The sequence below is a fragment of the Paenibacillus periandrae genome (genome assembly GCF_022458865.1).
GTDB lineage: Bacteria > Bacillota > Bacilli > Paenibacillales > NBRC-103111 > Paenibacillus_S > Paenibacillus_S periandrae.
The window spans coordinates 57672-100139 of sequence record NZ_JAJNMU010000033.1 but is presented as its reverse complement, the minus strand read 5'-3'; the positions used below and the strand labels follow the sequence as shown (position 1 = coordinate 100139).

General features: G+C 46.9%; 38 protein-coding genes and 1 riboswitch (1 of these 39 cut by a window edge). Of the genes, 29 read left to right on the top strand and 9 right to left on the bottom strand.

All coding sequences use genetic code 11. The annotated features are described in order from the left end of the window. The coding region (locus tag LRL21_RS38585; RefSeq protein WP_240421125.1) for a hypothetical protein at nucleotides 1–201 on the top strand (201 nt) is incomplete at its 5' end. Here the strand turns inward: LRL21_RS38585 and LRL21_RS38580 are convergent. From LRL21_RS38580 to LRL21_RS38565, 4 genes are all read right to left on the bottom strand, one after another. After that, a complete protein-coding gene (locus LRL21_RS38580; RefSeq protein ID WP_240421124.1) occupies nucleotides 188–574 on the bottom strand; it encodes a hypothetical protein in 387 nt (128 codons plus the stop codon). The two genes, LRL21_RS38585 and LRL21_RS38580, sit on opposite strands and share 14 nt — an antisense overlap. A 132-nt stretch (nucleotides 575–706) precedes the next feature. Further along, complete coding sequence (locus tag LRL21_RS38575; RefSeq protein ID WP_240421123.1) at nucleotides 707–1195, bottom strand: 8-oxo-dGTP diphosphatase; 489 nt, start codon at nucleotides 1193–1195, stop codon at nucleotides 707–709. Then, nucleotides 1195–1758 (bottom strand): DUF6155 family protein, encoded by a 564-nt coding sequence (locus LRL21_RS38570; protein ID WP_240421122.1) that lies wholly within the window; start codon nucleotides 1756–1758, stop codon nucleotides 1195–1197. The genes LRL21_RS38575 and LRL21_RS38570 overlap by 1 nt, the downstream gene beginning before the upstream one ends. A gap of 20 nt (nucleotides 1759–1778) precedes the next feature. Further along, nucleotides 1779–2723 carry a glycoside hydrolase family protein gene (locus LRL21_RS38565; RefSeq protein WP_240421121.1) on the bottom strand — a complete coding sequence of 315 codons (945 nt, stop codon included), beginning with the start codon at nucleotides 2721–2723 and terminating at the stop codon, nucleotides 1779–1781. Nucleotides 2724–3077: 354 nt separating this feature from the next. Here LRL21_RS38565 and LRL21_RS38560 point away from each other — a divergent pair, with 354 nt between their 5' ends. Beyond that, a complete protein-coding gene (locus tag LRL21_RS38560; protein ID WP_240421120.1) occupies nucleotides 3078–3818 on the top strand; it encodes a hypothetical protein in 741 nt (246 codons plus the stop codon). Here LRL21_RS38560 and LRL21_RS38555 read toward each other — a convergent pair. Then, nucleotides 3811–5541: a proline--tRNA ligase gene (locus LRL21_RS38555; protein ID WP_240421119.1), complete on the bottom strand. Its 1731-nt coding sequence runs from the start codon at nucleotides 5539–5541 to the stop codon at nucleotides 3811–3813. The genes LRL21_RS38560 and LRL21_RS38555 overlap by 8 nt on opposite strands. 240 nt (nucleotides 5542–5781) lie before the next feature. Then, a complete protein-coding gene (locus tag LRL21_RS38550; RefSeq protein ID WP_240421118.1) occupies nucleotides 5782–6687 on the bottom strand; it encodes an Rpn family recombination-promoting nuclease/putative transposase in 906 nt (301 codons plus the stop codon). A gap of 156 nt (nucleotides 6688–6843) precedes the next feature. Here LRL21_RS38550 and LRL21_RS38545 point away from each other — a divergent pair, with 156 nt between their 5' ends. Continuing rightward, nucleotides 6844–7056 (top strand): hypothetical protein, encoded by a 213-nt coding sequence (locus LRL21_RS38545; RefSeq protein ID WP_240421117.1) that lies wholly within the window; start codon nucleotides 6844–6846, stop codon nucleotides 7054–7056. Between the two features lie 180 nt (nucleotides 7057–7236). Here LRL21_RS38545 and LRL21_RS38540 read toward each other — a convergent pair whose 3' ends face one another. Continuing rightward, nucleotides 7237–7473 carry a hypothetical protein gene (locus LRL21_RS38540; RefSeq protein WP_240421116.1) on the bottom strand — a complete coding sequence of 79 codons (237 nt, stop codon included), beginning with the start codon at nucleotides 7471–7473 and terminating at the stop codon, nucleotides 7237–7239. A 720-nt stretch (nucleotides 7474–8193) separates the two neighbouring features. Here LRL21_RS38540 and LRL21_RS38535 point away from each other — a divergent pair. From LRL21_RS38535 to LRL21_RS38430, 22 genes are all read left to right on the top strand, one after another. Then, nucleotides 8194–9729 carry an extracellular solute-binding protein gene (locus LRL21_RS38535; protein WP_240421115.1) on the top strand — a complete coding sequence of 512 codons (1536 nt, stop codon included), beginning with the start codon at nucleotides 8194–8196 and terminating at the stop codon, nucleotides 9727–9729. Nucleotides 9730–9845: 116 nt separating this feature from the next. Continuing rightward, nucleotides 9846–12164 (top strand): helix-turn-helix domain-containing protein, encoded by a 2319-nt coding sequence (locus LRL21_RS38530; RefSeq protein WP_240421114.1) that lies wholly within the window; start codon nucleotides 9846–9848, stop codon nucleotides 12162–12164. 26 nt (nucleotides 12165–12190) lie between these two features. Next, nucleotides 12191–13276 carry a mandelate racemase/muconate lactonizing enzyme family protein gene (locus LRL21_RS38525; protein WP_240421113.1) on the top strand — a complete coding sequence of 362 codons (1086 nt, stop codon included), beginning with the start codon at nucleotides 12191–12193 and terminating at the stop codon, nucleotides 13274–13276. 83 nt (nucleotides 13277–13359) lie between these two features. Then, entirely contained in the window at nucleotides 13360–14307 is a 948-nt protein-coding gene (locus LRL21_RS38520; RefSeq protein WP_240421112.1) for an ABC transporter permease, read from the top strand. 37 nt (nucleotides 14308–14344) lie between these two features. After that, entirely contained in the window at nucleotides 14345–15226 is an 882-nt protein-coding gene (locus LRL21_RS38515) for a carbohydrate ABC transporter permease (protein ID WP_240421111.1), read from the top strand. 77 nt (nucleotides 15227–15303) lie between these two features. Beyond that, nucleotides 15304–15876, top strand: coding sequence for a helix-turn-helix domain-containing protein (locus LRL21_RS38510; protein ID WP_240421110.1), 573 nt, complete (start codon nucleotides 15304–15306; stop codon nucleotides 15874–15876). Between the two features lie 470 nt (nucleotides 15877–16346). Then, a complete protein-coding gene (locus LRL21_RS38505; protein WP_240421109.1) occupies nucleotides 16347–17342 on the top strand; it encodes a Gfo/Idh/MocA family protein in 996 nt (331 codons plus the stop codon). A gap of 55 nt (nucleotides 17343–17397) precedes the next feature. Beyond that, complete coding sequence (locus LRL21_RS38500) at nucleotides 17398–18360, top strand: ABC transporter permease (protein WP_420832545.1); 963 nt, start codon at nucleotides 17398–17400, stop codon at nucleotides 18358–18360. A gap of 27 nt (nucleotides 18361–18387) precedes the next feature. After that, nucleotides 18388–19269: a carbohydrate ABC transporter permease gene (locus LRL21_RS38495; RefSeq protein WP_240421108.1), complete on the top strand. Its 882-nt coding sequence runs from the start codon at nucleotides 18388–18390 to the stop codon at nucleotides 19267–19269. A 32-nt stretch (nucleotides 19270–19301) separates the two neighbouring features. Next, nucleotides 19302–20816, top strand: coding sequence for an extracellular solute-binding protein (locus LRL21_RS38490; protein ID WP_240421107.1), 1515 nt, complete (start codon nucleotides 19302–19304; stop codon nucleotides 20814–20816). A gap of 24 nt (nucleotides 20817–20840) precedes the next feature. Beyond that, nucleotides 20841–21203 carry a cupin domain-containing protein gene (locus LRL21_RS38485; RefSeq protein WP_240421106.1) on the top strand — a complete coding sequence of 121 codons (363 nt, stop codon included), beginning with the start codon at nucleotides 20841–20843 and terminating at the stop codon, nucleotides 21201–21203. 84 nt (nucleotides 21204–21287) lie between these two features. After that, complete coding sequence (locus LRL21_RS38480; protein WP_240421105.1) at nucleotides 21288–22040, top strand: sugar phosphate isomerase/epimerase family protein; 753 nt, start codon at nucleotides 21288–21290, stop codon at nucleotides 22038–22040. Between the two features lie 68 nt (nucleotides 22041–22108). After that, a complete protein-coding gene (locus LRL21_RS38475; RefSeq protein WP_240421104.1) occupies nucleotides 22109–23329 on the top strand; it encodes a Tm-1-like ATP-binding domain-containing protein in 1221 nt (406 codons plus the stop codon). A 31-nt stretch (nucleotides 23330–23360) separates the two neighbouring features. After that, complete coding sequence (locus tag LRL21_RS38470; RefSeq protein WP_420832544.1) at nucleotides 23361–24167, top strand: phosphoenolpyruvate hydrolase family protein; 807 nt, start codon at nucleotides 23361–23363, stop codon at nucleotides 24165–24167. Between the two features lie 239 nt (nucleotides 24168–24406). Beyond that, nucleotides 24407–24778, top strand: coding sequence for a response regulator (locus LRL21_RS38465; RefSeq protein ID WP_240421102.1), 372 nt, complete (start codon nucleotides 24407–24409; stop codon nucleotides 24776–24778). A 187-nt stretch (nucleotides 24779–24965) separates the two neighbouring features. Further along, nucleotides 24966–25367, top strand: coding sequence for a response regulator (locus LRL21_RS38460; protein ID WP_240421101.1), 402 nt, complete (start codon nucleotides 24966–24968; stop codon nucleotides 25365–25367). Nucleotides 25368–25638: 271 nt separating this feature from the next. Beyond that, complete coding sequence (locus tag LRL21_RS38455) at nucleotides 25639–26715, top strand: response regulator transcription factor (protein WP_240421100.1); 1077 nt, start codon at nucleotides 25639–25641, stop codon at nucleotides 26713–26715. Then, nucleotides 26712–28529 carry a cache domain-containing sensor histidine kinase gene (locus LRL21_RS38450; protein WP_240421099.1) on the top strand — a complete coding sequence of 606 codons (1818 nt, stop codon included), beginning with the start codon at nucleotides 26712–26714 and terminating at the stop codon, nucleotides 28527–28529. Before LRL21_RS38455 ends, LRL21_RS38450 begins: the two co-directional genes overlap by 4 nt. A 120-nt stretch (nucleotides 28530–28649) precedes the next feature. Next, on the top strand, nucleotides 28650–29615 hold the full coding sequence (locus tag LRL21_RS38445) for an ABC transporter permease (protein WP_240421098.1): 966 nt from the start codon (nucleotides 28650–28652) through the stop codon (nucleotides 29613–29615). Between the two features lie 19 nt (nucleotides 29616–29634). Then, a complete protein-coding gene (locus tag LRL21_RS38440; protein WP_240421097.1) occupies nucleotides 29635–30507 on the top strand; it encodes a carbohydrate ABC transporter permease in 873 nt (290 codons plus the stop codon). Nucleotides 30508–30558: 51 nt separating this feature from the next. Next, on the top strand, nucleotides 30559–32079 hold the full coding sequence (locus LRL21_RS38435) for an extracellular solute-binding protein (RefSeq protein ID WP_240421096.1): 1521 nt from the start codon (nucleotides 30559–30561) through the stop codon (nucleotides 32077–32079). Nucleotides 32080–32146: 67 nt separating this feature from the next. Beyond that, nucleotides 32147–32917, top strand: coding sequence for a phytanoyl-CoA dioxygenase family protein (locus LRL21_RS38430; RefSeq protein ID WP_240421095.1), 771 nt, complete (start codon nucleotides 32147–32149; stop codon nucleotides 32915–32917). Nucleotides 32918–33029: 112 nt separating this feature from the next. On the opposite strand, the gene LRL21_RS38425 is transcribed toward LRL21_RS38430, so the two are convergent. Further along, entirely contained in the window at nucleotides 33030–33236 is a 207-nt protein-coding gene (locus LRL21_RS38425) for a TM2 domain-containing protein (RefSeq protein ID WP_240421094.1), read from the bottom strand. A 261-nt stretch (nucleotides 33237–33497) separates the two neighbouring features. On the opposite strand from LRL21_RS38425, the gene LRL21_RS38420 reads away from it, so the two are divergent. Both LRL21_RS38420 and LRL21_RS45925 read left to right on the top strand, forming a co-directional pair. Continuing rightward, nucleotides 33498–33674, top strand: a complete 177-nt coding sequence (locus tag LRL21_RS38420) for a hypothetical protein (RefSeq protein WP_240421093.1) — start codon at nucleotides 33498–33500, stop codon at nucleotides 33672–33674. Nucleotides 33675–33951: 277 nt separating this feature from the next. Further along, nucleotides 33952–38382: an AAA family ATPase gene (locus tag LRL21_RS45925; protein WP_275901104.1), complete on the top strand. Its 4431-nt coding sequence runs from the start codon at nucleotides 33952–33954 to the stop codon at nucleotides 38380–38382. Nucleotides 38383–38758: 376 nt separating this feature from the next. Here the strand turns inward: LRL21_RS45925 and LRL21_RS38405 are convergent, their stop codons facing one another. After that, nucleotides 38759–39130 (bottom strand): DUF1904 family protein, encoded by a 372-nt coding sequence (locus LRL21_RS38405; protein ID WP_240421092.1) that lies wholly within the window; start codon nucleotides 39128–39130, stop codon nucleotides 38759–38761. Between the two features lie 251 nt (nucleotides 39131–39381). Here LRL21_RS38405 and LRL21_RS38400 point away from each other — a divergent pair, with 251 nt between their 5' ends. Both LRL21_RS38400 and LRL21_RS38395 read left to right on the top strand, forming a co-directional pair. After that, nucleotides 39382–40377 carry a PfkB family carbohydrate kinase gene (locus LRL21_RS38400; protein ID WP_240421091.1) on the top strand — a complete coding sequence of 332 codons (996 nt, stop codon included), beginning with the start codon at nucleotides 39382–39384 and terminating at the stop codon, nucleotides 40375–40377. 253 nt (nucleotides 40378–40630) lie between these two features. Beyond that, nucleotides 40631–40713, top strand: a riboswitch (cyclic di-GMP riboswitch). Nucleotides 40714–40845: 132 nt separating this feature from the next. Next, nucleotides 40846–42468, top strand: the 5' portion of a protein-coding gene (locus tag LRL21_RS38395) for a FapA family protein (RefSeq protein WP_240421090.1). Its footprint extends 201 nt past the window's final position; 1623 of the gene's 1824 nt are visible here — the first part of the coding sequence; the start codon lies at nucleotides 40846–40848; its stop codon lies beyond the right edge, outside the window.

The following is a 42468-nucleotide window of genomic DNA, read 5'->3' as shown; positions in this document are numbered from 1 at the left end:
CGAATCATCCGCTCTCACCCACGCTTTTTTAAGATGACTCAATTATACGGCAAAAAAGGTACAGGCTCTTCAACTTTCTTGAAGAACTGTACCTTTTTCTTAAAGATGGACTTTTTCAGTGGCCTCTACATTCTGCTGGGCTGCTGCTGTCATCTCAAGGTTAAGAGGCAGTATTTTGTACCGATGGTTAATTCATTTTGAAAAGCTGGCTTTGAAGTACAGTATTTCCTTGCTGACTGGTATAAGGAGGAAGACTTCTTCCAAAACAGTTGGCGATAATTTTTTTGTGTTTGTGAGAAGTAATCCGGATTTCGTAGAGATCGACAGATTCATCCAGATCAACATACATCACAGCCAAATTATTGCCTGCCAGACGATAGGGAAATACAACAGGTACGTTATCGCCTATAAGCACTGGAAGCCGTACAGGATCAGAATAAGAGGACCAATCCAGTACTTCGACAGTAATACGGTGTGAATTGTTCTTGTCCACATTTGCAAGATTGATGACGGCAGTAATGGTATCAGGCTCTCTGGTCAGCACACCGGTTGATAGAGTCACTTTGTCAGACATATGAATGCACTCCTTTCATAAGTAGATTTAAGTGCACTATACTCTATGATTTAAATTGATAGAAGGGTACTGACAGTTTTACTAACTTTCAATAAATGAGGCCGACATGGTGGAAGATCAAGCTCAGAGCGTCTACAGCTTCTTGATCGTTTTCTCCAGGGTCTGCTTGCTTTCTCCGTCCCATACAGCATGGATTTCAAAGGTCCCTTCTTCGAAGAACAAAGGAAATCGCTCCTTGAACCACGGCTGCATCGGGAGATTCAAAGCCTCATTGATCGGTACCCAGAGGAGCTCGCCTTCGGGCGGGTTGTGCAGCAGGGTACCCTCATAAGCCGTAGCCACATAGTTGAATACCATGTAACGGTAATTGGTTTTGGGCTCGACATGCTCAGCCATTCCTTTGTAGACCAGCTTCGTAACAGTTAGCCCTGTTTCCTCAAGCACCTCGCGAACAGCTCCCTCAGTAGGGCTTTCAGGAAAATCGATTTTGCCGCCAGGACCGATATAACCTGGAAATCCTTTTTCGCTTGGGCGATTTACCAGTAATACACGGTTTCCGTCTTGAACAAGACACATCGTGTACATTCCATAAGTATAGGGCAGCGGTTGTATGTTGCTCATCAGATTGTTTCATCTCCATCTACAGCAGCTAAAAGCTCATGATACGAATAAGAAAGCTCATCATGGAAGCCCCAACCGATGTCTGAAGTGTCATTTACTATTTGCTCCAAACGATCACTGAAACGAATGTAGAGCTTGTCATTTTCGATGATCTTTGAGATTACATTGGCATACATGGATGCCATGCTGTAATAAAACGTTTCATTAATATCTCCATACGTATTTGTAAACTTAACACCTGACTCCACATAATAAATCATCAAGTCTATAGTTCGGGTTTCATCATTGCTTAGTTTTTTAAAATCCGTAATCGCTTTTTTGGCTTGTGCTAGCCGAAGCTTGCCGTACCCCTTCTGCGGGAAAAACTCGTTCATAATAAGCTTCCTTGCTTTGGTGTAAAGTTCGTCCACCGCTTCATCAGGATTGATCAGAACATGAATATAATTTTTAACATCATTGCTTTGTTTGTAGCAATCCATAAGGATCGATAACAGCGTATCTTTGTCATAATCTTTGAGAGCCTTTTTAACCTGTGTAACTGTAATTTTTCGCGATTCTGTCATGTTAATCTAACCTTCTTTCATTATTCAGGAGCTATCATGTGAAAATCAAACGGTTCATCCCGGTCGCAAACCAGCCTGTCGTCCTTAACCGTAAGTTTCGCCACTTGAATCGAGCTTCGGCGTTCCTGATAAGTACGCTCTGGCTGGCCGGGTTTGCGTTCCGGATGAGTAAAATAAAAGATAAAGGCATGCTCGCCCTGCACCACGACATCGGCATGAAGGCCAATCGTCTGATCATCCTCGCGCTGACCAGGCTGATCAAGGATAAGCCCCTGGTTAACCCAGTCTACGCCATTCTCTGATTGGTACACACCTTGTCCCCGCCATTCATCGACTAGCATCCAATAGCTGCCGCCAAGGATAAATACGTTGGGCCCTTCATGACCGCGACCTGTAATCACGGGTCCCACTACCGTCCAATTGTACAAATCATCACTATCTGCAGCATAGGTGTGCGAATGATGGTCTTCATCCTTATACCACATCCGAAACTTGCCGTCTGGAAGCTTGTGCACACAGGCATCGATCACACGCTCCGAGCTTAATTGTAAGCGGGATTGGTAAGTCCACTTCAGTAAATCAGGGCTTGTATAATGGATAATATGGCGCGAATGGCCTGCCCATTGCTGCGGGATTCCTTGAATATAGCTCACATACATATGGTACTGATCTTCATGCCAGATGATTTCAGGAGCCCAGAATGTATTACGACCCCATTCCAGCTCAAGTCCGGTAAGTGTTCCCCGATACAGCCAGTTTTGTCCGCCATCGGCAGAGGAAGCCACCCCCAGATCGGTCCCGTGCACCCACTGAACTCCAAGGCCTTCGGCTGTAGCTCTGCGGTTCGTATAAATCATCCACCATTCGGCAGCCTGACGGTTCCAAATCACGACTGGATCAGCCGCACCATCATAGATCGGATCTCTGAATAAAGGTGCTTTGGGAGCAAATTCATTTATTGTCATAGCAGATTTCGCCTCCGTTTTATAGGAATGAGCTGTTCTTTCAATAACTCTGATTTTATTGCGGTGAATCGTGGTATTTCTAGAAGCCCGGTGAATAAGTCTCACTGCGCGGCCAAATATCCCTCCGGGATAGTGCTTACGAAGCCAGTTTGCTTTAGCAAACTCTCAGCTGTTTAAATCGTGAAATTGTATGAGATTAAGCGGTTTATTCACGATTTCAAAGGCGAACGCTCACGCTTCTCCAGGATCATTTGGCCGCTGCGCTCGTTTTTCACCAGAATTCTAGGAATATTTGATATACTAAACCTTTGATAACGTGAAAAGAAAGTTACCTCATATCAAGGTGGTGTTTGTATGCAGGATTGGAATCGGCTTCACCCTTATATAGATGCAATCCAGCGGCTTCCTGCCGATAAGCCTTTAACGAAGCAGGATCTGCTTATTCCCGACTTTCTTCTTCACAGGGAAGGTGGGCTGGAGATGTATTATGCTCCACATAACGAATATATCAATCAAACTGCGAAGCTGGTCATACTTGGTATCACACCGGGATGGACACAAATGGAGCTGGCATTCAGACAAGCCAAGCAGGATGTGGATGCAGGGCTGTCGCTCGAACAAATAGCCTACAGATCTAAACAAGCTGCGAGATTCGCCGGTACGATGAGGAAAAACCTGTGCAGCATGCTCGATCAGACTGAGCTGAACACAGCGCTCGGGCTTTCATCCTGTTCGCGATTGTTTGAAGATCAGGATGAATGGCTCCATACGTCGTCGGTTATTAAATATCCTGTTTTTTCACACGGACTTAATTATACAGGACACAATCCACAGCTGGTAAAATCACAATTTTTATCGGCATATATGTGCAGCACCCTGAACAATGAACTGAAACAGCTCCCAAATCCACTCCTTATACCGCTCGGGAAAATGGTGGAGGATGCTTTGAATTTCCTCGTCTTACAAGGAGTCATTGAGCGTCAGAGCTGCTTGTCCGGTTTTCCTCACCCATCTGGAGCCAACGGACACCGGCTTCAACATTTGGAGACCAACTTGCCGTTATTGAAAAAGCAGGTTATCCAGTTCTTTAGTTAGCTGCACCTCGTAGTTGGAGAGTAATCTGCTCAATGGCTTCCTCAGCGGTGAGTACAAGTACTTCTGCCGTGCCACGTTCCTTCCATTCGATCAATCCTTCGCCAGCCTTTTTCCCAACAACGATACGTATGGGAATGCCGATCAGGTCGGCATCCTTGAGCTTGACGCCGGGTCTTTCCTCGCGGTCATCCAGCAGTACATCGGCTCCAAGCTGGCCAAGCTGCGCATACAGGCTCTCGGCCAGCTGCATCTGGGTCGTATCCTGCACCGAAACGGGCACGATATGGACATGAAAGGGAGCGATCGAGAAAGGCCATACAATACCAAACGCATCATGAGACTGCTCCACCACAGCTGACAGCAGCCTTGAGATACCGATTCCATAGCAGCCCATCAGCATGGGCTGTTCCTTACCTTCAGCATCAACGAAGCTTGCCTTCAGCGGCTCGCTGTATTTGGTACCGAGCTTAAAGATATGACCAATCTCAATGCCGCGAGTCAGCTTTAAGGAGCTTCCGCAATGCAAACAGAGGTCGCCTTCCTCTACGTTGCGCAGATCCGCTGTATGCTCCAGAGTGAAATCCCGCCCTGGTCGCACATGACGTAGATGGAAGCCCGTGAGATTAGCTCCGGTAATCGCCGATTCCATGCGGGCAGCCTCCTGATCCACATATAGGGCAATGGACAGCTGCATGGGTCCAATATAACCAGAGGGCGCCCCGGTGGCGCGGGCAATTGTATCGGCGTCGGCAAGCTCCAGGTCAACGGCATTCAGGTAGTTTTTGAGCTTCGTTTCGTTCACCTCATGATCACCGCGGACACACACAGCTACTGGTTGGCCATCGGCAATATAAATCAAGGTTTTGATCAGTTGATCAGCCGACACGTTCAGAAAACGTTCAAGCTGTTCGATCGTCTTCACACTGGGAGTTGCGATCCTTTCGACGTCCAAATGATCGGAACGATGTAATGGATCTAAACCATTTAAACCCTCAGCAAGTATCCGTGATACGGCTCGCTCCATATTAGCGGCATACCCGCAGCTCTCACAGGTTACGATCGTGTCCTCGCCAATATCCGTTAACGCCATAAATTCGTGGGTGCCGCCCTCGCCCCCGATGGCTCCGGCATCCGCTTCAACTGCACGGAATTTCAGACCACACCGGTCAAATATGCGGTGGTAGGCGCTGTACATAGCCTGATAAGCTTGATCGACACCTTCCCAGCTAGTATCAAACGAGTAGGCATCCTTCATCACAAATTCCCTACCCCGCAGCAGTCCGAACCGTGGACGCCGTTCATCCCGGAATTTACTTTGAATTTGATACACGATCACGGGAAGCTTACGGTAGGAATTAATTTCATCACGAATCAACGAGGTGACAACTTCCTCGTGAGTCGGTCCAAGGGTGAACTCCCGGGAATTGCGGTCTTGAAAACGGATCAGCTCGGGTCCATACACCGAGTGTCGTCCTGATTCGTGCCATAGCTCCGCAGGCTGCATAGCAGGCATTAAGATTTCCTGGGCTTGGGTATAATCCATTTCTTCCCGAACAATCGCTTCGAGCTTGCGCAAAACCTTTCGGCCTAAAGGCAGGTAAGTATAGATACCGGCAGCCAGTTGGCGGATAAAGCCTGCCCGCAGCAGCAATTGGTGACTGGCGGCCTCTGCATCGGATGGGATTTCCCTTAGTGTAGGCATTAATGCGTGTCGTTGTCTCATGATCAAGCTCCTCCTCCAAATCAAATAACCGCATTCGTTAGGGACGAATGCGGTTTCGTGGTACCACCCTATAGTTAACCACCGTTTGACAACGGCGGTCCTTAAACGGAATAACGGGTTTCCCCGGCGACGGATTTCCCCATCGCGGCTGCAAGGTGGGAGGGTTGAACGATGATTGGGGCGCCTTACAGCCGAGTGCACCCTCTCTGAGCAATCATACCGTTAACCGTATGTCCTTGGTTAAAGCCTGTAGCTTAATGAATATACTATCAATTTACCGTACACGAACGCATTTGGCAATAGCGGCTTCAGGCTGTTTATTTCCCTTTCGGAAAGTCCTGAAGCCTTGGCAATGACGGATACATCCACTCCAAGAGTAAGGAGCTCACGTGCCATTTCTTCTTTCCCCTTAGCCTCACCTATCGCGACACCTTCAGCTTTTGCCCCTTCCACTCGGGATGCTTCATCACGAAGAAACTTCAGTCGTGCATCGTATTCCATCCGTGTTTGTGTGTCTTGGCTCAAGAATTCCAACGTATCCATAGCTTTCTTCAGCATCGGTTCGTTCACTGTCAACGCCTCCCAATTGGTCTGCTCTACGCCTCTTAAAAACAATAGCCAGTTTACCAAGCCACCGCCCATCGGAACCTCGTATTCTTCCAGCTTGGACAATTCCATCACATGGACTTCAATATCATCAATTAATGGGATTAGTGTATGATCTTCACGCAGATGAAAAACATTATGGTAGCGGTCATTTGGCAGGAACGAATAGTTCAGAATGTTGATCGTCACACATTTCTTCAGTTCGCTATAATTGCCGCCTTCTTTAATTTGATGGAAGTACATCCCACTCCAGTAAAAAAGCGTTCGCTTCTCCATGTTGTATGGGTTGAACAACTGCATCTCAATATTGATCAGCTTGCCTTCCGCTGTCTTGGCTTTAATGTCGAGAATGGACTGCTTATCCTTTGGGTCGTTTTTGTCGGTATAGGGATTCATCAACGTAATCTCCGTCAGCGGCGGCTCACCAGCCTCCATAAAGGTACTGTTGAGAAACGCGAGCAACACATCCTTGTTGCTGTCGCTTCCGAATATTTTTTTGAAAATAAAATCGTTCCGTGCATCGAGTAACTCCAACTTCATCACTCCATTCTTGTATGTTTATTATATCATACTGCTGTTGTGGGAGCATTACAGTGGTCACAATTTTGGCCACAGACTCTAAATAATTATCGGAAATCAAGGGTCACACAAAGAAAGGTAAAGCTGCGAACCTTTGATGCGAGGGGGTTCACGCTTATGCATGGACATATAGGGAAACACCCTTATCTATCCGGGCGGGATGGGATCCTCGAATTCGAATTCGAGAGTTTGAACAAATTTACCCTTGCCTTTGACTCGCAGCAGCATAGCTTAGGATCGATCCCGTCCGGCATCCATCTGGCGGTCGCTTTGTATCGGCCAATCGGTGGCGTCACCTGGGATCCAGACTGCGTTAGGGTTATCGTTTGACCTGTGCTGCTATCAAGCAACGGACCGACAGGTACGAATGTCAATTCCAGATCGCTCATTTGGAACTCAGGCATGTTGTCATCAAACTAATAAATATCAGGATATATTAAGATGGCCCCATCGAATTTCGTCCAGTTCAAATCCCGAACAGCTCCCGTCCCCCTGCTGATTATCCTTGCCTTAATCATCCGTTGAACGTAGAATTACGGCATTAATGATTGCCTTCTGCTTCAGGCTCAGCAACAGCTTAAAGTGACCATCCTTGTTACCCTCCGGCGTGAAATCTGCCGCGCCGACAACATCAGACGCCGTGTCCAGCAAACTGAACTCCTTGATATGAACGTCGGCAGGGGAGGGCTCACCAAAAGCGGATGCGATGCTGCCAAACGATAGACAGCCCGCCAGCACAAGGTACATAGCTGATTTCGAGATTATTTTTGCAAAGCGTAAACATCATAATCTCCTTTTTCTATTATTGATATTAGTCGAACGGATTTAAATCCGATTCGCCACAGCAGGTGATATACTACATTTCTCGGCTGAGAAGACCGTGTATGTTCATTAAATCGACAATGCTGCAGTATGTGCACCGTTCCTTCAGTAATCTCCACTAAAAAATCCTCCCACATTTGTAGGAGGATTGCAGTATGGTTGGTACAAGGGAACTCTCTTGTCCCATTTAGCTTGGCGAATGCCGAGAGGCTGTAGATTATTTTATAATTCCAGCAAGCTTTGAATAAGCAGAACGGGCAGGGCAGCAATGGCGATAAAGCTATAGAAAAAACCAATCAGAAAATGTTTAACGTGACTCATGGCGATCCCTCCATTTGTTGGTATGAGCTTCATTATACGCCGCCTGCCGGAGAGAAAGCTTAAGCTAAGCTTAGAATCTCATTAAGTTTTCAGAAAATTTCGCCAATAGTCTGTCCAGTTTAAAGCTAAGGGAAAAATCTTTTTCAAAGGGTGACAATACTTGCTGTTTCGGCGTTTTTTGAAAGACAGTTCAAGAACTGTCACTTACATGCAGTCGAAGATCGCAATACAATAAAGCTGCAAACGACCTATGTGAGCCTAATTGGCTTGGCAATCGGGATCGTCACGAAAAGATATTGAGTAGATATAGGGAGGTTTATGAACATGAAGATTTTATCTTGTAAAGCAGTCAGCTCGTCCCTGCTAATGGCACTATCATTAGGTATGGTCGCAGGGTGCGGCGGCGACAATCCACAGCCACAAGCAGCGGGAAGCGAACCTAAGGCTCCTACTGATCTTAAGGTTCAATTCATGGTCCCATCGTACGCCGATGTTCCGAACCTGAATGATGAGTACTGGTCTAAGTTTCAAAAGGAAAGCAAATCTCAGCTGGAGGTGGAATGGATTCCATCCGGTGACTATGATACCAAGTTCGATCTGGTGCTTGCTTCCGGCAACATCCCAGAAGTTATTGTGGCTGGTAACATTACCCGTCCGACTTTGCAAAACGCAGTTAAGCAAGGAGCATTCTGGGACTTGGCGCCGTTTCTTGGGGACTTCAGCAAGTATCCAAATTTGAAGAGTAACAGCTACAAGGAAGTATGGAACTATATGAAGTCTGAAGGCGGCATTTATGGTGTGCCGAGAAATCGTCCGCAAATCGATATTAGCATAAAAATGCGGAAGGACTGGCTTGATAAATTCAAATTACCAGTGCCAACTACATTGGATGAATACACTGCTGCATTAAAAACGATTGTCAACGGCGACCCTGACGGCAACGGGAAAAAGGATACAATCGGTCTCGTCGGGCAAGGCTTTTTGCTTGCTGACGGTGATGGCAGCTTCCTGTCTGCCTTTGGCGGCCTGGACCCGGTATATGACAAGGAAGGCGGTCTCATTAATAAAAATTTAACTTCGAACTATACGGATATGGTCGCCTACTTCCGTCAATTGTATACAGATGGCATTTTGGCTAAGGATTTCTCGGCTATCAAGCAAACGCAAGCTGAAGAAATGTACACGACCGGACGCGCCGCTTCATATGCCCGGAACGTTTGGCGGGACTACACCTTTGAGCAGGGGATCAAGAAAGTCCAGCCGGAAGGGGAAGTCATTTCATTGCCGCCGATGAAAGGTCCGGGAGGAGTCAGTGTTCAGTTATCCGTACCTTTCTCCGGTGCCTTCTATATTTCCAAAAAAGTGCCTGAGGAGAAAGTAAAGCAAATTCTCGATTTCTTTGAGAGAACAACTACGATGGAGCAAACAGACTATAACTACTACGGTATTGAGGGCGTACATTATACGATGGTCGAAGGCCAGCAGCAGCTCACCGATCTTGGGAAGAAGCAGGTAACGGCTAACGGGACAGGCGCAATTTTCCCGCTTGCTTACAACAACAAGATGAAAGTTATTAATCCGGCAGCCCCGAAAGTGTACAACGACGCCAAATCGGCATCCGTGGAATCGTACAGCAAGGTCGGCAAAATTGATTTCTTCTCGATTATCAATTCCAATACGTGGATATCGATCTGGCCGAAATACAACAGCGAATGGCAATCGATGGTTGTGAAAGCTATTGTCGGACAAATCTCCATGGACGAGTACAAAGCCTATGTCGAGAAGCTGAACAGCAGTGCGGAGTTCAAGAAGGCGTATCAGGAATTTGCCAAGGAATACAAGGAAAAGATCGGTAGCTAGAACAGCATCTATGGAAATATTCTGCTGGCACTTGATGTAATGTGCTTCACTCCCTATCATTAAAGCCAGCACACGGCTCATACTTAAGAGGTTGAGCTCTAGAAATGGGAGGACTTATGGCGAACTGGAGCAAGTTTTTATTAAAATACCTGAGAATCGAGCGACTGACTAACCCCAATAAATATTTATACAAGCTGATCTGGCTCGGCTGCATATCCGTATGTGTTCCGGTGATTTTGGCAAGCACGGTCTATTATCAGCTTTCGATGAATCGGATGGAGACCTTTATTCAGACCGAAAGTGACTCGTCTCTGACTATTCTGAAGGACCGTGCTGAGAGGGTGTTACAAGAAATCGAGCAGGATTCGCTCCAGCTAGCCAAGGATCCCATGTTACAGGAAGTCCACACAGGCTCATCTGGTGATAGTACCATCTGGAATATCGAAATTTTGAAAAAAATTGCTTTGGTTAAAAACTCGAACAGCTTTATTAACGAAATCTTTTTATATAACAGCCCGGGCAGCGTGATTTTATCCAACGAATATGGCCCTGTCCCGAAGGAAGAGTATAAATACAAGGAAGATATCGACCGACTGCTGGCAAGCAAGTATTTAACCCAATGGTCCCCACTCAGCAAAAGGGAAGGATATATTACCTTTGCCAGACTCCTCCCATTAATCGGTAATGGTGGGCCCGAGGGATTACTCGGCTTTGAGATCGAGACGTCGGCGCTCAGCAAGTTTTTGGAGACCGATACGGTCATTGTGACCAGCGCTCAAGAGCTGATCATCGTCAAATTGCACGATCCCTTTGGAATGGACAGGAAAACCGATGCTGAGCTGTTGCAGCAGACCGGCAGCTTAAAGGGTATACAAATGATTCAAGCCTCGGACAAAAACTCCGGCCGGTTTGAGGCCGAAGGTATTGACGGTAAGCCGGCGCAGTACAGGTATGTGAAAAACGTGTTTGCCAGAACGTATGTATCCGTCATACCGGAGCAAGCGATTACGGATCAATTGGACTGGATTCGCAGGATCATGGTGCTCATTCTTGTGCTTTTTGTGGGGGTTGGGGTTCTGCTGACCTACTTCACCTCCAAACGGGCATATAACCCTATAGAGCAATTGATTAATCACAGCCGTTCGCTCCGTGTAGACGGAATTCAGGATAAGGAAAATGAGCTGGATATCATTAAGGAATCTCTGGATTATTTGAGCAAGGAAACGAAAAAGCTTGGTGCCTATATGGACAAAATGGAGCCTTCTTTACGGGAAAAGTTTCTTTTTCAACTATTGAGCGGCGATTATACGAGAAATGAAACGTTGATTCAGGATTGCGCAACGTATGGGATTGAAGTGACCTCGACGAATGTCGTGCTGATTGTTGAAGCCGAAAACATATACAAAGAGAAGCGGTTTTTACCTGAGGAAAAAGGGATCGTAGCCTTTTCGCTGGCAAATGTGATGCAGGAAATACTGCGCAGCCATGCGCTGCAAGGCTATGTGATTCCTTATCAGGGGAGAGGGGCGGCGATTCTGCAATTCAAGCCCGATATGGTGCAGCAAGCAATGCTGGATCTCACAAGGGAATATGCCGCTGCCATTTCGGCAGCCTTCCACAACTATTTATCGTTTGAGGTGACCGTCGGTATTGGACGATTGTATGCGCATGTGGCTGACGTTCCGGTGTCCTACAAGGAAGCAGAAACTGCACTGCAATATCGGATATTCCGGGACTCGGAAACGATTTTATTTATTGAAGATGTGGAGCCTGTGAAGAAGCAAGCCTTGATCAAATACCCTCGTGAGCAGGAGGCAGCTGTTGTGGCTGCACTCGAACAGGAGGATATTCCATTCGCCACTCAAAATTTTAAACGGTTTACGGAGATTCTGCAAAGCTCCCAATCCTATGTATTTATATATCAGAGCTACCATGTACTGCTCTCTTCATTGATCGTCTCTTTGGAAAAGCGGGGTGCCAATGCTGTAGACGTCATGGAGCACAATTTGTTTGGACAGCTGGGCGACAAACAGACCTCACAGGAAATTTGTGAATGGTTTGAGGATACGCTGTTTCCACTGTACCTATGGTTGACGCGGAACGATCGGGAGTCAGCTGGTGAGTCGATTATTCAAACGATTTGCACCTATATCAGTGAAAACTGCGGGAATGACCTCTCGCTGGTACAGTGTGCGGAAATTGTCGGTGTGAGTCCGTCCTACCTGAGTCGTCTGTTTAAGAAAAGCATGGGCAAAAACTTTCTGGAATATGTCGTGGAAAGCAAAATCGATGAGGCCAAACGGCTTCTAAGGGATACCGATCAGGGACTCGGCGAAATTGCCACAGCGATTGGATATTCGGAACGCAACTTTATCCGGATTTTTCAGCGGCATGTGCAGATCACGCCAGGCGGCTACAGATCAAACCACCGATAGATTCAAATCAAGATGGAGGCCAAGTGATGAAGATTACAAGTATAGAAACCTTTACGACCCGAAATTTATCCTTTGTTCGTGTCACATCCGAGGATGGCTTGCAGGGATATGGACAAATTGCCCCCTACCATGCCAATATATCTGCGCTCGTGCTGCATCAGCAAATTGCCCCTCATGCGCTTGGAGCCGACTGTGATGCCATCGAGGCTTTGTCTGCGGCCTGCATCAGGGAAGAGCACAAATTTCCTGGCTCTTATATATGCAGGGCGGTCGGCGGGCTGGATACGGCATTATGGGATTTGAAGGGGAAACGATTAGGGAAAAGCGTATGTGAGCTGGTGGGCGGAAAACCGCGTCAAGTGGAGGTTTACGGCTCCAGCATGAAACGCGACATTTCCCCGGAAGTCGAGGCCGAGCGGATCAAGCGCCTTCAGGATACGTATGGGTACGGTGCTTTTAAAATCCGCATCGCCAGCAATTTCGGTAACGACGTGGATGTTTATCCGGGCCGTTCGGAGCAGGTGGTGAAGGCGGTTAGAAAAGCCATTGGCGATAACACGCCATTGTATGTTGATGCCAACAGCGGTTTAACGCCGCGCAAAGCGATTGAAACCGGACGTATGCTGGCGCAATATGGCGTCTGTCATTTTGAAGAGCCTTGTCCGTACACGGAGCTGGAATGGACCAAGCAGGTGGCAGACGCTCTCGATATTCCCGTTACTGGTGGTGAGCAGGATACCGATCTGGCACAGTTCAGGCGCATGATCAACATGCGTGCTGTTGATATCGTCCAGCCGGATATATGCTATGTGGGCGGCTTCAGCCGTGCGCTGGAGGTAGCCAAAATGGCCGAGGCCGTGGGGATGACCTGCACGCCACATGCTGCCAACCTGTCGATGCTTACGATATTTACCCTTCACATGGTCGCGGCCATTCCGAATGCGGGGACACATATGGAATATACGATCGAGCAGGACGTTTGGACGAACAACCTTTTTATGGAGCCCTTGGAAGTACGTGACGGCAAAGTGCAGGTTCCCGAAGGAGCAGGCTGGGGTGTGACGATTCGACCGGAGTGGCTCGCTAATGCGGAATATCAGATCAGTGAATAAGGCGATATGAGTATCAGCTATAACACGAAAATATCTTCTTCAGTGGCATCATTCAGAGGCTTTTAAAATAATGAGGTGACTTTATGCAAACGGCTGTTATCAAGAAGCAAACCAAACAACAATCACGGCGTAGTTTGTGGTCAACGATGGTACAGCAAAAATGGATGTATGTACTGGCAATGCCGGGAATCCTGTACTTTATCTTGTTTAAATTCGCGCCCCTGTGGGGCTTGTTGATCGCCTTTAAGGAATACAACCCGTATAAGGGGCTATGGGGCAGCTCATGGATCGGCTTGACCAATTTTACAGAAATGTTTGCCAGTCAAACCTTTTATATCATGCTGCGAAATACGTTTGCGATTAATATTTTTGGAATTATATTTATGTTCCCCGTACCTATTTTGCTCGCATTGATGCTTAATGAGGTCCGACATGAGGTATTTAAGCGCATTAATCAATCGATCGTATATTTGCCGCATTTTCTGTCCTGGGTCGTTGTAGCGAGTATGACCTTTTTCATGCTCTCCACAGATGTGGGGATTGTCAACAAAATGATATCCGGTATGGGTTTTGAGACGGTATCCTTTTTATCGACCCCGAACTACTATTGGGGACTGATTACCCTGCAAAGCATGTGGAAGGAGGTCGGCTGGGGAACGATTATCTTTTTGGCCGCGATGGCTGGCGTTGATCCTCAGCAGTACGAGGCTGCAGTTATAGATGGGGCGTCACGCTTCAAGCAAATCTGGCATGTCACCTTGCCGGCGATTCGTCCGACCATTATTATTTTATTGATTTTGCGGCTCGGCCATATGGCGGATGTCGGTTTTGAACAGCTGCTACTCATGAACAACCCGCTGGTTACTTCGGTTTCCCAGGTATTTGATACGTATGCTTACACGATCGGAATTCTCGGAGGTAAAATCAGCGTAGGTGTGACCGTAGGCATGTTCAAGGGCGTTGTAGGCTTGGTTCTCGTCATGCTGTCCAACTATGTTGTCAAGAAAATGGGACAAGAGGGCATCTACTAGAGGTTGTTTAACACGCACAAAAAAGGAGGTACACCCCGTGAGTTTCGTAGCGACTAAAAAATTGACGCTTTTTGACTATATAAATTACTCGCTGCTGAGCGTGATTTCTCTAGCCTGCATCTTTCCGTTTATTTATGTGTTCAGCGTATCCTTCACAGACCCTGAGGTCTATGTGCCGCTGCAATTTTATTTATTACCGGAAAAGTGGTCATTGTCGGCGTACAAGTATATTTTATCGACCAACAGCTTTATCAACGCTTTAAAAAGCACGGTATTTGTGACGGGCATCGGAACGGTGCTCAGTGTCATCATTTCGTTTACGTTTGCCTATGTGCTGACCAAGAAAGTTGTTCCTGGACGGAGATTTATGCTCAGCGCGGTTATTTTTACACTGGTATTCAATGCCGGCATTTTGCCTAATTACCTGCTGATCAAGGAGCTTGGGCTTTTGAATTCCTATTGGTCGCTGATCCTGTCCGGTTTAACCAATGCATGGAGCCTGATCGTTATCAAAAGCTTTCTCGAATCGCTGCCTCCGGAGCTTGAGGATGCAGCCCATATTGACGGATGCTCCGATATCGGTGTGTTTTGGAGAATTGTTATTCCTTTGTCCATGCCGGCTATCGCTGCCTTTACGTTGTTTTTTGCGGTATCGTACTGGAATACGTATTTTAATGCGTTGATCTATTTGACGGATGCCAAGAAATGGACACTTCAGGTGCTGGTCAAATCACTTGTTATCGATTCCGATTCGAATGGGGTAGGCGCAGCAGGCGGGGGTGGAGACGATCGGGTTATTCCTCAGGAAACGATACGAATGGCCTCGATTGTACTCGCCATTGTGCCGATTCTCATCGTATACCCGTTTTTGCAGAAGCATTTTGCCAAGGGTGTCATGCTCGGATCGGTTAAAGGGTAGCCATGTAACACTTGACTTGTTCCACAAGGTTTAGCTATGATAAACATGGTTTACCTTGAGGACAGGAGAATGAACATATGGATCTTGGGAACAAAATTATGAAAATCCGAAAAGAGCAGAACCGCAATTTGACCGAGATTGCCAACATATGCGGCTTTTCCAAAAGTCTCTTGTCGAAGATTGAAAACGGGAAAACGGTTCCTCCTATTGCCACTTTAATCAAAATAGCCGATGCTTTGGGAACCAAGGTTTCTTTTTTACTTGATGATCAAGTGCAGTCCGGTACGATTTATACAACATTGGAAACGAGCGAATCGAAGCTTGTGAAGACAGAGAAGGGCTACTCCTTTTTTGCCTTTGCTGTTGAACGTGGTGAAAAGCTGATGCAGCCTTTTCTTTTTGTTTCACGTAAGGACGAGCATGACATTAAAAATGTGTACAGCCACAATGGCGAGGAATTTATTTTTATTCTGGAAGGCGAAATGCGCTACAAGGTTGGCAATGTCGAGTATACGTTAAAGCCTGGCGACAGTCTGTACTTCGATTCGGTTGAGAAGCATATGCTGTGCCCGATCACAGATGAAGTGAAGTATATCGGCATATTCACACAGTCCAAAGCGAACAGTGGACTACCTGACGCACCGTCGTAGAAGCTTATCCAACTTAACCAATCAAGAGCCTGAGGTACAAACCCAGGCTTTTTTGTCGTGTTATCGATGATTTCCATCTCTAGAAGTCTGGTGAAGAACGAGCGAAGCGGCCAAATGATCATGGAGAAGCGTAAGCGTTCGCCTTTGAAATCGTGAATAAACCCCTTAATCTCATCCATTTTCACGATTTCAACAGCGATCGGAAGGATATTTGGCCGCGCAGCGAGACTTATTCACCGGACTTCTAGAATTTATAGACAAGGCGACGGATAACTATTTGTCATTTTCTTGAAAGAAAGCGATTGCATTATTCGTGATGATGGTGTAAAATAAATCTTGTTCAACATAGTTGAATTAAATACAACTTGGTTAATCTTCAATAAACTTTGTTGAAAGTTATCTAGTCGTGCATCTCGTTGTCGAATCAGTATGCTGGGTCAACCAATAATTTTAAGGGGTGGAGTGGGACGATGAAAAAGTACAAAGTAGGTATTGTGGGTGCTGGCGGTGTCACGGAATTGCATTTTGTAGGGTATAAGGAACATCCCGAGCGAATTGAGATCGTAGCTTTATGCGATCCGAATCCCGAAGCCTTGCATGCCAAAGCGGATAAATATGGAGTGCCTCAACGGTTTACCGATCTGCACGATTTTATCCAAAATAGCGGTATCGATGTGGCAGTCGTGTGTACACCTACCTCCATCCGGAAGCAAATTGTACTGCCGTTGATTGAGGCTGGTCTTCCTGTATTTGTTGAAAAGCCGTTCTCCGATACGTTGGAGGAAGCGACCGAGATTACCGAGCAAGCGAGACAGAAGGGCGTACCGATCTCGATCAATCAGAACTTCAGACGCCATTATCCGTTTGAGCTCGTCAAGAACAAGGTGGCGGACGGTGTAATTGGTCAAATCACTTCCATAGTGTTCACCAATATTTTCTTTAGACAGGACGTAGGCTGGCGTCAGGAATGTGAACGCAATGCGATGTCTGTCATGGGTATCCATTGGTTTGACGGATTCCGGCAAGTATTGGGCTGCGATGCCGTATCGGTCGTATGCCAGAATCGTTCCTCCTCCGCCATTGAATGTGCAGGTGAGACTGATGCAACCGTTCAGGTCGTGTTTGAGAACAACGTCGTGGCTACTTATGTCCAAAGCTTCTCCTCCACCTTTAACAGAACCGAGATGATCGTAATTGGTGAGACGGGAACGATCGTAACCGGCTATAACCGTGCCGATCTTTACCGTAAAGGCGAGAAGACGCCTGCTGAGACCTGGGAAAATAATCTCTCCAGAGAAGTCGCTACCTACGAGGGCCTGAATCATCTGCTGACCTCACTGGAAACGGGTGTTGAAGCGCCTAACAGCTCGAAGGACAATCTCAAAACGATTTCCATCTTGGATGCAGCCTACGTATCGGCCGATGAGCAGCGCATCGTTCAATTAAAACAAGGGATTCTGGTGTAAACGTGCAGCCTGTCTGATATCTTGACCATATTGATGGAAGTGGAAGGTAGTGAATATGGAAACACAATCATCTGCGATGCAATCGTCCATCACCCGAGTGAAAAGAAAGGTGCGGCGGCCGCTTTTGTCCGATATCCGACGTGATAAATATTTGTATATGTTAATTTTACCCGGCGTTATCTTTTTCTTAATATTCAAGTACTTTCCGATGTGGGGAATCGTGATTGCCTTTCAGGAATACTCCCCATACGCCGGCGTTTGGAATAGCGATTGGGTTGGGCTTGAGCACTTTATTCGTTTTTTTTCTAATCCTGATTTTATACTGCTGTTTCGTAATACGATGGTCATCAGTTTGTTAAACCTGGTGTTTTTCTTCCCACTGCCTATTGTCTTATCATTATTGCTGAACGAAGTAAATAACAAATTTTTCAAAAGTGTCATTCAGTCGATTGTTTACCTTCCACATTTTCTGTCATGGGTCATTATCGTGGGGATCTCGTTTTTACTTTTGTCCCAGTCTTCAGGCATTGTCAATATGATGATGAGCTCAATTGGACTGCCCAAGTATGATTTTCTGACGAATACCGACACCTTCTGGGGAATGCTCGTGCTGCAAAACATCTGGAAGGAAACCGGTTGGGGTACGATTATCATTTTGGCGGCGATTACTGCCGTGGACCCGCAATTATACGAAGCCGCAAAAATAGACGGGGCGAATCGCTGGCTGCAGGCTTGGCATGTAACGCTGCCCGGAATCCGAAGTGTTGTTCTGGTCCTGCTCATACTGAGGCTTGGGCACATTATGGATGTCGGGTTCGAGCAAGTATTTCTGATGAGTAATGGTGCTGTCGCCCAATATGCAGATGTTTTTGAAACGTATGTGTACCGGAATGGTATCCAAAGTGGACAATTCAGCTACAGTACAGCGGTAGGCTTGTTCAAATCCTTGGTAGGTCTTGTTCTTGTGATCGTGGCCAACAAGCTGGCCAAGAAAATTGGCGAGGATGGCGTCTATTAAGTACAAGCGACAAAGGTGGTCAGGACAATGAAGGGAAGCTTCGGAGGACGTATATTCAACATTGTGAATGCGGTTACATTAGTAGTGATCGGAATCATTACGGTTTTTCCCTTATATTATGTGTTCATTATTTCCTTTACCGATCCTTATGAATATCTTCAAAAAAGCGGCTTCGTCTTGTTCCCGCAGAGCTGGTCGCTCGGTTCTTACCGATATTTGTTAGATACGGATACGTTTAAAAATGCAACATTAGTCAGTACCTTTCTGGCCACGGTCGGCACCGGATTAAGTCTGATCTTCACCTCAGCCATGGCGTTCGGCATATCCCGCAAGCGGCTCAGAGGCAGACGCATCCTGATGCTGATGATTTTACTCACAATCTTGTTCAACCCGGGGATTATTCCCAATTATATCGTCGTTCGTGACTTGGGCATGATCAACAGCGTATGGTCGCTTATTATTCCTGTACTGATCAGCGGATGGAATGCCATTCTGATGAAAAGCTTTTTTGACAGCATCCCGGTTGAGCTTGAGGATGCGGCTATGATCGATGGCTGCAACGATATCGGCACGTTCTTTCGTATTGTGCTTCCGTTGTCGGCTCCGGCCTTGGCGGCGTTTGGCTTGTTCTATGCGGTAGGCTACTGGAACACCTTCTTTAACGCTATTCTGTTTATTAATGATTATACGAAGGTGCCCTTGCAGGTTCTGCTCAGGACGATGCTGATCGATTCTGAAACCTCTACAGGCGGGGCATCGGCAGCCGAGATGGTGTCAGAGAATCAGCTTCCGAAGCAAACGATCAAGATGGCGGCAGTGGTCATTGCGACAGTCCCGATTTTGGCTGTATATCCGTTTCTGCAAAAGCATTTTGCCAAAGGAGTTATGCTCGGTTCGGTTAAAGGTTAACCGCAGTTTCATTTTAATGGGGGGGTTCGGCTATGAAAAAACGCTCAAGGAAACATGCACTGATCGCGATGTTGTCGGTTGCTGCCGTCTTAACTGCAGCTTGCTCCGGCAGCAATCCGGCAGCGACAGCACCAAAGGGAGAGGAAGGTAAGAAGGAAGCACCGGTCACCCTGAATATTTTCAGTAACTTTTCCATTGCCCAGCCGCCATCACCGGATAATCCGGTCACCAAGGAATTTGAAAAAAGGACAAATACCAAGCTCAATATTACCTGGGTTTCGGATACGGTTTTCAATGATAAATTAAATGTACTGCTGGCCTCGGGCGACCTACCGGATGCGATTAAACTGCCGGATACGACCGTTCCCCAGTTTCTAACGATGGTGAAGCAGGGTGCTTTCTGGGATCTTACCCCCTATTTAAAGGATTACAAAAACCTGATGGATTCACCCAAGAGCATGTGGGAAAATTCGAAGATTAACGGTAAAAACTACGTCGTTCCCATTGTCCGTCCGCTTGAAGGTGGAACTACATTTTTTATTCGCAAGGATTGGCTCGATAAGCTGGGGTTAAAGATGCCGACAACACTTGATGAGCTGTATCAGGTCATGAAGGTTTTTAAGGAAAAGGAACCCGATGGGAAGAAGGATACCTACGGTTATACGATGCGCACCAACGATCAAATCGAATTCATTTATACAGGTGCTGCAAACAAATGGAAGGTTAAGGATGGCGGGCTTATCGATATTACACTTGAGCCTGCAATGCGTGAATCGTTGCTGTATAAGAAAAAGCTGTTCGATGAAAAGTTGATTCCACCAGACTACTCGGTGATGAAAAATGATGATTGGGTTGATTTGGCGACAAGCGGCAGAGTGGGAGTTACGACTGAAACCATTGAAGCAATGTGGCGCTGGACCTATGATCAGTGGAAGCGTGATCCGAAGGTAAATTGGGAGCCGATCGTTTCCTTATCCGGCCCAGGGACAGGACCGTTCCAGCAGCAAAACAGCGGATTTATTGGCGTCACTGCAATTCCGAAGAGCGTCCCGGAAGCCAAGATGCGCAAAATCCTGGCCCTGCTCGATTACGGCGCTTCGGAGGAAGGCAGCACCCTGTCGCAATATGGTATTGAAGGTGTGCATTACAAGAAAGAAGACGGTTTCTATATTACCAACGAGCAAGCGGTTAAAGACAACCTGGGTACCGGATCGTTTGGCAAGCTCTTTATGAAGCATGATCCGTATATGTATGCTTTTGCCCCGGGCATGCCGAAGGAAATTTTTGAAAAGAACAAAAAAATCATTGATGCCAAAGCCAAAATCAGCACACCGATACCCGTGATCGGGCTGGTATCCGAAACCAACAATAAACTAGGGGCCGATTACACCAAGAAAATCAACGATATGAAAACCCAGGTTACGATGGGCAAGGTCGGTATTGACGCATGGGATAAATTGGTTGCCGATCTAAAGGCAGATGCCAATTACCAAAAAATTATTCAGGAAATGAATGCCGCATATAAAGAGCGATTAGCAGCTAAGTAAACATATAAAGGAGACTGAGAGTATATGGCTACCATTACTGACTTGAGAAAGCAGGAAGCAACACGCATTTTAAACGAAAACTGGGGTAAAATTCAATGGCTGTGCGGTCAGGATATTGATCCAGCCAGCGAAATGACATTCGGAATGGTCTATATTAATGCAGGTCAGGCGAATCCAAGGCATGTACACCCGAATTGCGAGGAAGTCATCTTTATTTTGTCAGGGGAATGCGACCATACTTTAGGTGACGAAATCTACCATCTGGAGCCGGGCATGATGCTGCGGATACCGCGCAATGTGCCGCATAATGCAACAACCACAAGCTGGGAGCCTTGCCGGATGATCATTGCTTACTCAGCTCCGGACCGTCAGACGATCGGCGAATAAAGGATAGGCAGCATAGCCGGGGGAATGAACAACTTCTCCCGGTTAACTGCTTCACGAATAAATAAAGACAAGGGAGCAATCGAGATGAGCAATAAGCTGGCTTTTTCAAGACTGACAGCAACCGCTGAAGAGCAGGAACAGCTTTTTCAACAATTTGTTGCTGTTGGCTATGACGGACTTCAATTAAAGGCCGTGCAATATTTACCTTATCTGCATGAACCAAACCGATTTAAAGAAGCCTTCGGACATTTGCCGGGTGTTGGTTCGGCCCTGATTGCAGGCGGTAATCTGGATGCGAGCAGTATCGAGAAGCTGCAAAGCACAATTCAATTTGCTTCAGCGATTGGCACGGAGCTGATTGTTTATTGTCATGGTATTCCAAGAGCTGATGTGACGGCTGCCGACATTCGGAAGTATGCAGACCTGTTATCGAATCTGGGTATAGAAGCACAGCAGCAAGGGGTTAAGCTGTCGCTGCATCATCATCATAATAATCCGGTCATGTACCGTGATGATTTTGACATCTTCTTTAACCAAATCAAGGAAGGCTCGGTAGGGCTTACGATTGATACGGCCCATTTGGTTAAGTCCGGTATTGACGATGTGGCGGAGGTTATCCGCAGCTTTGGTCGCGTGATTGATAACTTCCATATGAAGGATTATGAGCAGGGCGAGTGGAGGGTGCTGGGTCAAGGGGCTATTGATTTTGGCCCGATCTTCGCCAGTATTCGAGATATTGGCTATACCGGATGGATTTCGGCTGATGAGGAAAGCGGCGGCGATATTCTTCAAGGCATGAAGGATTGTTATACGTATTTGCACAACGGATTGTTATAATCTCTCAATTTGCTGGCAATTCATGAAGCTTTCCTGCAGGTTATGAGCTAAAGGAGCGGATGCATGCGATGAAAAAGGTGGTTGTGCTCGGGGCTTTGGATACGAAAGGTTTAGAGTTCCAGTTTGTCAGAGATCAGCTGGAGGCTTGTGGTGCAGCAGCGTTTGTCATCGATACCGGTGTATTGGGTGATCCCCTGTTCCCCCCGGATATAACGGCAGATGAAGTGGCAAGGGCAGGGGGCTCCAGCATTGAGCAATTGAGACAGCTGAATGATCGGGGTACAGCCATTGCAGTGATGACTCGTGGCGCTGCCGAGATCATGATCGGATTGGAGCGGCAGGGGATAGTTGGTGGTGTGTTCGGCATGGGGGGCACAGCGGGTACGACAGTCGCCGCTTCTGCACTGCAGGCACTGCCGATAGGCATTCCGAAGCTGCTCGTATCAACGGTAGCATCCGGAAATACACGGCCGTACGTCGGTGTTAAGGACATTACGATGATGTATTCGGTTGTCGATATTGCTGGTTTGAATCGTCTGTCTAGACGTATATTGAGTAATGCCGCCCATGCCTTGGCGGGTATGGTGCTGAACATGGAGGACGAAATCGAGGATGATAAAGTAACATTGGGCATAACGATGTTCGGTGTCACGACTCCTTGCGCTACCCGCGTTCGTGAAATTTTGGAGGAGCAGGGCTACGATCTGCTTGTCTTTCATGCGACCGGTACAGGCGGCTTGGCTATGGAGGAATTAATCAAGGCAGGTTATATCAAGGGTGTTGCCGATATTACGACCACCGAGCTTGCTGATGAGTTGGTAGGGGGCATATTCAGCGCCGGACCGAACCGTCTGGAGGCAGCGGGTGCGGCAGGTATTCCACAGGTAGTTTCGGTAGGAGCACTTGATATGGTTAACTTTGGTGCTCCCGATACGGTTCCGACACAGTTCAAGGAACGCACCTTTTATCAGCATAATCCGACAACCACGCTGATGCGTACAACGGTTGATGAGAATCGGGAATTAGGGCGCAGACTGGCTCTCAAGCTGAGTGCCGCCACCGGCCCGACTATCGTTGTGTTTCCGAAGCAGGGGGTTTCACTGCTTGATATGGATGACAAGCCTTTTGCAGGAACAGAAGAGCGTCAAGCCTTGTACGAGGGTATGAAGCAGCATTTGCGGTCGGATATTCGATTGATTGAATTAGAGACACATATCAATGATGCAGTGGTAGCGGAGTCGATTGCTGGCTATTTAGTGGAGCTCTTAACACAGAAGAAGGAAGGGTAAAGCAGAGATGGCAATTTCCAGAGTAGACATAATGAGCCGACTGCGGGGGCAATTGGAGCAGGGGCATTTTATTGTAGGAGCAGGAGCGGGAACCGGGCTATCGGCGAAATGCGCTGAAGAGGGCGGTGTCGATATGATTATTATTTATAATTCAGGTCGCTATCGGATGGCTGGGCGAGGCTCCCTTGCGGGCCTGATGCCATACGGTGATGCGAATCAGATCGTTGTGGACATGGCGAGTGAGGTACTTCCTATTGTTAAGGATACTCCCGTGTTGGCGGGTGTATGTGGTACCGATCCGTTTCGTTTGATGGACGTATATCTCCAACAGCTGAAGGATATGGGCTTCTCCGGTGTGCAGAATTTTCCAACAGTCGGCTTGATTGATGGTGTCTTCAGACAAAATCTGGAGGAAACCGGCATGGGCTATTATTTGGAAGTGGAGATGATCCGCAAAGCACATAAGCTCGACCTGTTTACGACTCCCTATGTGTTCAATGAAGAGGATGCCATTCAAATGGCTGAGGCTGGGGCAGATGTACTTGTTGCTCATGTGGGGCTGACGACCAAAGGAAGTATCGGGGCCAAAACGGCTTTGACGCTAGATGAATCGGCCGACCTGGTGCAGCGTATTTATGATGCCGGGAAAAGTGTAAATCCAGACATTATCGTCATCTGCCACGGCGGACCGATTTCCGAGCCGGAGGATGTTGATTATGTACTAGGTCAAACACACGGAATTGCCGGCTTCTTCGGCGCCTCCAGTGTAGAACGGCTGCCTACAGAGATTGCGATTACCGAGCAGGTGAGAAAGTTTAAAAGCCTGACGAATAAATGAACAGACATCTCGTCTTTCAATTGATGAGCAGTCAGCCAATCGTGAGTCCGAATGAGGCTTCGGTACAGGCGGACTGTTCTTTTTTGCATATAAGGATAAGGATCATGGACAAGTTCCGAATTGTTAACAAATTGTTATGAAATTTAACCTGCGTACAACAAGTGTCTAAAACTCCCCTAACTCCGATTTGCTAAAGTAACATTATCAAGTAGGAACATATGGAGATGGGGCGTTACAGCATGGCAAGAGTGATGATAGTAGACGATGCGGCTTTTATGAGAATGATGCTGAAAACAATGCTGGTTGAGGGTGGGCATGAGGTTGTGGGAGAAGCGGCCAATGGCCTGGAAGCCGTGCAGGCTTATATGAAAATAAAACCGGATATCATAACGATGGACATTACGATGCCGGAGATGGATGGAGTCGAGGCGGTGAGGGAAATACGCAAGCTCGATGCAGCAGCCAAAATCATTATGTGCTCCGCGATGGGACAAAAGGCTATGGTTGTTGAAGCAATCACCGCTGGCGCGAAGGATTTTGTCGTCAAGCCTTTCCAGAAGGATCGTGTCATAGATTCCGTCAATAAAGTACTGGGTATTCCTGCAAGCTAACTAGGCTGCCTGCTGCCTGAAGATTGACCTCCTATTGCATAAGACAATAGGAGGTTTTTTGTTTACACCTAAACATTAATAAAGTGTTTTGAATATTCATAAATAAAAGATCCTTTCCTGAAAATTACCTAATATTTACTTGCTATACTAAGGCTATGAATTTAAAAGATAATTATTGGAGGCGCTTATGGCAAAGGTCATGGTCGTTGATGACGCTGTTTTTATGAGGATGATGCTAAAGATGCTGCTGGTTGAGGCTGGGCATGAAGTGGTTGCTGAAGCTACGAACGGTATGGAGGCCGTTCATACATATGTGAAATACAAGCCTGATCTGGTCACAATGGATGTGACGATGCCGGAATTGGATGGAATCGGGGCTGTCCGACAAATTCGTAATCTCGATCCATTAGCCAAAATCATTATATGCTCCGCTATGGGACAGAATGCCTTGATCGTGGATGCGATCAGCTCGGGTGCCAAGGATTATATCGTGAAGCCTTTTGATAAGAAAGAAATTATTAATGCTGTTAATAAAGTGCTGGATGAATCATCGCTATCCTTTGAAGACCTTCGTCACCGCTTCCAGTGATGAAGGTTTTTTGCTGTTACAGACATTTATGAACAATTCTGACGAAAAAAAGTATATGTACAATGCGTAGGAAGTGTATGTTCCAGCTATACGGATCGGTGTACGCTGTTAATAATACGAAGCTGCAAGCCTGAAATGAGTCGCTCTTCATGGAATGAGCTGGAGGGAAGGGAGAGGTCCAACTGGGAGGCTGCAATTGACGAAGTGGGATAAATCTTTTACGATGCAGAGAGTGGAAGCGCTTAAAAGGGAGTGACTCCAGTTGTATACGATGATGATTGTAGAGGATGAAACGATTATTCGCGAAGGGCTGAAGAATTGTCTGGATTGGCACTCGCTCGACATTGAAATTATCGGGGAAGCGGCAGATGGGGCGGCTGCTCTCCAACTCGCTAAAGCGATGCTTCCGGATATCGTGTTGACCGATGTGGTGATGTACGGGATGGACGGTATTGAATTCGTAAGCAGACTGCGCGAGGAGCTTAGCGACAAGCAGGTGCAGGTGATTTTGATCAGCGGGCATGAAAATTGGTCCTATATCAAATCGGCACTGCAGCTGCAGGTGACGGACTACTTGCTAAAGCCGTTTGATACGGCAGAGCTGGAGCAGGTGATTCACAAAGCTCGGAAGGCTTGCGATGCCGAACGGGAGCGCAGACTGAGGGATCAGGGGCTCCCCTCTCAACTGCAGGCAGAGCAGGACTATTTTCTGGAGCGTAAGGCCGCATTGGAGACGGCGATCATCGTGGAGCTTGAGCAGAATGATCGAATGAACCGGATCTATTCGGTCCGATTATATTTTGATTGGTTTCGTAAGTTCGAGCGGAATGCCGTACCTTATTTGCAGGCATTTTGCGGAATCCTGTTGATGCAGATCAAGCAGCGTTTCACACTATTCGCCGAATCAGGCTCCACTGATTTTGTGGCCGAAGGGATAGAAGCGATGAAAGGCTGTACCACCGATGAAGAGCTGGAGGAATTTATGATCAATTTGCTTGACCATTTGGCTGAATGGATTCACAGCAAGCCGGACCAACGTAGAACCATACGCAGTATTATGGAGCTTATTCAATCGTTCTATATGGAGGAACTAACGATTTCGTATATTGCAGCCCAGGTTCACTTGTCCCCCAATTATTTGGCCACACTGTTCAAGAAGGAAGTGGGAACGACGCTCAACGATTATGTCACTGCCGTCCGTATTTCACATGCCAAGCGTCTGCTCTCGGAGGGCAATCTGCTCATTCAGGAAATTGCCGAGAAGGTCGGCTACAAGGATGTCAAATATTTCACGAAGCTGTTCAAAAAAGAGGTCGGACACAGTCCGAGAGCGTACCGCGAGCAATGATCAGGCCTACACTTCTGCGCCGATTGCTGCTGCTTGACGCCCGCATTAAACTAAGGCATAAGCTGTTGATCGCCTTCATTCTGATCGTGCTGATTCCAACGCTCAGCATTGGTTTTTTTTCGTACAAAAAATCATCCTCCATCATACAGGAACAGACGAGCCATGCCTATCTGGAGGCGCTTCGCCAAACAACGATCAATATTTCATACCGGCTCAGAGAAGTCGAAAATATTTCAGAGCTTATTTATACGAACGAAAAGCTGCAAAAAATTGTTCGCAAGGCTGCTGTACAGGAGCTTTCCATTTCTGAAGTGTATGAGGATTATAAAAGCCTGACAGAAATCATCACGAATTTGGAAAAAAACCGCAATATATTTCGAATCCGCCTGTTCGTTCCAGACAATCCGTTATATGCAACAGAAAACCGTAATATTTTTCCTGTTAATGCTGTAGATGCACAAAAGCTGAATGAGGAGCTGCTCAGCCAGCCGGGATTTATGAAATGGAGCTTTGTGGGTCAACAGGCGTACTTGTCGAACGGCATCAAATCAGTGCTGTCGCTCAATCGGCTGATGAAGGATTTTGAACAGGTGAATAATGTACTGGGTGCTGTTGCGATTGATGTTGACGAGAATACGTTGAACGAGGTACTGCGCGATATGAGCTTGTCCCTTCCTTACCAAGCGCTGCTGGTCAATAAAGATACGGTGATTACGACCTATACGAACAACAAGTCGGATCAGTTATCGATCAGCTGGGACATGCTGAGGAACAAGCTGCAGAGCCACCCGCTTCCTTACAAAGGTTATGAGAAACTCGTAATCGACGGCAAATCGTATCTGTACCTGGTCCATCCTGTCGATCAGCTGGATTGGAGGCTGGTAGTACTTATACCTACGATAAATATTACGGATCAAAGTACACTGCTCGGTTTTTTTATTTCGATTTTGACTTTAATTCTGGTAGTGGCTGCCATTTTATTATCGATCGTGCTGTCGGACAGAATTACGCGTCCCATCCATATTTTGGCTGATAAAATGAAAGGCATTGAGCAAGGGAACTTTGGAGAAATGGTGGAGGTCACCGGCCATGATGAAATATCACTGCTGCAAAGGCGATTTAACCGGATGTCAACCGAAATTAACAGCCTCATTGAGGAGGTTTACAAAATCACGATCAGCAAGCAGCAGGAGGAAATGAAGGTGCTGGAAAGCCGCATTAACAGCCACTTTCTATACAATACCTTAGATACGGTCAAGTGGATGGCCTTTCGCAATAAGGAGCCGGATATCGTTCAGATCGTGACAAGCCTGTCCAAGTTTTTCCGAATCAGTCTGAATAAAGGGAATGATGTGCTGACAGTGGATAAGGAGCTGGAGCATGTGGCCGCCTACATGGATATCCAGAACGTCCGGTTTAACGGTCAGTTAGGGTATTACCCTGCTATTGATGCCGAGCTATTGGGCTTGGAAATCATCAAGCTGATCCTGCAGCCTATAGTTGAGAATGGCATCATACATGGTGTGAACAGAAAAGTCGACAAGAAGGGGAGTATCGTCATTCGTGGGGTTATTGTCGGGGATTTCATCGAATTTATGGTGATTGATGATGGGGTAGGCATGGATGCGGCTGCAAGGGATCGTCTATTTACTTCTTCCACTACCGGGTATGGCCTACGCAATGTTCATCAGAGATTAGTGCTTACCTATGGTCCGGATTGCGGGGTCAGGGTCTGGAGCAAGCCCGGTATGGGCACGGCTGTCAAGCTGATTTTGCGCAAGGAAAGAAAGGCACTTCCAATGGAAAGAGCGTAAGATAAGACACCTATTCGTAGGTTTGCCCCGTTACGGGGGCTTTTCTTTTTGTGTATGATAATTGATGTAAGCGGTACCAACGCATGTACAGCTGCAAGATAGAGAGGAGGGTTACCGTATATGGAAGGTGTGAACGCCAATAGGCAGCAGGAAGAAACAAGGAAGGGAACAAAGGTCCGACCCAGAACGTGGTGGAAGGATTTGCGGCAGGATTACGATCTGTACTTGCTGCTGCTGCCGGGCTTGATCGTATTGCTGCTTTTCAAATACACACCGATGTTCGGTGTTGTGATTGCGTTCAAGGATTACAATTTGTTCGATGGCATATGGGGCAGCCCCTGGGCGGGATTCACGTATTTCGAAGAGCTTTTTGCTAACCCCAAATTTTACACCGTGCTGGTCAATACGTTACTGATCAATCTATACAAGCTGGTGTTTCAATTCCCGCTGCCGATAATCCTTGCACTGATGATTAATGAAGTGCGTCATTTGCCCTTCAAGCGGGTTACCCAGACGATTACGTATTTACCGCATTTCTTGTCATGGGTTATTATCAGTGCGATATTCATCAACCTGCTTTCACCGGAGACAGGAATATTAAGAGAAATATTCGCCTTGTTCGGCATGCAGCATGTATTAATTATCGCAGACGAGCGGTTTTTCCGCAGCTTGCTGGTGGTATCGGCAGCCTGGAAGGAGACGGGTTGGTCCTCGATTATTTATTTGTCAGCGATCGTATCGATAGACCCGCAGCAGTATGAAGCAGCCAAGATGGATGGGGCAGGCAAGCTGCGGCAAATCTGGCATGTAACCCTGCCTGGTATTCGCAGCGTTATCGTATTCATCATTATGCTGCGGATCGGCCACGCTTTATCGAATGATCTGGAGCAAGTGCTGATGTTTTACAGTCCGCTTGTCTACAATGTTGGTGATGTTATCGGAACCTTTGTGTACCGTGTCGGGCTTGGAGAGATGAAGTACAGCTTCACAACGGCCATTGGGTTGTTCCAGTCGTTGATCGCCATGATCCTCATTATAACCGCCAACGCAGTAAGCAAAAAATTTGGCGAGCGCAGCTTATGGTAAGGAAAGGAGGCGGTTAACCGTGCGCTTGAAAACCAGAAACGAAGTCATGTTCGAACTGTTGAATTATATCCTGCTAACCTGCATCATCCTCACTTGCCTGATCCCGGTGCTGAATATTGTGGCCAAGTCGTTCAGTGGCGAAGCCCATGTACTTGCGGGAGACGTGTTTATTTGGCCGATTGGGTTCCAGCTTGATGCTTATAGCGTAGTACTCGGCAGCCAGAAGTTTGTAAGCTCCTTTTCGAACTCGGTATTTATTACCGTGGTTGGCTCTTTGATTAATGTCACACTGACCGTGTTCACAGGCTACGCGTTGTCGCGCAGCAGGTTAAGAGGGCAGAAGGTGATCATGATGCTGTATGTGTTCACCATGCTGTTTGGAGCGGGACTCATTCCCACTTATTTGGTCATCAAAAGCCTGGGGCTGCTGGACACCTTGTGGTCATTAATTATTCCGACCCTCGTAAGTCCATTTAATATGATTATCGTCCGTTTGTTCTTTTTCAATATACCTGACAGCCTGGAGGAATCGGGGAAAATGGATGGAGCGGGCAACCTGCGAATTTTGTTCTCCATTATGCTTCCGCTCGCAATGCCTGTGGTCGCAACGATAGGACTATTCTGCGCGGTAGAATACTGGAACAGCTATTTTGATGCTTTGATGTACATTAATAATAGTAAGCTGCTGCCGCTTCAGGTGTTTTTACGGGAGATGCTATTGAGTGCTTCGGATGCAAGCAACAATATCGATATGCTGTCGCAGGTTCATGTATCCCAGGAATCGATTCGTGGAGCTACGGTGGTTACGGCAACACTGCCGATTGTGCTTGTGTATCCTTTTTTGCAAAGATATTTTGTTAAAGGCATCGCGCTTGGAGCCGTAAAAGGCTAATATAAGCAATCATAAATGCGACTTGAAAAAATGAAATGGGGGGGCATAAACATGAAGTTGATGAATCAAAAGAGAGTTGGCGGTGTTGTATCCACCGTGATGCTCTGCACGGCCTTGGCAGCCTGCAGCGGAGGAAATACAGCACCGAGTGCAGGTGGGACAGCAGCAGCCGGTGGAGGCAAGGATAAGCCGGTAATCAAGGTGCTCGGTCCCAACAATATGGAGGAGTTTCCGACGGGGAGCGATGTGAACAACAATGAGATGATCAGCGCGATTCGTGATAAAACCGGCTTTAACGTTCAGTGGGAGCTCCAGCCCAAGGATGCTGAGGCAGCCAAGCAGAAGCTTAACGTCATGATGGCTTCGGGGGAGACCCCTGACATTATTATTCTTAACGATAAGGCGACATTCGGCAGCTTTTTGCAGCAGGGACTGTTAACACCGCTCGATCCACTGCTTGATGAAGTCGGTAAAGATGTCAAAGCTACACTGACACCCGATCAATGGAAATCAGCTTCCTACAAAGGGAAGATTTACGCAGTTCGGACTGTTAATTTCGGTGTGGGCACTAAAGGATTGCTTGCCCGAAAAGATTGGCTTGAACCATTAGGCATCAAGGAACCGAAGACATTAGACGAGTTCTACAACATGCTGAAGACAGTTAAGGAGAAAAAGCCGGATGCAGTTCCTTATGCAGTTCCTTATGCAGGTGCGTTGGCGCAGGGTGGAGGGGATTTGTCCAGTCTCGAGGTTATAGCTGGCGCTTTCGGTCAGGCTGTCGATTACACGGCGAAGGATGGCAAGGTCGTGTACAATGCGGTAGAGCCAGAAGCCAGGGAATTTCTCGCTTACACTAACAAGCTGTACAACGAAGGATTGCTGGATAAAGAAGCATTGGTTAACAAAAATGATAATGTGAAGGAAAAGCTGGTCAGCGGAAAGGCGGCTATGTCAACCATCGGTTGGGCTGATGCCAAGGTTATTGGCGATGCGATAAAAACGAAGGACCCAAGCTCCAACTTAATGTATATCGATCCACCTACGGGCAAGAACGGAATATCCGGTGTGGCCAAAGGGCAGACGACTGTCAAATATTTCATCATTCCCAAGTTCAGTAAAAATGCTAAAGCCGCTGTTGAATTCCTGAATAAAATGACCAACAAGGATCTGATTGATTATATTTCCTTCGGTGTGGAAGGCAAGCACTACACGAAAAAGGATGGCAAATTTATCGCCACACCAGAAGCTGAAAAAATCCGCTATCGCGTCTATTACAACATGTTCGATACGATAGAGCTTGGTTTGCAGCGGATGGAGCAAAAGGGCTTTGCACCTTATTTTGAACCGGTTGTCAAATATTCAAAGCAGGAAAATGTGATCGATCTGGTTCCACCAATTGAAATTGTCGACAAAAAATCAAAGGAGCTTGCCGATCTCAAAAAGGAGTATTTCCTGAAAATCATTTCGGGTGCACTGCCGCTTAGCGCTTATGACGAGTATGTAGCGAATTGGAAAAAAGCCGGTGGTGAAGAGGTACTGAAGGCATTGAGCGATGCCTACTTACAAAAATAACTCAGGGCACGTGAAATAATATGAAATCATTCATCAGCAAATAAGCTGAACCCGTGGAGGTAGGACTATGAAAAAGCGACTAAATTTTCTTTCCCATGAGCAGTTGGAAAGCTACAATGCAGCAGGTTATCTCGTACTTAAACATGTATTTACCGAAAAAGAGGCACAAGTACTTCAAGCGGAATGCGATCATCTGCTCGAGCTGAAGCAGTATACCACGCACGGAAACATTCGTGTTGCACACCGTAATTACCCGGACGGCAAGGTTATGATTGAAAAGATGGACCCCGTGCACGATCTTTCACCTGTCTTTGCCTCCTTGGTAAGGGATGAGCGCATTCTGGACCCGATTCGTGATATTTATCTGGATGAGCCGCTGCTGTTCAAGGATAAATTGATTTTTAAACTCCCTGGGGCAAACGGATACACCATGCATCAGGATGCTGCCTATTGGCAGGGCTTTCAACCCGATGGCTTGATTTCGGTTATGGTAGCAATCGACGGAGCGAGCACAATAAATGGTGGTCTGGAGCTTTTCCCTGGCTACCATGACCGATTACGTTCAACGCCGGGCGAGCTGCGGAATATGAATCAGGAGGAGATCGATGAGATTGATCCGTCGACCGGTCAGATTGTCGAAACCGAGCCTGGTGATATCATTATATTCCACTCCTATACTCCGCATCAGAGCGGCGCTAACAACTCTGAAATTAGCCGCAAACAGCTTTACTTGACCTACTCACCAGCGAAAAATGGTCAGCTTTATAAGGCGCATTATCAGCACTACCAGCGCTATGTTTTAAAAGGTAAAGATCCGAGTGTGTATCACTTCTTATAATGAATAGCATGAAATTGAATGATAAAAAAGCTTGGCCAAGTATGCCCCGTCGCATACGGCCAAGCTTTTTATCATATGTAACACGAACCTTACGGGCATTATGGGTTACCAATTAAGCATTAACGTATTTGCTTTGAAATTCTTCATCAGTCTTAGTCAGGTAAAGGATACCTTCGATCAAACCGATGAGTCCAGGAATACCAGTCCAGCAGAACAAGAGGTAGACAATACCTAAACCAATTTTACCTAAGTAAAATTTGTGAACACCAAGGCTTCCCAGTAGAATCGCGAGAATACCAGCAGTTGTTTTCGATTTCATGTTAAATTTCGCTCCCTTATCGTTCTTTTTCTTGCCCTTGCAAGTTATTTTCATCTTATCGTACTAGTTCTAAAAGCACATCTAACTAAAGTTATAGACGCATAAATTTATCAAAAATAATCGAAATTTTTTTGAAATTTGTTTGTTTTTACGGGTTTTAGTACTTTGGTTACATTCCTTTTGCATGTTTAGACATTATACTAGCTTTTGTGCCGCATATTGTGCGAATTGTGGCGTATTATACAAAAGGGGATGGATAGGATGTTGAAGAAATCATTACTACAATTCATGGTTCTAGCTTTGTTGGTTGCTATGGCAACGGCTTGTGGAACGACAGTATCCAGCAATGATGTTAATGAGTGTGTGAAAAGCGGTGTCTCCAAATCGGATTGTGAAAAAGCAATGAAAGAGATCCAGGACCTGCAAAAAGCGAAATAAATATCGGAACAGCAAAAAACCGTAACTCTACTTAGGCAGAGAGCTGCGGTTTTTTTGCTGTTCCAATCAGCTATGACTTTGAGTAAATCAGCTATAAAGGATGTTATATATCAGCAAAGGGTCATTTTATTATAAATTCTATGATAGAAATAGTCACATTGACTATAACTTTAGTTACAGCGAGCATCAAAAGGTGGTAAAATAAATAAAAAACAGGTTGGATTTAAATTGGACTCGAAAGGGTTTAAGTTATGTGAGGACTACAAAGGGAGGCTCCATGACGAATATTAAGAATACGACATTGCGCAATAGGTTGGATGGAATCGTATGGGATGTCCAGCCTTTTATATATACAGCTGTAGCCTTGGTCGAGATGGTTGAACGGATACATAGGAAGCGATGGGTTATCCGCGATTTGAGTCCAGATGCGATTATGCTGCTCGACCTCAATAAGGCATCGCTTATAGAGGAGCGCAAGCTAAAGTATGCGTACCTGTCACCTGAGCAAACCGGCAGGATGAATCGAACGCCAGATGCACGCAGTGACTTGTATGCATTAGGTGTTATTTATTATGAGATGCTTGCTGGCTGCTTGCCTCTGCAAGCAGATCGAGCGGATGATTGGCTGCATGCCCATCTGGCCATCGTACCTAAACCGCTTGGTGAGGTGCGTCCCGATCTTCAGGGGCCGCTTGCAGACATCGTGATGAAGCTGCTGTCCAAAACACCGGATGAACGTTATCAGAGTGCATCGGGACTACTGGCAGACTTGAAGCACTGTGTCTCTCTATTGGAGGAGACCGGTGAAATTATGCCGTTTAGAATTGGCATAACAGATGATGCAGCCCGCTTTCAGCTGCCAAGGGTACTTTTCGGCCGTGAGGCGGAAGAGGCGGAGCTGTGGAATGCTTACGAGCAGACTCATGTCGGCGGGCCGGCATTTGTCTGGGTTACAGGCCGCTCAGGCAGTGGCAAGACTACACTGGTTCGACAACTGCAGCTCCCTGTTATGCGAAGGGGAGGACGGTTTATTGCCGGCAAATGCGATTTAATGAATCGGGATATACCCTACGAGCCCATTCTTCAGGCACTGCGAAGTCTGGTTCGACAAATTTGGCAGGAATCTCCCGGGCAAATTACCGCATGGAAAAGCCGGCTGGCCACAGAGCTGGGCTTGTCGGCCAGCATTATTGCCGAATTGATCCCGGAGGCGACACCTCTTCTGGGAGAGCTTTCTTCTGTAGAGGTTTTGCAGCCTGCTGAAGCCGTTGTCCGTTTCCGCTGGTTATTTTCCGCGTTTCTCCAAATATTTGCAGACACCGAGCAACCTCTCGTAATGTTTCTCGATGACCTGCAATGGGCTGATCCGGCTACACTGGACATACTGCGGGAATGGGTACAGGAATCCACTCTTCAAGGCTTTATGCTTATTGGTACGCATCGGATCGAATCAGATTCAAGCCATAGTGGGGATGGAGAAGAACATGCAGCCGCATGGTTGAACAAGTTCTTGTTACAGCCTATGGAAGATGGCAAACGATTGAAATTGATCACGATGGGATCTCTGCCCTTCACACAGGTCAACCTATGGGTAGCCTCTGTACTGGGTGGGGAACTATCACGCTCGCGTCGGCTGGCTAAGCTTTTGTATCAAAAAACAGGGGGAAACCCTTTATATCTGCATCGTTTGTTAGACAGCCTGTATCGTGAGAAGAAGCTGACTTTTGATGCCGAGCAGGCCTTTTGGACATGGAATGAAGAGACTATTAAGGAGCTGCCTGATGATCAGGATGTGCTTCAGCTTATTGGTGCCCGTATCCGTACCTTGCCCTCAGAAACGATTGAGCTGCTTGGTATTGCAGGGGCGATGGGACAGAGGTTTCGGTTGTCGACAGTTGCTTTGGTTAGTGGCAAGCCGCTAACGGAGCTGCAAAAGATTGTACAGCCGTTACTGGAGGAAGGCTTGTTGTTTATGGAATCGGATACGCTGCTGGATCAGGCTGAGGACCGTTTGTACAGCTTTATGCACGACCGGATTCAGCAAGCGGCATATGCGGTAGTCCCGGAAGAGGACAGGGCTGGTCTGCATAGGAATATCGGCTATATGCTGCAGTTGCAGGCTGAGCCCGGTCACGAGGAGCAAGTGCTTTTTGAACTTATTCATCATCTTAATTTAGGGATTCGTGAAATTAAGGATCAAGCAGAACGGAGAAAGCTGGCCGAATATAATCTTCAGGCTGCTCTGAAATCAAAGGCGACAACGGCTTATGTGGTGGCGCAGCATTTTTTGGAAACCGGTCTGCTGCTGCTGGGTGAGGATGAGTCAGGAACAGATCCATTGTTTTACAGGCTGCTGTTGGAGCTATCGGAATGTGAATACGTAGGTGGTCGTCCTGATCGAGCGGAGGAGCTGCTGCAGCGTTTGATGGAGCGTACTGTGGACCCACTGCAGCGCTCTGGCATATATTTGATTCGGGTGGCTATGTACGCTTATCTGAAACAAGAAGATAAAGCTGTGGCTGTCGGACTGCAAGGACTTGGGGAGCTCGGCTGGAGTATTTCCGCGAAGCCGTCCAAAGCCGTTATTGGACATGAAATGATCAGAACGTTCTGGGCCTTGAAGCGTAAAGGTGCAGAGCTGCAGGAGCTGCCTATCAGTACGGATCCGATGCATCGTGCCTTGTCCGATTTGGTCATGGCTATTGCAGCCTCCGCATTTATTTCCAATCCTGAGGTTGCTGCTTTGCTGTATGCCAAATTCGTTCGTTATGGACTGCAGCATGGGAATAACGAAGCTTTTACGTTTATGCTCGTTGCTTTCGCGATGATCCAGGGCATAGCGCTTAATCGCTACAGCTTTGCTTATCAACTGCTGGATGTCGCTTTTCAGTTATCGGCTCAATTTGAGAACACGAGCTTTAAATGCCGGCTGCATTTTGCAGCTGGTCTCATTGAGCAATACCGCGATCCGATTAAAGCCGCAGAGCATTTTGAAAAATCTGCTCGCTATGGTCTGGAATCCGGGGATTTGACCTTTGCCGGATTTTCAGTATCTCTGCGTATTCTCAATCACACTGGTGACTTGCGCGATTTGTCTGCATGCGTTTCTGTTTATGAAGCCACCTCTTGGCCGCTGCTGGATGAGGTTACACGGAACCTGCTGCGAATTACTCGCAGCTATATAGATGAATTGGAAGGTAAGCCTGGTGTCCATATGGAGCTGGATGAGCTGATGAACGGGGATCTTTCCAATGTGACACAGAAAAATCAGGCTTTTTATGCTTGCACCTCGAAAATCCAGATCGCCTACTTAAATGGAGCTTACCGAGAAGCATTGAGCTGGGTAGAGCGTACGAAGTTCAACTCCCATCAATTAACCTTGTTTCAACTCCGCAAGCAGCATTTTTATCAGTCCCTTTCATTAGCATCCTTGTATGAAGAGGCGCCCCTGGACGAACAACGAAGTATTCGAACGGAATTGGGCAAGCAGCTCCGCTCGATGAAAAAATGGACTGAGGGAGACGTTCAGCGGTCTGCGTCTTACCTGCTGATCCTGACGGAAACCATGCGGGTCAAAGGTGATAAGCTGGCTGTGACGAGTGGTTATGAGCATGCACTGACAGCTGCACGTGAGGAAAGAAACGTGATGATTGAGGCTTTGGTATGCGAACGGATGTCCAGCTGGTATCGGATGTCCGGGATATTGACAGCAGCCGATGCTATTCTAGCCGAGGCTTGCTCTGCTTACTCACGGTGGGGGGCGATTGCCAAGGCCAAGCAGCTTCGTGAGCATTACTCAGGACTGTCTGCCTATGCGGATGGTTCAGCAGCCCAAGAAAAGGAAATTTCTTCCCGACCACTGGAGCTGTCGATGACTCATTACGAACATAGATCGGATGAATACAGTGTTGATGATGTGGATGAGGATGAACGGGAGTATTTACTGTTCAGAGACATCGACAAATCGGTGATGAAGCAGGCTGCCGGCTGGCCAGGCGGTGTTGGAGAGGGCAGCCTTATGGAGCGTTTTCTGGAGTCGGCGATCCGTTATGCAGGTGCGGGTAAAGGATATGTGCTGAGTATGAGCAATGCCGAGGGGGCGTTGTTTACCATAGAGGCAGCAATAGGAATTCAACCAGTCGTTGAAGCGGAGCGAGCTGACTATGCGGCTACGGTTGTTCGTTATGTGGTGCGTACAGCCGAGCGAGTCGTTCTGGCAAATGCCTCATTGAGTCCATATATGACAGATCCCTACATTCGTGGCAGTCAGCCGCGATCCATATTGTGCATGACACTTCCGCATCCGGGAAAGCGACATCCTTATATTCTTTATCTGGAAAATAATTTGGTATCAGGCATATTCAGAGAGGATAGGCTGGATGTACTCGATATACTGTTCTCAAGAATGGTATATCTGGAATCACTAGGTATGCCTCTCAGGGACACTTCAGCCGAGGAGGATCCGGAGGATAACTATAATGAAGCGACACACTCAGCCATACAGCCTTTGCTCGATTCACTGACAAACCGTGAAGCCGAGATTTTACGTGTGTTGTCTTCAGGGTTATCGAACAAGGAAATCGCAGTTCATTTTGGTTTAACAGAAGGAACAGTTAAGAATCATGTGTTTAACATCTACAGCAAGCTGGGTATCAAACGAAGAGCTCAAGCGATTGCAAGGGCGAGAGAACTGCGTATTCTGGACTAGCCGGGCATGTCTAACAGAGGCTGGGTTACTTGAGGTGGAGTAGCAAAGCGGCAAAATTGACAAGTTGTACAGGAGCATAGTGTGAGCAGCAGTAACCAGAGCCTTCAGGTTCTGGTTATTTGTGCTGCCTGCTGAAAGTCCGAATCAATTTAGGAGGTCATTCACTCGTCGGTGTGATGTCAGCACGTTATGCGGTCAAGCATGCCCAATTTGGCAGCTATTGGCCCTAGAAAGGCGATGGGATTGCTGGGATAACGGCCGCAGAGCAATGGGGTTTTACGAGCCAGAAGCTTGTACTGTGGCTGCAAGCGCAAATTGTAGACGAATAAAAAACGATTGCGCCGCTCGTGAATAGGGAGGGCAATCGTTTTGAAATTCAGGATAGCTCTAATTTATGTTTGAAGGCAGGCTCCGTATCTTCATCAGCTTGACGGTGTGCTATAGGCTCACCATTTTTATAATAAACATAGGGACTCAACAAAATAAAGAAGATATGAACATGCTCATAGCCGGACTCCCGCAGGATTTGATTAAACTTGGCTGCTACAGCGTCATGAACCTCTTGTTTTCTGGGGAATAACAAAATCTCCAGACTAAGCGGCACCTGTGAGATAGCTTCCGTGAGCAGGGTTTCGATCTTGACCATACTTTTGTCGATTTGAACAAGCTGAGCAAATTCTTCTATTAGACGAGGTGCGACGGAGTGTAAATATTCGTTGGAAAATCCTTTGAAGCGCAAATAAGGCATGCTGTCGGTCTCCCTTATTTTTAAGAAAATGCAGGTAAGGTCTACCTGTGACTTTGGTTAGTCCAAATCGTACTATGGTTTGAGGCGGTTGTCAATGTGGTCACTGCTCATCTTGTGGAGGATTTATGAACAACAAGCAATGAGGAATGTCTTATACCTTTGGTAACATTTTGTGCTATGATTATATAAATGAAAGGTTCTTAAGACCTAATTCAATTAAGGGGAAAAGTAATATAGGAGGGTGCATCGGTATGTTTACATTGAGACCCAAAAAAATAGTTTGCTATGGAGAGCTATTGACGGGATATAGCCTCACGGATCAGGAACAATCGGATGGGGTTGATTCCGCTATTCAGACCGCTAGTGGAGGAACACCTGCCTATGTAGCGGCGGCTATAGCGAAGCTTGGCGGTGATTCGCGTTATATAGGAAAGATCGGGAACGATGCGTCCGGATTGTATTTGCACAGCGAGCTTAAGGCTGCCGGGGTGGAGGCTGCACTCGTCGGGACGGATGCGGCGAGGGATAGTGTGGCAAGGACGGAGTGGAGTGGAGCTCAAGACGATAATTTTGGAATTCGACTGGAGTCTGATCAAGAGACAAGTGTGAACGATAAGACCTCGAAGCTGGCAGAATTCGATGAAGCCTGGCTGGATGACGTTGCTGTGTATCATTATGGATCTGCGCCTCTTAATGAAGGATTGTCACAGACCTCGGCTCTGGCAGTGGCACGCCGTATTAAAGCGGCTGGAGGTCTGACCTGCTGCTGTCCCAATTCGAGTGCCTTTCTATGGCCCGATAAGGAAACGATGCGGCAGGACCTGCGAAATCATATCGGGACAGCCCATATCGTGAAGATTAATGAGGAAGATGCTGCGGCTCTTACTGGCCTGGAACCTGCGGAAGCCGTCCAGCTGCTGCTGGATATGGGGGCCAAGGTGATTGTCGTCACTTTAGGTGAATATGGCTGCTGTGTTGTTACCCGCCAGGCCATGACCTCGATCCCGGGCATTCGTGTCAAATCGGTTGATCCGTCTGGAGCCGGTGACAGCTTTGTCGGTGCGATGCTGCTCAAGCTTGCGGAGCATGGAGCGACTGGAGAAAAGATCGAAACCATATTGAACGATGAAGAGCAGGTGCGTTCGATCTTTTCTTTTGCCAATAAAGCAGGTGCCATGACAACGACGCGTCATGGTGTGTTCGCTGCGCTGCCGACGATGGAGGAATTGGAAGGTATGGAGGAGTAGCGAACGATTGCACACAAAGATTACACTGTTTCGATATGAACGTATAAGCGCTTCCATTTTATCGGGTAAAATCGACAAAAAGTTCCCGGTATTTATAGAAATCATTTGTCAAAGTGCTGTAAGAATGTTACTATTTAGTCATATAATTATCGGTTTCTTGGTACTTCCGAATTATACTTAGCCTTAGGCTACAGGCATTTAGTTCTAAATGAAAAAAAGCTATATTCTTACATTTTTTGCAACGATCACTCACATACGATAAAGGCAAACTTGCTGAAAGGCAAGGACGCAAAGCAATGGACCTAAAGATATTTCTATGGTCGCCATGCCACCGAAAATGGGAGAATACGGATGAGCTTAGTGAGATGAGGCATCTTTCCCGTTAATTGGGGAAGGTGTCTTTTTTTGTGAATCCGGATAGTGGAAAGGAAGACGAAAATGACCATTCCAATCAAACAAACTGAGAGCATGAAATTGTCACAACCGCTGTCAGCAGCCCCTAAAGTCGATAAATCCTCCTCCAAGCCAATAAAGGTGCCAGGTAGTGGTAACGACGAACAGAATTGGATTTGGGTCCACAACGATCATATTCATGTTCAGGTGGGCACAACGAGGGGGGCGCTGCCTGTTATCGAAGCCAGACACCCAATAAGCTTGATTATGGACGGCGAATTGGTTGAGGGCCCCTACACCGTTAAGGGTAATGAACGAATAGAGTGGAAAGTTGAAGAGGAGCCCTTGTTCCAGATTCTTGTATCCGAGGATCAGATGAAAGCATTTTTGATTGTACGCCATACCCAGCTTGTTCAACCCAGGTTGAAAAACACAGAGCCAGCCTCTAAAGTGACACTTGAGCTGGATCGGGAAGCAGGTGAGCTGATTCGCAAATTGGAGCTGGCTGAGGTTACTCGGGAGCTGGCCGAGTTATCCATCTCGCACAATCTGGATATCGGGAGTATTTTTCAAGAGCTGCAGGAGCCTACCTATAAGCCTGTTCTCGTTGCACAGGGGAGCTATCCCGTACCAGGTAAAGATGCGCGCATGGAGCTGTTTTTTACTGAAGCGGTGGAAAGGAGTTTTATGGAGGTCGATGGCGGAATCGATTATCGAAACTCCCTGAAGATTCCATCCGTCCATAAAGGTCAGGCGATTGCCAAAAAAATCAAGGCCGTCGACGGTATCACAGGCTATAATGTACACCGTCAATTGGTGATTCCCCCCAAGCCGCAGGATGTAGTCGTTATAGCCAGAGAACACGTGGAGCAGCAAGGTGATACTTTTATCGCAATGAAGGAGGGCAGACCGCGATTAACGGGCACCCATACTTTGTACTTGGATATTTCAACCGCTTACATTGTTTCAGGTGACGTGAATCTGAGTACGGGCAATATTGTATTTTCAGGTGATGTGATGGTGTATGGCGATGTTACGGAAAATATGACGATTGAAGCGCTCGGTACGATTTATGTAGCTGGCTGTGTGTATAATGCTGTATTGACGGCCACAGGAAGCATTATTGTAAAAGGTAACGTTGTGAAAAGCAAGCTGTTCGCGGGTTGCTGCGGTGAAAAGGTCGTTCGTATTCAGGAAGGCTCACGTGCATTGTCCGTGCAGCTGGAGCAGCTGATGGAAGCCGCCAGGCTGTTAACCGATCAGGTCAGGCAGAAGGGTCAAAATGCTGCTTTTGGACAAGTTGTCAAATTGCTGGTGCATAATAAATTTAAGGAAATTCCGAAGCTTCTCCCTAAGCTGCTTATCGATGTCCATAGCATGCCGGAACAGGATCATGAGGCTTGGCAGTATTTGATACAGAAGCTGAAGATGTTCAGCGATGCATCCAGGATTTATTCACAGGAATCTGAGGAGTTATGGATGAGTCTGCTCTACGATCTGAAGCAAACTGTCGATAAGATCGACAATATGAAGGAAACGCATGTAAAAATTGATATCGATCAGTGTCATCTTTCTACCCTGCAGTCGCAAGGAGATATCCTGATCCGTAAGGAGGGTGTGCTGCAAAGCGATCTCCGTTCAACAGACAATATTATTTTTTATCATAATGATGCGGTGTGCAGAGGGTCCCGACTGGAG

Bases quoted from the DNA above. Each gene is read 5' to 3' on its own strand.
- LRL21_RS38580 (WP_240421124.1), bottom strand. From the start codon at position 574: ATGTCTGACAAAGTGACTCTATCAACCGGTGTGCTGACCAGAGAGCCT.
- LRL21_RS38575 (WP_240421123.1), bottom strand. From the start codon at position 1,195: ATGAGCAACATACAACCGCTGCCCTATACTTATGGAATGTACACGATG.
- LRL21_RS38570 (WP_240421122.1), bottom strand. From the start codon at position 1,758: ATGACAGAATCGCGAAAAATTACAGTTACACAGGTTAAAAAGGCTCTC.
- LRL21_RS38565 (WP_240421121.1), bottom strand. From the start codon at position 2,723: ATGACAATAAATGAATTTGCTCCCAAAGCACCTTTATTCAGAGATCCG.
- LRL21_RS38560 (WP_240421120.1), top strand. From the start codon at position 3,078: ATGCAGGATTGGAATCGGCTTCACCCTTATATAGATGCAATCCAGCGG.
- LRL21_RS38555 (WP_240421119.1), bottom strand. From the start codon at position 5,541: ATGAGACAACGACACGCATTAATGCCTACACTAAGGGAAATCCCATCC.
- LRL21_RS38550 (WP_240421118.1), bottom strand. From the start codon at position 6,687: ATGAAGTTGGAGTTACTCGATGCACGGAACGATTTTATTTTCAAAAAA.
- LRL21_RS38545 (WP_240421117.1), top strand. From the start codon at position 6,844: ATGCATGGACATATAGGGAAACACCCTTATCTATCCGGGCGGGATGGG.
- LRL21_RS38540 (WP_240421116.1), bottom strand. From the start codon at position 7,473: ATGTACCTTGTGCTGGCGGGCTGTCTATCGTTTGGCAGCATCGCATCC.
- LRL21_RS38535 (WP_240421115.1), top strand. From the start codon at position 8,194: ATGAAGATTTTATCTTGTAAAGCAGTCAGCTCGTCCCTGCTAATGGCA.
- LRL21_RS38530 (WP_240421114.1), top strand. From the start codon at position 9,846: ATGGCGAACTGGAGCAAGTTTTTATTAAAATACCTGAGAATCGAGCGA.
- LRL21_RS38525 (WP_240421113.1), top strand. From the start codon at position 12,191: ATGAAGATTACAAGTATAGAAACCTTTACGACCCGAAATTTATCCTTT.
- LRL21_RS38520 (WP_240421112.1), top strand. From the start codon at position 13,360: ATGCAAACGGCTGTTATCAAGAAGCAAACCAAACAACAATCACGGCGT.
- LRL21_RS38510 (WP_240421110.1), top strand. From the start codon at position 15,304: ATGGATCTTGGGAACAAAATTATGAAAATCCGAAAAGAGCAGAACCGC.
- LRL21_RS38505 (WP_240421109.1), top strand. From the start codon at position 16,347: ATGAAAAAGTACAAAGTAGGTATTGTGGGTGCTGGCGGTGTCACGGAA.
- LRL21_RS38500 (WP_420832545.1), top strand. From the start codon at position 17,398: ATGGAAACACAATCATCTGCGATGCAATCGTCCATCACCCGAGTGAAA.
- LRL21_RS38495 (WP_240421108.1), top strand. From the start codon at position 18,388: ATGAAGGGAAGCTTCGGAGGACGTATATTCAACATTGTGAATGCGGTT.
- LRL21_RS38490 (WP_240421107.1), top strand. From the start codon at position 19,302: ATGAAAAAACGCTCAAGGAAACATGCACTGATCGCGATGTTGTCGGTT.
- LRL21_RS38485 (WP_240421106.1), top strand. From the start codon at position 20,841: ATGGCTACCATTACTGACTTGAGAAAGCAGGAAGCAACACGCATTTTA.
- LRL21_RS38480 (WP_240421105.1), top strand. From the start codon at position 21,288: ATGAGCAATAAGCTGGCTTTTTCAAGACTGACAGCAACCGCTGAAGAG.
- LRL21_RS38475 (WP_240421104.1), top strand. From the start codon at position 22,109: ATGAAAAAGGTGGTTGTGCTCGGGGCTTTGGATACGAAAGGTTTAGAG.
- LRL21_RS38470 (WP_420832544.1), top strand. From the start codon at position 23,361: ATGAGCCGACTGCGGGGGCAATTGGAGCAGGGGCATTTTATTGTAGGA.
- LRL21_RS38465 (WP_240421102.1), top strand. From the start codon at position 24,407: ATGGCAAGAGTGATGATAGTAGACGATGCGGCTTTTATGAGAATGATG.
- LRL21_RS38460 (WP_240421101.1), top strand. From the start codon at position 24,966: ATGGCAAAGGTCATGGTCGTTGATGACGCTGTTTTTATGAGGATGATG.
- LRL21_RS38455 (WP_240421100.1), top strand. From the start codon at position 25,639: ATGATGATTGTAGAGGATGAAACGATTATTCGCGAAGGGCTGAAGAAT.
- LRL21_RS38450 (WP_240421099.1), top strand. From the start codon at position 26,712: ATGATCAGGCCTACACTTCTGCGCCGATTGCTGCTGCTTGACGCCCGC.
- LRL21_RS38445 (WP_240421098.1), top strand. From the start codon at position 28,650: ATGGAAGGTGTGAACGCCAATAGGCAGCAGGAAGAAACAAGGAAGGGA.
- LRL21_RS38435 (WP_240421096.1), top strand. From the start codon at position 30,559: ATGAAGTTGATGAATCAAAAGAGAGTTGGCGGTGTTGTATCCACCGTG.
- LRL21_RS38430 (WP_240421095.1), top strand. From the start codon at position 32,147: ATGAAAAAGCGACTAAATTTTCTTTCCCATGAGCAGTTGGAAAGCTAC.
- LRL21_RS38425 (WP_240421094.1), bottom strand. From the start codon at position 33,236: ATGAAATCGAAAACAACTGCTGGTATTCTCGCGATTCTACTGGGAAGC.
- LRL21_RS38420 (WP_240421093.1), top strand. From the start codon at position 33,498: ATGTTGAAGAAATCATTACTACAATTCATGGTTCTAGCTTTGTTGGTT.
- LRL21_RS45925 (WP_275901104.1), top strand. From the start codon at position 33,952: ATGACGAATATTAAGAATACGACATTGCGCAATAGGTTGGATGGAATC.
- LRL21_RS38405 (WP_240421092.1), bottom strand. From the start codon at position 39,130: ATGCCTTATTTGCGCTTCAAAGGATTTTCCAACGAATATTTACACTCC.
- LRL21_RS38400 (WP_240421091.1), top strand. From the start codon at position 39,382: ATGTTTACATTGAGACCCAAAAAAATAGTTTGCTATGGAGAGCTATTG.